This is a genomic window from Sphingopyxis sp. GW821-FHT12F08, assembly GCF_058806755.1.
In genome coordinates this window covers 1-57,671 of the sequence record NZ_JBXAQA010000005.1, presented here as the reverse complement: position 1 = coordinate 57,671, position 57,671 = coordinate 1, and the positions used below count along the sequence as shown (strand labels likewise).

Annotated in this window: 41 protein-coding genes and 1 pseudogene (1 of these 42 running past the window's edge); 20 read left to right on the top strand and 22 right to left on the bottom strand. The window is 67.2% G+C overall.

The window, feature by feature from the left end:
* From AC1RNQ_RS14335 to hflK, 3 genes are all read right to left on the bottom strand, one after another.
* Nucleotides 1-124: the 5' end (the start) of a trypsin-like peptidase domain-containing protein gene (locus tag AC1RNQ_RS14335; protein ID WP_493171996.1), read on the bottom strand. Its footprint begins 1,379 nt before the window's first position; the window shows 124 of its 1,503 coding nt (coding positions 1-124); the start codon lies at nucleotides 122-124; the stop codon falls past the left edge of the window.
* 127 nt (nucleotides 125-251) lie between these two features.
* Complete coding sequence (gene hflC, locus AC1RNQ_RS14330; RefSeq protein WP_493171994.1) at nucleotides 252-1,103, bottom strand: protease modulator HflC; 852 nt, start codon at nucleotides 1,101-1,103, stop codon at nucleotides 252-254.
* A complete protein-coding gene (hflK, locus tag AC1RNQ_RS14325; RefSeq protein WP_493171992.1) occupies nucleotides 1,103-2,293 on the bottom strand; it encodes a protease modulator HflK in 1,191 nt (396 codons plus the stop codon). Before hflK ends, hflC begins: the two co-directional genes overlap by 1 nt.
* Nucleotides 2,294-2,384: 91 nt before the next feature.
* Here hflK and AC1RNQ_RS14320 point away from each other — a divergent pair, with 91 nt between their 5' ends.
* From AC1RNQ_RS14320 to phbB, 7 genes are all read left to right on the top strand, one after another.
* Nucleotides 2,385-3,362 (top strand): Mrp/NBP35 family ATP-binding protein, encoded by a 978-nt coding sequence (locus tag AC1RNQ_RS14320; protein ID WP_493171990.1) that lies wholly within the window; start codon nucleotides 2,385-2,387, stop codon nucleotides 3,360-3,362.
* Nucleotides 3,362-3,784: a CoA-binding protein gene (locus tag AC1RNQ_RS14315; RefSeq protein ID WP_493171988.1), complete on the top strand. Its 423-nt coding sequence runs from the start codon at nucleotides 3,362-3,364 to the stop codon at nucleotides 3,782-3,784. Before AC1RNQ_RS14320 ends, AC1RNQ_RS14315 begins: the two co-directional genes overlap by 1 nt.
* A gap of 193 nt (nucleotides 3,785-3,977) precedes the next feature.
* The gene (locus AC1RNQ_RS14310) at nucleotides 3,978-4,577 is read left to right on the top strand and encodes a hypothetical protein (RefSeq protein ID WP_493171987.1); all 600 of its coding nucleotides are present in this window, start codon (nucleotides 3,978-3,980) and stop codon (nucleotides 4,575-4,577) included.
* Between the two features lie 77 nt (nucleotides 4,578-4,654).
* Nucleotides 4,655-6,943, top strand: coding sequence for a xanthine dehydrogenase family protein molybdopterin-binding subunit (locus tag AC1RNQ_RS14305; protein WP_493171984.1), 2,289 nt, complete (start codon nucleotides 4,655-4,657; stop codon nucleotides 6,941-6,943).
* Nucleotides 6,940-7,902: a ferrochelatase gene (hemH, locus tag AC1RNQ_RS14300; protein WP_493171982.1), complete on the top strand. Its 963-nt coding sequence runs from the start codon at nucleotides 6,940-6,942 to the stop codon at nucleotides 7,900-7,902. The genes AC1RNQ_RS14305 and hemH overlap by 4 nt, the downstream gene beginning before the upstream one ends.
* A 92-nt stretch (nucleotides 7,903-7,994) precedes the next feature.
* A complete protein-coding gene (locus AC1RNQ_RS14295; protein ID WP_493171980.1) occupies nucleotides 7,995-9,764 on the top strand; it encodes a DUF1963 domain-containing protein in 1,770 nt (589 codons plus the stop codon).
* 113 nt (nucleotides 9,765-9,877) lie between these two features.
* On the top strand, nucleotides 9,878-10,600 hold the full coding sequence (phbB, locus tag AC1RNQ_RS14290) for an acetoacetyl-CoA reductase (protein WP_493171978.1): 723 nt from the start codon (nucleotides 9,878-9,880) through the stop codon (nucleotides 10,598-10,600).
* A gap of 472 nt (nucleotides 10,601-11,072) precedes the next feature.
* On the opposite strand, the gene AC1RNQ_RS14285 is transcribed toward phbB, so the two are convergent.
* Nucleotides 11,073-11,822, bottom strand: a complete 750-nt coding sequence (locus AC1RNQ_RS14285) for a helix-turn-helix domain-containing protein (protein WP_493171977.1) — start codon at nucleotides 11,820-11,822, stop codon at nucleotides 11,073-11,075.
* 186 nt (nucleotides 11,823-12,008) lie between these two features.
* Between AC1RNQ_RS14285 and AC1RNQ_RS14280 the strand changes: the two genes are divergently transcribed.
* Nucleotides 12,009-12,236: a ribbon-helix-helix domain-containing protein gene (locus tag AC1RNQ_RS14280; protein ID WP_493171975.1), complete on the top strand. Its 228-nt coding sequence runs from the start codon at nucleotides 12,009-12,011 to the stop codon at nucleotides 12,234-12,236.
* 137 nt (nucleotides 12,237-12,373) lie between these two features.
* Here the strand turns inward: AC1RNQ_RS14280 and AC1RNQ_RS14275 are convergent, their stop codons facing one another.
* The 10 genes from AC1RNQ_RS14275 to AC1RNQ_RS14230 all read right to left on the bottom strand — a co-directional run bounded on the left by AC1RNQ_RS14275 (nucleotide 12,374) and on the right by AC1RNQ_RS14230 (nucleotide 32,159).
* Complete coding sequence (locus AC1RNQ_RS14275; RefSeq protein WP_493171973.1) at nucleotides 12,374-13,237, bottom strand: ATP-grasp domain-containing protein; 864 nt, start codon at nucleotides 13,235-13,237, stop codon at nucleotides 12,374-12,376.
* The gene (locus AC1RNQ_RS14270) at nucleotides 13,237-17,964 is read right to left on the bottom strand and encodes an NAD-glutamate dehydrogenase (protein ID WP_493171971.1); all 4,728 of its coding nucleotides are present in this window, start codon (nucleotides 17,962-17,964) and stop codon (nucleotides 13,237-13,239) included. Before AC1RNQ_RS14270 ends, AC1RNQ_RS14275 begins: the two co-directional genes overlap by 1 nt.
* 300 nt (nucleotides 17,965-18,264) lie before the next feature.
* A complete protein-coding gene (locus AC1RNQ_RS14265) occupies nucleotides 18,265-19,590 on the bottom strand; it encodes a PAS domain-containing protein (RefSeq protein WP_493172599.1) in 1,326 nt (441 codons plus the stop codon).
* 269 nt (nucleotides 19,591-19,859) lie between these two features.
* On the bottom strand, nucleotides 19,860-20,558 hold the full coding sequence (locus AC1RNQ_RS14260) for a glutamine amidotransferase (protein ID WP_493171970.1): 699 nt from the start codon (nucleotides 20,556-20,558) through the stop codon (nucleotides 19,860-19,862).
* Nucleotides 20,559-20,740: 182 nt separating this feature from the next.
* A complete protein-coding gene (locus AC1RNQ_RS14255) occupies nucleotides 20,741-22,237 on the bottom strand; it encodes a tryptophan halogenase family protein (protein WP_493171968.1) in 1,497 nt (498 codons plus the stop codon).
* The gene (locus tag AC1RNQ_RS14250) at nucleotides 22,234-24,273 is read right to left on the bottom strand and encodes a glycoside hydrolase family 97 protein (RefSeq protein ID WP_493171966.1); all 2,040 of its coding nucleotides are present in this window, start codon (nucleotides 24,271-24,273) and stop codon (nucleotides 22,234-22,236) included. Before AC1RNQ_RS14250 ends, AC1RNQ_RS14255 begins: the two co-directional genes overlap by 4 nt.
* Nucleotides 24,273-25,916 carry an alpha-amylase family glycosyl hydrolase gene (locus AC1RNQ_RS14245; RefSeq protein WP_493171964.1) on the bottom strand — a complete coding sequence of 548 codons (1,644 nt, stop codon included), beginning with the start codon at nucleotides 25,914-25,916 and terminating at the stop codon, nucleotides 24,273-24,275. The genes AC1RNQ_RS14250 and AC1RNQ_RS14245 overlap by 1 nt, the downstream gene beginning before the upstream one ends.
* A gap of 10 nt (nucleotides 25,917-25,926) precedes the next feature.
* Nucleotides 25,927-27,750: an alpha-amylase family glycosyl hydrolase gene (locus AC1RNQ_RS14240; RefSeq protein ID WP_493171962.1), complete on the bottom strand. Its 1,824-nt coding sequence runs from the start codon at nucleotides 27,748-27,750 to the stop codon at nucleotides 25,927-25,929.
* Nucleotides 27,747-29,246: a tryptophan halogenase family protein gene (locus AC1RNQ_RS14235; protein WP_493171961.1), complete on the bottom strand. Its 1,500-nt coding sequence runs from the start codon at nucleotides 29,244-29,246 to the stop codon at nucleotides 27,747-27,749. The genes AC1RNQ_RS14240 and AC1RNQ_RS14235 overlap by 4 nt, the downstream gene beginning before the upstream one ends.
* Nucleotides 29,247-29,324: 78 nt before the next feature.
* Nucleotides 29,325-32,159: a TonB-dependent receptor gene (locus AC1RNQ_RS14230; RefSeq protein ID WP_493171959.1), complete on the bottom strand. Its 2,835-nt coding sequence runs from the start codon at nucleotides 32,157-32,159 to the stop codon at nucleotides 29,325-29,327.
* Between the two features lie 325 nt (nucleotides 32,160-32,484).
* Here AC1RNQ_RS14230 and AC1RNQ_RS14225 point away from each other — a divergent pair, with 325 nt between their 5' ends.
* Both AC1RNQ_RS14225 and AC1RNQ_RS14220 read left to right on the top strand, forming a co-directional pair.
* On the top strand, nucleotides 32,485-33,519 hold the full coding sequence (locus AC1RNQ_RS14225; protein ID WP_493171957.1) for a LacI family DNA-binding transcriptional regulator: 1,035 nt from the start codon (nucleotides 32,485-32,487) through the stop codon (nucleotides 33,517-33,519).
* Between the two features lie 302 nt (nucleotides 33,520-33,821).
* Nucleotides 33,822-35,318: an MFS transporter gene (locus tag AC1RNQ_RS14220; protein WP_493171955.1), complete on the top strand. Its 1,497-nt coding sequence runs from the start codon at nucleotides 33,822-33,824 to the stop codon at nucleotides 35,316-35,318.
* 148 nt (nucleotides 35,319-35,466) lie between these two features.
* Here the strand turns inward: AC1RNQ_RS14220 and AC1RNQ_RS14215 are convergent, their stop codons facing one another.
* Together AC1RNQ_RS14215 and AC1RNQ_RS14210 are read right to left on the bottom strand one after the other, a co-directional pair.
* Nucleotides 35,467-35,955 (bottom strand): hypothetical protein, encoded by a 489-nt coding sequence (locus AC1RNQ_RS14215; protein WP_493171953.1) that lies wholly within the window; start codon nucleotides 35,953-35,955, stop codon nucleotides 35,467-35,469.
* Nucleotides 35,956-36,013: 58 nt separating this feature from the next.
* Complete coding sequence (locus AC1RNQ_RS14210) at nucleotides 36,014-36,841, bottom strand: alpha/beta fold hydrolase (RefSeq protein WP_493171952.1); 828 nt, start codon at nucleotides 36,839-36,841, stop codon at nucleotides 36,014-36,016.
* Nucleotides 36,842-36,971: 130 nt separating this feature from the next.
* Here AC1RNQ_RS14210 and AC1RNQ_RS14205 point away from each other — a divergent pair, with 130 nt between their 5' ends.
* Nucleotides 36,972-37,973 carry a GlxA family transcriptional regulator gene (locus AC1RNQ_RS14205; RefSeq protein ID WP_493171950.1) on the top strand — a complete coding sequence of 334 codons (1,002 nt, stop codon included), beginning with the start codon at nucleotides 36,972-36,974 and terminating at the stop codon, nucleotides 37,971-37,973.
* Here AC1RNQ_RS14205 and AC1RNQ_RS14200 read toward each other — a convergent pair.
* A complete protein-coding gene (locus AC1RNQ_RS14200; RefSeq protein ID WP_493171948.1) occupies nucleotides 37,970-40,444 on the bottom strand; it encodes a TonB-dependent receptor in 2,475 nt (824 codons plus the stop codon). The two genes, AC1RNQ_RS14205 and AC1RNQ_RS14200, sit on opposite strands and share 4 nt — an antisense overlap.
* A gap of 118 nt (nucleotides 40,445-40,562) precedes the next feature.
* On the opposite strand from AC1RNQ_RS14200, the gene AC1RNQ_RS14195 reads away from it, so the two are divergent.
* Nucleotides 40,563-41,210: a TetR family transcriptional regulator gene (locus AC1RNQ_RS14195; RefSeq protein ID WP_493171946.1), complete on the top strand. Its 648-nt coding sequence runs from the start codon at nucleotides 40,563-40,565 to the stop codon at nucleotides 41,208-41,210.
* 31 nt (nucleotides 41,211-41,241) lie between these two features.
* Nucleotides 41,242-42,333, top strand: a complete 1,092-nt coding sequence (locus AC1RNQ_RS14190) for an acyl-CoA dehydrogenase family protein (RefSeq protein WP_493171944.1) — start codon at nucleotides 41,242-41,244, stop codon at nucleotides 42,331-42,333.
* Nucleotides 42,334-42,487: 154 nt separating this feature from the next.
* Here AC1RNQ_RS14190 and AC1RNQ_RS14185 read toward each other — a convergent pair whose 3' ends face one another.
* On the bottom strand, nucleotides 42,488-43,699 hold the full coding sequence (locus AC1RNQ_RS14185; protein WP_493171942.1) for an acyl-CoA dehydrogenase family protein: 1,212 nt from the start codon (nucleotides 43,697-43,699) through the stop codon (nucleotides 42,488-42,490).
* Nucleotides 43,700-43,777: 78 nt separating this feature from the next.
* Between AC1RNQ_RS14185 and AC1RNQ_RS14180 the strand changes: the two genes are divergently transcribed.
* The 6 genes from AC1RNQ_RS14180 to AC1RNQ_RS14155 all read left to right on the top strand — a co-directional run bounded on the left by AC1RNQ_RS14180 (nucleotide 43,778) and on the right by AC1RNQ_RS14155 (nucleotide 52,716).
* Nucleotides 43,778-44,635 (top strand): oxygenase MpaB family protein, encoded by an 858-nt coding sequence (locus AC1RNQ_RS14180; protein WP_493171939.1) that lies wholly within the window; start codon nucleotides 43,778-43,780, stop codon nucleotides 44,633-44,635.
* 22 nt (nucleotides 44,636-44,657) lie between these two features.
* On the top strand, nucleotides 44,658-45,629 hold the full coding sequence (locus AC1RNQ_RS14175; RefSeq protein ID WP_493171937.1) for an alpha/beta fold hydrolase: 972 nt from the start codon (nucleotides 44,658-44,660) through the stop codon (nucleotides 45,627-45,629).
* 21 nt (nucleotides 45,630-45,650) lie between these two features.
* Complete coding sequence (locus tag AC1RNQ_RS14170) at nucleotides 45,651-46,034, top strand: OsmC family protein (protein WP_493171935.1); 384 nt, start codon at nucleotides 45,651-45,653, stop codon at nucleotides 46,032-46,034.
* Nucleotides 46,035-46,202: 168 nt separating this feature from the next.
* Nucleotides 46,203-47,654, top strand: a complete 1,452-nt coding sequence (locus tag AC1RNQ_RS14165; RefSeq protein WP_493171933.1) for a DUF4062 domain-containing protein — start codon at nucleotides 46,203-46,205, stop codon at nucleotides 47,652-47,654.
* Nucleotides 47,655-47,658: 4 nt separating this feature from the next.
* The gene (locus tag AC1RNQ_RS14160; RefSeq protein WP_493171931.1) at nucleotides 47,659-52,002 is read left to right on the top strand and encodes an nSTAND1 domain-containing NTPase; all 4,344 of its coding nucleotides are present in this window, start codon (nucleotides 47,659-47,661) and stop codon (nucleotides 52,000-52,002) included.
* 252 nt (nucleotides 52,003-52,254) lie between these two features.
* A complete protein-coding gene (locus tag AC1RNQ_RS14155; protein ID WP_493171929.1) occupies nucleotides 52,255-52,716 on the top strand; it encodes a hypothetical protein in 462 nt (153 codons plus the stop codon).
* A gap of 73 nt (nucleotides 52,717-52,789) precedes the next feature.
* Here the strand turns inward: AC1RNQ_RS14155 and AC1RNQ_RS14150 are convergent, their stop codons facing one another.
* Nucleotides 52,790-53,089 (bottom strand): hypothetical protein, encoded by a 300-nt coding sequence (locus tag AC1RNQ_RS14150; protein ID WP_493171927.1) that lies wholly within the window; start codon nucleotides 53,087-53,089, stop codon nucleotides 52,790-52,792.
* A 429-nt stretch (nucleotides 53,090-53,518) separates the two neighbouring features.
* A complete protein-coding gene (locus tag AC1RNQ_RS14145; RefSeq protein WP_493171925.1) occupies nucleotides 53,519-54,271 on the bottom strand; it encodes a hypothetical protein in 753 nt (250 codons plus the stop codon).
* Nucleotides 54,272-54,403: 132 nt separating this feature from the next.
* On the opposite strand from AC1RNQ_RS14145, the gene AC1RNQ_RS14140 reads away from it, so the two are divergent.
* On the top strand, nucleotides 54,404-54,616 hold the full coding sequence (locus AC1RNQ_RS14140) for a hypothetical protein (RefSeq protein ID WP_493171923.1): 213 nt from the start codon (nucleotides 54,404-54,406) through the stop codon (nucleotides 54,614-54,616).
* A gap of 287 nt (nucleotides 54,617-54,903) precedes the next feature.
* On the opposite strand, the gene AC1RNQ_RS14135 is transcribed toward AC1RNQ_RS14140, so the two are convergent.
* Nucleotides 54,904-55,317, bottom strand: a complete 414-nt coding sequence (locus AC1RNQ_RS14135) for an Imm70 family immunity protein (protein ID WP_493171921.1) — start codon at nucleotides 55,315-55,317, stop codon at nucleotides 54,904-54,906.
* Nucleotides 55,318-55,605: 288 nt separating this feature from the next.
* A pseudogene (locus tag AC1RNQ_RS14130) lies at nucleotides 55,606-57,671 on the bottom strand (hypothetical protein); the annotation flags it as partial.

Genomic DNA, 57,671 nt, shown 5'->3' with positions numbered 1-57,671 from the left:
CGACCTTGGCGATTTCGCTCGATTCATTCTGCGCGACCTGCGCGCCGACCGGGGACTGGGTGACCAGCGCCAGCGCCGTGCCACCCGCCAGCAAAGCCGAAGTGATGCCATAAACATAACGCACGATCGAAATTCCTCTTCTGTACTTAAAACGCTCACCCCGGCGGCGGTTGTCTGCTTCGCCGCGGCTGAACGGCGATTGAACATGAACGAAGCTTGCAGGCCCCGTTCATTCGCCGTGGAAAGCCGGTTCAGTCGCCGCGGAAACGGCGCAGATATTCATTGTCGGGCGACAGGATCACCGACGTCCCGCCCTGGTTGTTCTCGCCCAGGAAGGTCTGCTGATAGCTCTGCATCGCGCGATAGAAGTCATAGAATTCGGGATCCTTGCCAAAGCTTTCGGCATAGATGCGCGCCGCCTCGCCGTCGGCGTTACCGCGGATGATCGCCGCCTCCTTCTGCCCCTCGGCGCGGATCGCTGTCGCGACCTGCTGGCGCGCGGTGCGCATGCGGTTGAACGCCAGCTGCAGCGTCTCGCCCTCGGGCAGGTCGGCGCGCTTGATCCTGACGTCGATCACCTCGGCGCCATATTTGTTCGCCTCGCGGTTCAATGCGACCTGGATATTGTCCATCACCGCGCCGCGCTCGGGCGACAGCAAAGTCGCGAAGGTCCTTTTGCCGAGCTCGTTGCGCAGCGACGAGCCGAGGATCGTCGCCAACTGCTGCTGCAGCCGCTCCTCGGTACGGATCGCGGTGTACATGCGCACCGGGTTGGTGATGCGGAAGCGCGCGAAGGCGTCGACCTGCAGCCTTTGCTGGTCGGTCGACAGCACCTGCTGGCGCTCCATGTTCACGCCCAGCACGCGCTTGTCGATATACTGGATGCCGTCGGTGAACGGCACGCGCACCAGCAGCCCGGCACCCGAGCGGCCGAACTGCTCGCCCGGACGATAGATATTCTTGGTGCGCTCGATCTCGCCGAAGCGCAGGACCAATGCCTGCTTGTCCTCGGGCACGATCGCCAGCGACTGCTGCAGGATGACGAGCAGGACGATGACGCCGATGAGCAGGCGCATCGGGCGCTGGGTCAGGTTCTCGAACATCACTGGCCTCCCTTCGGAGCGGGCGCAGGCGTGGCCGCGGGCTCCCGCATGCGGCGCTGCACTTCGGGAAGCGGCAGATAGGGGGTGACCCCGCGCGCCTCGACGATCGTCTTGTCGACGTTCGACAACACCCGTTCCATCGTTTCATAATAGAGCCGCTGGCGCGTCACCTGCGGCGACAGCTTGTACTGCTCGTAGATCTTGTCGAACGCCGCGGTCTGGCCGCGCGCGCCTTCCAGCACCTGCGCTTCATAGGCGCGCGCTTCGTTGATCGCCGATTCGCGCTGCTGCTGCGCGGCGGTCACCGCCTTGAACGCCTCATCGACCTCGCTCGGCGGGTCGACCTGGCGGATCGCGATGCCCTGGATCAGCACGCCGGCGCGATATTCGTTGAGCAGCGCCTGCATGCGCTGCTGCACCTGCGCCTCGATCTCGACGCGCCCCGGACCGATCGCATCGGTCAGGTTGAAATTGGCGACGGTGGCGCGCATCGACGTCTCGGCGACCTCGCGGATCGTGCCTTCGGGGTCGGCGAGCTGGAAAAAGAAGAGCTCGGGATCGCGCACCGACCAGCGCACTTCATAGGCGAGGTCGACCAGGCTCTGGTCGCGCGTCAGCACGAAATTCTCTTCGGTCGCGTTGGGCGAGCCGATCGGCATGGTGCGGATCGCGCGGACGTCCTCGAGGCGCATCGTCTCGATCGGCGCCGGCCAGGTGAATTTGACGCCCGGCCCGACGGTGCGCGAATAGCTGCCGAGCTGGACGACGACGCCTTCCTTTTCGGGCGGCACGATATGGACGGACGAAAAGACCGCCCAGATCGCGACGAGCGCGAGCACGCCCCATTTCCACAGCTTCGCCGAATCGCCCAGGTTCATGCGGCCGCCGCCGCCGCCGTCCCCGCCGCCGAAGCTGCCGCGGCCCTTGCGCAGCAGTTCGTCGAGCGCCGAGGGGCCGCGCGGCTTGCGCCCGCGGTTGATGTCGACCGGATCGGGGCTGACCCACGGGTTGCGCGGGCCGGGCTTCTTGCCGCCGCTATCGCCGCCGCCGTCGCCCCCACTGCCTTTGCCGCCGTCGTCGCCGCCCTTGGGTCCCCAGGGGTTGTTCGCCATCGCGGCGATCCGGCTCAAAAAATGCCGCACACCCGAAAGGGCGCGGCGCCCCATAACGTCGCTATTCTCGTTGCTCATAGGGCTTTTATAGGGAGGAGCGGCGCGATTAACAGGGGGTGCGCGCGAAAATGGCTGGCAATCATGCTCGCCGCGCCTATCTGCCACCGACATGACCGACACCGCTCCCCTCGCCAGCATCGCCACCGACCTTACGGGCGGCCGCACCTCGGGCCTGCGTTTCCTCGACGGCGAGGGTACGCTCGCGATCGTCCTCGACGTCACCGGCCTTGCCGAGGACGCACGCAAACCGCTCGAGGAAAAGCTTCGCGCTGGCCTGCTCGCCCGCCCCGGCGTGACCAGCGTCCGCGTCGCGATGACCGCCGAGCGCAAGGGAATGACCATCATCGCGGTGGGCAGCGGCAAGGGCGGGGTCGGAAAATCGACCCTAGCCGCCAATCTCGCGGTCGCGCTGCGCCGCCTCGGCGTGAAGGTCGGGCTCGTCGATGCCGATATCTACGGCCCGTCGCAGCCGCGGCTGATGGACAGCGAGGGCGTGAAGCCCGAGGCGCGCGGCTCGAAGCTCGCCCCCGTGCCCAACGCCTATGGCGTGCCGATGCTCTCGACCGGCCAGATTGCCGCGCCCGGCCAGGCGATCGCCTGGCGCGGGCCGATGGCGGGCAAGGCGCTCGAACAGCTGGTCGACGCCAGCTGGGGCGACATCGACACGCTCGTCGTCGACCTGCCGCCGGGCACCGGCGACGTCCAGCTGACGATGATCCAGAAGCACAAGCCCGCGGGCGCGATCATCATCTCGACCCCGCAGGATCTGGCGCTGATGGACGCGACGCGCGCGATCGCCTTCTTCGAACAGGCCGACGTGCCGCTGATCGGGCTGGTCGAGAATATGGCGGGTTACGCCTGTCCGCATTGCGGCGAGACCAGCGATCCGTTCGGCAGCGGCGGCGCCGAGGCGGCGGCGAAGGTGATGGGGCTCGATTTCCTCGGCCGCGTGCCGCTGTCGATGGGCATCCGCCTCGCCAGCGACGGCGGCGTGCCGCCCGCGGCCGGAACCGATCCGCTGGGCGCGCCGTTCCACGCGATAGCGGCGAAGGTCGCCGAATGGCTCGCGGCACGAAAGGACCCATGATGGCGATCAACGACGACGATGAAATCCAGGGCCTGCTCGGCCAACCCCGCCGCATCGCCGTCGTCGGCGCCTCGCCCAACCCCGCGCGCCCCTCGAACGGCGTGCTCGCCTTCCTCGTCGCGCAGGGCCATGACGTGATCGCGGTGAACCCCGGTCATGCCGGCACCACGATCCACGGCGCGCCCGTCGTCGCGAACCTCGCCAATGTCGAGCCCCCCGCCGAGATCGTCGACATCTTCCGCAGCAGCGATGCGGCCGGCGCCGCGGTCGACGAGGCGATCGTGCATGGCGCGAAGGCGGTGTGGCTACAGATCGGGGTGATCGACGAGGCCGCGGCGAAGCGCGCCGCGGCCGCAGGGCTGACGGTGGTGATGGACCGCTGCCCCAAGATCGAAATCCCGCGGCTGGGGCTGCTGCGCTGATCGAGCGGCGCTGAATTTTGTACCGAATATTTTGGCGATCATATCGCAAACGCACGCGCCGACGACGGGATTGGGGTGGAGAGCGGACCTAAAACCCCTCCTCTTCAGAGGAGGGGGTGAGGAAGGTCCGCTCCCGCCCGAAACCGGACGCTACCTGGATTTCGGACGTGATTTCCGACAATAAGGGCGTCTCATGAAGAACGCCCTCCCCTTCCTCGCCGCCGCCACGCTCGCCGGCTGCGCCGCCACCCCCGCCCCCGCCGACCCGCAAGACGCCTTCTTCGCCGCGCTCACCGCGCGCTGCGGCCAGGCCTATGCCGGGCGGATCGAGACGAGCGACGCCGCCGACGCGGCGATGCAGGGCAAGGCGATGGTGATGCACATCCGCCGCTGCACCCCCGATCGCATCGAAATCCCCTTCCACATCGACGGCCTCGGCCCCAAGGGCGGCTGGGACCGCTCGCGCACCTGGGTCGTCACGCGCACGGCGGGCGGCCTCCGCCTCAAGCACGACCATCGCCACGCCGACGGCCAGCCCGACGAGGTCACGATGTACGGCGGCGACACCACCACGCCCGGCACCGCGACGCGGCAGGAGTTCCCGGTCGACGCCGAATCGATCGCGCTCTTCACCCGCACCGGGCGCAGCGTATCGAATACGAACGTCTGGGCGATTGAAGCGACCCCGCTGGGTTTTGCCTATGAGCTGAAACGCGAAGGCCGCCACTTCCGCGTCACCTTCGCGTGGAACCGTCCGGTGAACCCGCCGCCGCCCGCGCCGTGGGGGTGGTGATCTTCCCCTCCCTGCAAGGGAGGGGAGTCCCCAAAAGCCTTTGCCTCGCCGACTCCCCCCGCCTATCAGCATCCCCGATGGCGGGCATTCGCGACAGCATCGACCTGAAGAAGCGGCGCCTGCCGCACATCGGCCGCCGCTCGCTGCTCGTCGGCGCGACCGCCGCGGGCGGGCTCGCGCTTGCGTGGAGCATCTGGCCGCGCGACTATGCGCCCAACCTCACCGCCGCCGAGGGCGAGCATATCTTCAACGCTTTCCTCAAGATCGGCGACGACGGCCATGTCAGCGTCGTCGTCCCGCAGTGCGAGATGGGGCAGGGCGTCACCACCCTGCTGCCGCAGATCATCGCCGACGAGCTCGGCGCCGACTGGCGCACCATCGCGGTCGAGACCGCGCCGATCAGCCCGCTCTACACCAACACCTTGCTGGTCGACGAGGATAGCGCGACCTTCACCCCGCGTTCGATGGTGCCCGATTTCGTGTCCGACGTGCGCAGCTGGGCGCGGCGCGAATGGGCGGTGCGCCACGCGGTGATGCTCACCGCCAACAGCTCGTCGGTGCGCATGTTCGAACGCCCGTGCCGCGACGCCGCGGCGCAGGCGCGCGCCCTGCTGATGATGGCCGCCGCGCGCCGCTGGGACGCGAATTGGGAGGAGTGCGACACCGCCAACGGCTTCGTCACCCTGGGCGCGAAGAAGCTCCGCTTCGCCGAGGTCGCCGCCGCCGCCGCCTTGCTCGAACCGCCCGCCGAGCCCGTCTATCGCGCGGCGAGCGTCGACCCGCTCTACGGCCAGGAACTCACGCGCCTCGACCTGCCCGCCAAGGTCGACGGCTCGGCCAATTACGCCGGCGACATCCGCCTGCCCGACATGGTCTTCGCGTCGATCCGCCAGGGCCCGCTCGGCGCGACGCGGCTGAAAAGCATAAATCGCAAGGCGGGGCTCGCCGCGCCGGGCATGCTCTATGTCGTCGAGCAGGCGCATTGGGTCGCCGCGGTCGCGCGCAACTGGTGGGCCGCGAACCGCGCGCTCGACATATTCGCGCCCGTCTTCGAGACCGCGGGCACGCCGATCTCGTCGGACGGCATCGACAAGGCGCTGAAGGCCGCGCTCAAGGCCGACGGCCACCGCATCGTCAAGCGCGGCGACGTGAGCGAGGCGATGGAAGGCCGCGCGAGCATCGGCGCGACTTACGCCGTCGCCCCGGCGCTCCACGCCCCGATCGAGACGCGCACCGCGACCGCGGCGCCCGACGGCGCGCGGCTGCGAATCTGGACCGCGACGCAGGCGCCCGCGCAGTGCCGCGCCGCGATCGCCGCCGCAACGGGGCTCGCCGAGAACGACGTCGTGCTTTTCCCGATGATGGCGGGCGGCTCGTTCGACGCCTGCCTCGACCATAGCGTCGCGGTGCAGGCGGCGCTGATCGCGCGCGCGATCAAGCGCCCCGTCCAGCTCGCCTGGTCGCGCGCCGAGGAGATCATGCGCGACATCCCCCGCCCCCCGGCGCGCGCGCGCATGGTCGCGACGCTCAACGCCGCGGGCGGCATCGACGCGCTCGTCGCGCGCATCGCGGTCCCCTCGACCACCCACGAGTTTCGCGACCGGCTGTTCGGCAATACCGCCCCCGACATCGCGCAGCGCGCCGCCGCGGGCGCCTCCGACGCCGCCGCGGTCGAGGGCGCGGCGAGCGCCTATGCCATCCCCCACCTCGCGGTCGATCATTGCCCCGCCGACATCGGACTGCCGACCGGGCGCTGGCGCGGCAACGCCGACAGCTACACCGCCTTCTTCACCGAATCTTTCGTCGACGAAATGGCGACGAAGGCCGGGCTCGACGCGCTCTCCTATCGCATGGCGATGCTCGGGCAGCAGCCTTTGCTCGCGCGCTGCCTGCTCACCGCGACCAGCATCGGCGGGTGGGAGGGCATGCTCTCGGGCTCGGCGCAGGGGCTCGCGTGCCACAGCATGCGCGGCAGCCACATCGCGCTGATGGCGACCGCGCGGCCGAGCGAAAAGGGGCTGCAGGTCGAACAACTCGTCGCGGTGGTCGACGCCGGACGCCTGGTCAATCCGGCGATCGCGCGCCAGCAGGTCGAGGGCGGGCTGATCTTCGGCCTCGCCGCCGCGGTCGGCGCGACCACCGACTATGCGGGCGGCGTCGCGACCGCGCGCAAGCTCGGCCAGCTCGGCCTCCCCCGCCTGTCGCAATCGCCCGAGATCGTCGTCGAGTTCGTCGAGAGCGACCGCGACCCCGGCGGGCTCGGCGAGATCGGCGTCCCCGTCGTCGCCCCCGCGATCGCCAACGCGCTCTACGCCGCGACCGGCCGCCGCATCCGCCGCATCCCGCTCGCCGCCGAGCTCGCATGAGCGACGTCGGCGTCCTGCTCGTCAACCTCGGCACCCCCGACGCCCCCGACGCGCCGTCGGTGCGCCGCTACCTCGCCGAATTCCTCTCCGACCGCCGCGTCGTCGAAATCCCGCCGCTGCTGTGGCAGCCGATCCTGCGCGGCGTCATCCTCACCACGCGCCCCAGGCAATCGGCGCACGCCTATAGCCAGGTGTGGACCGACGAAGGCTCGCCGCTCGCCGCGATCACCCGGCGCCAGGCGGCGGCGCTGCAGGCCGCGCTCGGCCCCGACATCCGCGTCGAGCATGCGATGCGCTACGGCCGGCCCGCGATTCCCGCGACGCTCGATGCGCTCTTCGCCGCCGGCTGCCGCCGCATCCTGATCGCCCCGCTCTACCCGCAATATTGCGCCGCCACGACCGCGACCGTCACCGACGCGGTGAACGCCCACCTCGCCAAATTGCGCTGGCAGCCGAGCCTCCGCTTCCTGCCCCCCTATCCGGTCGACCCGCTCTATATCGGCGCGCTCAAGGCCTCGATCGAAGCAGGCCTCGCCGCGCTCGACTTCGCCCCCGACGTGCTGCTCGCGAGCTTCCACGGCATGCCCGAGCGCACGCGCGCGCTCGGCGACCCCTATCACGACCAGTGCCGCGCGACCGCCGCGCGCCTCGCCGAGGCGCTCGGCCGCCCGGTGGAAGTCGCTTTCCAGTCGCGCTTCGGCCGCGCCAAATGGCTCGAACCCGCGACCGACGCCACGCTCGAACGGCTCGGCCGCGAAGGCAAGACGGTCACGATCTTCGCCCCCGGCTTCGCCGCCGACTGCCTCGAAACGCTCGAGGAACTCGCGATCCGCGGCAAGGAACAGTTCGAAAACGCGGGCGGCAATAATTTCGCCTGTCTCCCCTGCCTGAACGACGGCGCCCCCGGCCTCGCGATGCTCGAAGCCCTTGCCCGCCGCGAGCTCGCCGGCTGGCTCTGACGGGCAATCGCTTACCTCCTGTTTAACCTCTTCGTTTAAACCGGTCCTCCGCGCGGCCGGACCGGACACCGCCCGCGCGCAGGAGGGTCGTGATGAGTCAGGTCCAATCGGCCATGCTGATGTTGGGGGGCGGCATATTCGCCTATCTGCTCATCGTCTATGTCGTCTGGCAGCGCCGCCGCGGCCCCGCCCTGCCCAAGCCGCCGAAAGCCTCGCGCGAGCGCGGCGAACCGCGCGAAACCCGCATGCCCGGCCTGCCGCGCCGCGACCGCGCGCGCGACCGCATCGCCGAGGAGCCGGTCGAAATCTCGGCCTCGCGCCTTGCGCGGATCAGCGGCCGCGCCCCGCTCGAACCGGCGAGCGAAACCGCCTTCGATGCCCCGGCCGCAACCCCTTCCCCGACGGAGGCCGACATCCTCGTCGACGAACGCCCCGCGCCGCTTCCCTCGGTGCCCGCCGAACCGACCGAGGCCGACCACGCGATGGTCAGCCGGATGCTCGAATCGATGGTCGCGCAGGTCGAGCATGAGGCCGATCTGGTCGAACGCCGCGCCACCGAACCCGTCGCGGTCCGCCTCGCGCCGCAAATCCCGCCGCGCTCCGACGAAGCCCGCACCAGCTGGCTCGGCGGCCGGCCGCGCCTCGACCCCGGCGCGCGCTGGCCCGAGATTCGCGAGGTCCCCGGCCAGTTCATCGCGCAGATCGCCTGCGCCGACCTGCCCGCCGAGATCTGGGACGGGCTCGGCCCGCGCCGCGGCAGCATCGCCTTCTTCATCCACCCGCGCGACGGCGACGCCGCGCTGGTCCACGTCCACGAAGCCGGCGACCCGGTCGACCCGCCGCACCCGCTCGATCCCGGCGGCAACTTCTTCGCGCCCTATGGCGGGCTGCGCTTCGGCGACCTGATGCCCTTCGCGCGCGCGGCCTTTCCCGAATGGCCCGTCGATCTCGTCGCGGTGCGCCCCGGCGACGCCGACCCCCGCGATGGCGCGACCGAAGGTGGGGGCGAGGACGGCGACGGCCCGGGCCACCGCCTCTATCGCCTCGGCTACGACATCGCCGATCCCGCCTTCCACCCGTTCGACTGGCCCTCGATGCTCGCGATGGTCGACATCCTCGCGATGCGCATCACCCGCTATTGGCGCGAGGTCGACGGTCCCTCGCCGATCGACACCCAGCTCGCCAGCGTCGAGCGCCGCCTGATCAAGCACGACGGCGGCGAAAAGGACCCGCTCGGGCGCGAGGGGCTGGTCAACATGCGCGGCGCGCTCGAGGAACTCCACGCCGCCGGCGCCGCGGCGCGCGCCGCCAATTATGTCGCGCGCATCCGCGCCGAGGAAATCATCGCGATCGTCCGCGAAAGCGCCCCCAAAATGGCCTTCACCGCGACCGACGCCGCCGCGGTGATGGAGGCGCTGCAGGCGATCGAGTGGGTCAAGGTGATCCGCCGCAAGGACCCGCAGGAACGCCCCGGCGCCGAGTTGATCGAGAGCCTGACGCTCCCGCTCACCCAGCACCATCCCGACGCGCCGCTGTGGGTGCACGACTATCACGGCATCTGGTTCGACCACGCCAAGCACGCCTATGCCGCCGACCCCGCCGCGCTGTCCGGCGCCGCGCGCGCGGTTTTCGAACCCTATGCGCAGGAACTCGCGGCGCACGAGATGCCCAGCATCGGCCATATCCCCTTTCGCTATGTCCACGACTATGACGAGGATAATCATGCCACGCTGCTCGAGCTGCCGACCAGCGGGCTGATGAGCTGGATCTTCGGCGACGTCGACCATCTGGTGCTGACGATGCGCAAGGCCGACCTGGCCGCGGGGCGCTGGGACCGCCCGATCGTCCAGGTCAGCAACTAGGACCATCCCCCCTACCCCCCTGAATAGCTTTGCGATTGACGTAACGGTCAACTTGCGGCGGCCCGGCGCGCGTCTTAATCAGGGGCAAACAGACCCTGTGGGAGAGCAAGATTATGGCACGTATCGCAATCGTCACCGGCGGCAGCCGCGGCATCGGGGAAGCGATTTCGCTGAAGCTTCAGGAACAGGGGGCGACGGTGATCGCCAACTATGCCGGCAACGACGAGAAGGCGCGCGAATTCACCGACCGCACCGGCATCGCGGCGCGCAAATGGGACGTCGGCGACCATCAGGCGTGTCTCGACAATTGCGCGGCGATCGCCGCCGAATTCGGTGCCGTCGACATCGTCGTGAACAACGCCGGCATCACCCGCGACGGCACCCTCGCGCGGATGAGCTACGGCGACTGGGACGACGTGATGCGCGTCAACCTCGGCGGCTGCTTCAACATGGCCAAGGCTTGCTTTCCCGGCATGGTCGAGCGCGGCTGGGGCCGCATCGTCAACATCGGCTCGATCAACGGCCAGGCGGGCCAATATGGCCAGGTCAATTATGCCGCGGCGAAGTCCGGCATCCACGGCTTCACCAAGGCGCTGGCGCAGGAAGGCGCCAAGAAGGGCGTCACCGTCAACGCGATCGCGCCGGGCTATATCGACACCGACATGGTCGCCGCGGTCCCCGCCCCGGTGCTGGAGAAGATCGTCGCGAAGATCCCGGTGGGGCGCCTGGGCCAGGCCGACGAAATCGCGCGCGGCGTGGCGTTTTTGTGCAGCGAGGATGCGGGGTTCGTCACCGGGTCGACGATGAGCATCAATGGTGGTCAACACATGTATTGACGGTGGCAGGCGCATAACGAAGGCGTTCGCGCAGCGAACGGCGCGTTAGGCGCCGATGCCGCGAAGCGGCAGCCACCGGCGCGGCCGGCCCCCAAGGCCGGCCGAACCCGTCCGACGTCATGGCGGCGGCTTTGCCGTCGCCGCCGGCACCACGTCAAAAATACAAAACCCGTTCGCATCGAGCGAAGTCGAGATGCCCCTCGGGCTGGGCGCTATCTCGCGGTGTGTCTCGACTTCGCTCGACACGAACGGGAAGAGGGGGCGGGTGCTTCCCCGCACCCCTTATTCGTCATCCCCGCGAATGCGGGGATCCAGCTTTTTCCTTCTTCGTGCCTTTGCGCCTTTGCGTGAGATAATTTGGAATCACGCAAAGGCGCAAAGAACGCAAAGGGTCTTAGGATCAACCGTGAGCGCATCCCAGCTGGCGTATCAAGAAGCTGGTTTCCCGCTTCCGAGGGAATGACGAATGCCTTTACTCCACCGTCACCCCCACCACCCGCCAGATCCCGCCGTCGCGCACCAGCGACAGCGTCTCGATCGCGCCCGCCTTGTTCGCATAGTCAGTGCGGAACTTGACCATCTGATAGCCATAGGGCGGCGCGGGTACCGTCTCTTCGCTGACCAGCACCCGCGACTTCACCGCCCCGAGCGGCCCCTGCACCTGCTGCGCCACCCGGCTCCAGGTCTCGGCGGTGTTGAGCGCCTTGAACGACTGCCCCGTCGCCTCCCAGCTGCCGTTCCAGTCGCCCGCGTCGACCAGCGCGAGCCAGCCCCGCGCTGCCGCGACCGCGGGGCTCTCGGCGGGCGCGGTCGATGGCGCCGCGGCGGGGGTATCAGCGCTTCCGGACATCGAGGCGAAAGCGAGCAAGGCAAGACTGAGCGACATGATTAAACCTCCGGCAATCCAGCCCGACGGCCGCCCCATGCGGCGCGCCTCGGCGGATGCGGCAAGCTCTTCCATGCCGGGGGCCGCCGCGGCTTCCCCCAAAGCCTTGTCCCCCGATATTTCGGGGGTCCGATGCTCGATCTCGCGCAGCTGCCGCGCCGCCTCGCGGCTGCTCGACACCGCCAGCTTGCGCCGCGCATCGCGCAGCCGCTCGTTGACCGTATGCACCGACAGCCCCAGGTGCCGCGCCATCGACTTGGCGTCATAGCCGCTGACCAGCAGGCGCAGCGTCTCCTTCTCCTTTTCGGTGAGCGCCTGAATTCCTGCTGTCGTCACGTCGTCTGCGTCCCCTTCCGTCGCCCCCGCGAAGGCGGGGGCCGCTATCGGCGTTGCGCTATGCAGCCAGCGGCCCCCGCCTTCGCGGGGGCGACGTGTTGGTGTCCAATCTAAGCCCCGCCCGAATCGCGGTCACCCCCAAATAATTCGTACCTCGATTGGCGGCGAAGAGGCTATGCTGCCGCGATGACCGCCGCCTATCACCCCCCGGTCAAACGCTCGGTGACGATCGCCGGCCATCCGACCTCGATCAGCCTCGAGCCGGTCTTCTGGGACGCGCTCGAAGCCGAAGCCGCGCGGCAGGCCCTCCCGATCAACGCCCTCGTCGCGCGCATCGACGTCGAGCGGATGGAGGCGGAGGACCCGCCGAACCTGACCTCGGCGATCCGGCAGTGGCTGTGGCGGGGGCGCTGATCCTCCCCGGAACGGGGAGGGGAATCATCGAAGATGGTGGAGGGGCACAGTCGGCTTACGCATCATCTTAAGGAGGTAGGGCCCGTGCCCCTCCACCACCCTGCGGGTGGCCCCCCTCCCCCTGCGGGTGAGGAGCGCTAGCGAACCGCCGCCCCCGCCACCGCGCGCGCAAACGCGGCGCCCTTGTCGGCCGCAAAGTGCAGGAACAGCGACGGCTCGATCAGTTCGAGCTCCATGATGTGCAGCACGCCCGCCGCATCGCCGACCATATCGACGCGCGCATAGACCGGCGCGGTGGGCGCGGCTGCCAGCGCCGCGGCGGCCAGCGCCTGCCCCTCATCGCTCGCCTTCCACGCGGTCTCGCGCCCGCCGAATTGCTCCTGCACGCGAAAGTCGCCCGCCGCGGGGCGCTTGACGATCGCATGGCTGAACCGCCCGTCGAAGAAGAAGAGCGAAAACTCGCCATCGGTCAAAATGCCCGGCATCAACGGCTGCACCAGCCGCCTTTGCCCCAACGCGTCGGCGGGCACGCCGGCCCCCGCGGCGATGCGATGCGTGCCATCGGCACCGCCCGAGATCGCCGGCTTCACCACCACTTCGTCGGCGCCCAGTTTCGCGCGCGCCTCGGCCAATCCCGCATCATCGAGCGCGGCGACCTCGACCGTCGGCACCACTGCGACGCCCTTGGCCGCAAGTTCGGTGAGGTAAGCCTTGTCGCTGTTCCAGCGCAGCACCGCGACCGGATTGACCACCGGCAGCGCCTCGGCCTCCAGCCGGTCGAGCAGCTTGTACCAGCCCGGCACATCGCGATGATAACCCCAGGCGAAGAGCGGCAGCACCAGGTCGAAGCCCGACAAATCGCCCGGATCGCCCCACACGCGCTGCTCGACCGCCAGCCCCGCGCCCGCCAGCGCCAGCGCCTTGCGCGCAAAGGCGGGCTGCCACTTCTCATAATAGTCGGGCGCCGGGACGAGGATCGCGACGCGGGGCTGATAGGGCATTACCGCCCCAGCAGCCCGCGCGCCTGCCCGGCGATATGCGACAGCATCGCGCCGTTCGGGTTCGGGATCGTCCGCGCTCGGTCGACCGTCGCGCGGAACTGCACGACGCGCGGGCCATTGTCCGCCAGCCACTTGGTCACCGCCGCGTCGAGATCGCCCGCGGGCAGCCCCGCGAGGAAGGTCAGCCGCATCTGCTGGAAATCGCGCGCCAGGCTGTTGACCAGCAGGCGTTCCCATGGATCGGCGGGGCTCATATGCGCCGCCAGCGTCTGCGCCCAGTCCAGCCCCAAGGCTTCTCCCAAATGCGTGAAGGCGTGCGTCACCGCGATCTCGTCGTCGCCGCGCCGCTCGGCGAGGTCGACGATGCCGATCGCGCCGTCGGTCTTGAACAGGCGGACGACCGACGCGGCCAGCGCCTCGGGCGCGCCCGCGTCGAGCAATTGCTGGCTCAGCATGTCCCACTGGCGCCGGACCGAGGGGCTCAGGAGGCCGTCGACCCCCGCCATCAGGCGGTCGACGCCGGGCTCGAGCCGTGCGACGAGCGGCCCCGGCTGCGGCTGCCCCGGCGCGGCGCGGAGCAGGTCGGCGATCTGCGACGCCATCGCCGACGCCGCCTGGCTGAAGAGCGACAGGCGGATCGCCTCGTCGATCTTGGCGCTATCGAGCGACATCCAGATGTCGTGCATGCCGAGCAGCCGCTCGACCGCGACGAACGCCGCGGCGACGTCGCCGAGCGAACAGCCTTCCTCCTCGACCAGCTCGAACGGATGCACCACGCCCATGCGGTTGACGATGCGGTTGGCGAGCTTGGTCGCGATGATCTCGCGGCGCAGCTGGTGGTCGGCGATCGCGCCTGCGAAATCGCGCTGCATCTCGACCGGGAACGCCGCCGCCAGATCGCTCGCCAAGGCTGGATCGTCGGCAAGATCGCTATGCTCGATCGCATCCTGCAACGCGAGCTTCGATGTCGACAGCAGCACCGCGAGCTCGGGCCGCGTCAGCCCGCGCCCTTCGGCCGAGCGGCGCAAGAGCTCGTCGTTCGCCGCCAGCCCCTCGACCTTGCGGTCGAGCCGGCCCGCCGCCTCGAAGGTCTCCATCACGCGCACCAGCGACGGCACCGCGGCCGATCCGCCCTTTTCGGCGATCGACAGCGCCAGCGCCTGGAGCCGGTTGTCCTCGAGCACCAGCGCCGACACATTGTCGGTCATCCGCACGAGCAGCGCATCGCGGTCGTCCTGCGACAGCCGCCCCTCGGCCATCTCGCGGTTGAGTGCGATCTTGATATTGACCTCGTTATCCGAGCAGTCGACGCCCGCGCTATTGTCGATGAAGTCGGTGTTGATCCGCCCGCCATGCGCCGAAAAGGCGATGCGCGCTGCCTGCGTGACGCCCAGGTTCGCGCCTTCGCCAACGGCTTTCACGCGCAGGTCCTCGGCATCGACGCGCAGCGCGTCGTTCGCGGGGTCGCCGACCTCGGCATTGTTCTGGCTCGCGGCCTTCACATAGGTGCCGATGCCGCCGAACCAGAGCAGATCGGCCGGCGCCTTCAGGATCGCCGAGATCAAGGAGCCCGGATCGATCTCTGCCTGCGACAGGCCGAGCGCCGCCTGCACTTCGGGGGTCAGGGGGATGCTCTTCTGGCTGCGCGGGAAGACCCCGCCGCCCTTCGAGATCAGCTTGGCGTCGTAATCGGCCCAGCTTGACCGCGGCAGCGCGAACATGCGGTCGCGCTCTTTCCAGCTCTTCGCCGGATCGGGATCGGGGTCGAGGAAGATGTGACGGTGGTCGAACGCCGCGACCAGCTTGAGCGCCTTCGACAGCAGCATGCCGTTGCCGAACACGTCGCCCGACATGTCGCCGCAGCCGACGACGCGGATCGTATCGGTCTGCACATCGACGCCAAGCTCGGCGAAGTGACGCTGGACCGAGAGCCACGCACCCTTGGCGGTGATCCCCATCGCCTTGTGGTCATAACCCTTCGACCCGCCGCTCGCGAACGCATCGCCGAGCCAGAAGTCGCGCTCCATCGCTAGGCGGTTGGCGACGTCGGAGAAGGTCGCGGTGCCCTTGTCGGCGGCGACCACGAAATAGGGATCGTCGCCGTCGTGGATGGCCACGCCCTTCGGATGCACGACCTTGCCCGCGACCAGATTGTCGGTGATCGACAGCAGCGAGCGGATGAAGATGCGGTAGCATTCGGTGCCCTCGGCGAACCAGGCATCGCGGTCGAGCGCGACATCGGGCAGCGCCTTGGGATAGAAGCCGCCCTTCGCGCCGGTCGGCACGATGACGGCGTTCTTGACGCGCTGCGCTTTCATGAGGCCCAGGATCTCGGTGCGGAAGTCGTCGCGGCGGTCGGACCAGCGGAGTCCGCCGCGCGCAACCGGGCCGGCGCGGAGGTGAATGCCCTCGACGCGCGGCGAATAAATCCACACCTCGCGCCACGGCAGCGGCTTGGGCAGGCCGGGGACGAGGCTCGAATCGATCTTGAACGCCAGCGCTTCCGCTGCCGCGGGGGCGAAGGCGTTGGTGCGCAGCGTCGCGCCGATCACCGCATGGAACAGGCGCAGGATGCGGTCGTCGTCGATCGACTTGATCGCGGCGAAGCCCGCCTGGATCTCGGCGTCGAGGAAGGCGGCGCGGTCGGCGTCCTGTCTGGCGGGATCGTGAAGCGCGCAGAAGCGCTCGACCAGCGCGCCGGTCAGGTCGGGCGCGTGACGCAGCGCCGCGACCACCGTGTCCATGCCATAGCTCGACCCGCCCTGGCGCATGTAGCGGAACCAGGCGCGCAGCCACACGATCGCCTGCGGATCGGTCTGCGTCACGAGCACCAGCTCGTTGAAGGCGTCATTTTCCGCCTTGCCGTCGAGCACCGCGGCGATTGCGCCCTCGATCGTATCGACGAAGGGCAGCAGCATCGTCTCGTCGACATTGGCGGGCACGCGCAGCGTGAAGTCGTGGATCACCACGGGGAGTTCGGCTTCGCCCTCGTCGGCCGGGCTTCCCGGCGTCCGCGCCGGGTTCAGCGCGGTCGGAATCTCCTCGAGCACCTCGAAACCGAAATGTTCGAGCGCGGGAACGACGTCGGACAGCGCAAGCGGCCCGACCGCGCTATAGACCTTCAGCCGCAGCCGGTCGTCGCCGTCGAGGCTCTTCTTCGCCAGCCGCACGCTGCGCGGATTTTCCGCATCGAGGTCACGCAGGCGCAGGATATCGCGCGCGGCCTCTTCGGGATTATAGAGGTTGCGGTAATTGGCGGGAAACAGCGGCGCAAAGCGCGACGCCAGCGCCGCCGCGCGCCCCGCATCGCCGCGCTGCGCGAGCGCCGCTTCGACCTCGGGCTGCCAGCCGCGCACCATCTGCTCGAGCTGCGCGTTGAGCTTGTCGGCGTCGGGCACCACCCCGCCGCTGCGCAGGTCGAGGGTGTAGCGCAGCAGCGCCGCGCCGCCGTCCTCGAGCACCATCGTCCAGCCGATCACGCCCGCCCTGGCCTCGCGCACCAGCATCGCCTCGACCGCGATGCGGCGCCCGGTCGACACCTCGTCGCGCGGTAGCCAGACGAAGGCGAACAAATGCCGCCCCAGCGCGCTGCGCACCATCACCAGCTTCGGCCGCGGCCGGTCGGTGATCGACATCGAGGTGAGGACGAGGTCCTCGAGCGACGCCGCATCGAAGGCGATCAACAGGTCATGCGGCAGCGCGGTGAGCGCATGCGCGAGCGCCTTGCCCGCATGCCCCGTCGGGTCGAAACCGAATTTCGCCATCAGCCCGCCCAGCTGCGCGCGCAGCACCGGCACCTTGTCGGGGCGCGCCGACAGCGCCGCGCTGGTCCACAGCCCGGCGTGGATCGACAATTTCTCGACCGTCTTGCCCTTCAACTCGGGAACGATCACGAGGTCGAGCAGCACGCGGCGGTGCACCGCCGACAGCCGGTTCGACTTGATCAGCAGCGGCGCCTGCCCGCCCGCATCGAACCAGGCGAAGGCGGCGTCGAGTGCGTTCTGCGACAGCAATTGACCGCTACCCGACGCGCTGATCCCCAGCGGTTGTTCGACCGCGCCGCCGCGCGTGCGCCACTCGTGGCCGAGCTGGGTCATCGCCCCGCCCTCGAACCAGCGCAGCAGCTCGGCGGCTTCGCCCTCGACGCGCATCGCGGCGTCGGCGAGCATCGCGGCGCGCATCGCCTTCCAGTCGGCGACCGCCGCACGCACATCGGCGAGCGCGCCTTCCAGCCCGTCGAGCAGGCGGCGGCGCGCACGCGCATCGCCGCGTTCCAGCTCCATATAGATCACCGATTCGCGCCCGTCGCAGCCCGGGGTCGCGGCCTCGGCGCCGGTCAGCGCGCCCTTGGCGTCGCGCGCCGCGGCGACCACCGGGTGCAGGATGCGGTGAATCACCAGCCCCTGCGCGCCGACGATCTGCGACACCGAATCGACCAGGAAGGGCATGTCGTCGTTGACCACCGCCAGCCGCATGCGGCGATCGGTGCCGTCGGCCGCCATCGGCTCGAGCAGCAGCGACGGGGTGCCGGGGGTGCGGCCGAGCGAGGCGCGCGCGGCGAACTCGCCCGCCGCCTTCAGCGCCGCGGCGTCGAGGTCGTCGCCCTCGCCGGGCAACGCGCTGTCCTTCAGCGCGGCCTGATAGGCCTTGGCGATCTTCGCGGGAACAGGAGCGGCCGCCGCGGCCTCGACTTCGGCTTCGGCGGTTTCGGACGAATTAAGGGGCATAGGGTTCAGGCTTCCCACTGAGGCGGGCCTGTGCCGGGGGGTGGCTGGCCCGTTCGCTGTCCGCCTATGCGCCTGTCGCGCGCGCGGCTCAACCCCCCGCGCGAAGGCCCGCGTAAAATTATTTCAATTTTCGGATTGTCTGTTGCGCAAAGATCCTCCCCATCGCGAAGCGTTGGGGAGGGGGACCGCACCGGCAGGGCGTGGTGGAGGGGTTTTACGTCAGCGTTGTTACCCCTCCGTCAGCGCTTCGCGCTGCCACCTCCCCATCGCTGCGCGTGGGGAAGATCTTAAAAGGGGATCCTACGGCGAAATCACCGCCGCCTTGCGCGCCAGCTTCGCCAGCAGCGCGTCGTCGTCGGCCGCCTTGGCGACGATTCCGATATGCCCGCCGGGCATCGCGCGCGCGATGAGCACGACGAATTCGGCATCGCCCGCATCATGTTCCAGGATCACCGCGGGCTGCGCCGCGCGCAGCGCGTCGAGCGAGCCGGCGCCCTTCGCTTCGGCCGCCCCCGCGGGCTTGCGCTTCGCGCGCTCGTCCCTGACCAGCCCCTTGAGCCCGCCCGGATAGGCGTCGAGATAGCGCGCCAGTTCGCCGCGCCCCACACCTTCGCCCTGCGCATGCCCCAGCACGCAGGCATATTCGGCGATGCGCGTCTTGTCGTAATTCGCCCCGAACACCAGCTTGACCAGCGGCGTCATCGGCGCGCGCTCCTGCGCCTTCAGCCCGGCGTCGGCAAGCAGTTCGGCGAATTCCCCCGGCGCGTCTTCGGCGGCGAGCGCGAAATCCCACGCCTGCCCGACCGCCTGGTACAGCGCGCTGCGGCTGCGGCTGTCGGCGGCGAGCGCGCGGTCGGCGGTTTCGCGCGCCAGCGCCAGCCAGTCGGCGAGCCCGGCGTCCGCCCCCAACTCGGCGCCGACGTCGAGCCCGTCCTCGACCGGCATCACCAGCGCGGTGTCGACATCGGTAAAGGCACCGAAGCCCGGCGCGGGTTCGTCGTCGATATGCTCGCTGTCGGGGCCGTCGGCCCACACCGGCACGGGCGCCGTCAGCGGCGCGGCGCTGCGCAGCGCCTGTTCGACCGACAGCTGCAATTCCTCTTCCTGCGCAGCGGGCGCGGCTTCCTTCCAGTTGATCACCCCCATGATGAAGTCGATCGTGTCGTCGTCGGACGAGAAGGGCAGCAGGATGCCGCGGTACATGATCGTCGTGCCGCGATCGTTGACGAACTCGGCCTCGAAACCGATCGGCGCGCGGTTAGCGATGATCTGCAGATAATGGTCGGTCAGCCGCGACAGCAGCGAGCGGCCGGGCACCTCGCGGATATATTGGACGTCGTCGTCGATCTGCGACTCGGCGCGCAATTTGTCGCCGAGGAAGGACAGGCCCGGATTGTCGATTCCCGCGGTGAAATCGAGCAGCACCGCATAGGGGCCGAAATCGTCGAGATGGTCGAGATCGAGATCCTCGACCGAGGGATAGGCGCGGTCGGACAGCAAGGAAGCCCAATAATTATAGGCGCGCACCTGCATCCGCCGTTCGTCGACCCCGACCGAGGGCGGCGAATCGATCGCACCATCGTCCTGGCCGTGGCTGCCCGCAAGCAGTCCGCGCATGCTGTCCATCATTTATCCCCAGTCGCAAACATTGGTAAATGTCATGCAACAACACTGGTAAAGGTGGCGTAAACGATGGTGGTGGGGCGGGACGCGGAAGGCGGGTTTCGCCAATCATGAGATCCTCCCCATCGCGAAGCGTTGGGGAGGGGGACCGCGCCCGAAGGGCGTGGTGGAGGGGTCGAAAGGTGGCACCGACGCCTGACGGCGTCGAACCCCTCCGTCAGCCCTGCGGGCTGGCACCTCCCCATCGCTTCGCGTGGGGAGGATCGAGCAGGTCAACCCGCCAACTCCCCCAGCCACTGCGCGATCATCCGCCGCCCCGCATCGACCGCCCCCGGCCCGAAGCGCGCATGATCGGCGCGCATCGCGTCCGGCGAGCTCCCAACCTCGGCCAGTGCCTCGGGCCACTGGTCGACCCAATGCTCGAAGCGCGGGTCGAGCCCCATTTCGGCGTGGAATTGCAGCGCCAGGATATTCGCCCCGCGCCGGAACGCCTGGTGCGGATAGGCCGCGCTCGAAGCGAGCAGTTCGACATCGGCGGGCAGGTGGAAGGTGTCGCCGTGCCAGTGAAGCACCGGCACGTCCGTGAGTTGGCCCAGCGGCGAGGCGGGGTCGAGGATCGTCAGCGCGTCGAACCCCACCTCCTTCGCCGGCCCCGGATAAACGGACGCGCCGAGCGCGGCTGCGATCATCTGCGCGCCGAAGCAGACCCCCAACGTCGGCCGCCCCGCATCAAGCCGCCGCGCGAGCCGCCGCAGCTGGCACGTAATCCACGGATGTTCGGCCTGCTCGTAAACCCCCATCGGCCCGCCCATCATGATCAGCAGGTCGGGCGCGCCAAGGTCGAGCTGGCCGAAGCCGGGATCGCCGACATCGACCCGGTCGAGCACATAGCCCGCCGCCTCGATCGGTTCGCGGAATCCCGCGAGCCCTTCGTGCGGCACATGGCGGATGATGAGACCGGTCTTGGTCATGGGCCCCAAACTGACTCGACAAATCTGGCGACGAAGCGAGTATTTGCCGCGCCGTTTCGAACGACTCGCATCTAGCCAGAATCATTGGCCGCTGTCACTCTACCAAAGCAGTAGAGATACTGTCGCGGCCCGTAGCTGAGCTTGGCTTCCCTCAGCTACGGGCCGCCACTTCCCTCGAAATTTCACGCCGGCGGCCGGTGCTCGCCGAAGTTCAGCGCCGCGCGCCGCAGGAAATTGTCGATCGCCGCCATGTCCGCCGCGCCGTCGCCCGGCGCCGCCGCGCGCATCCGCGCCGCGTCGGGAAACACGCCATAGCCCGCGAACAGGCAGTGCCAGCTGATGCTGCCATAATAGCCGCCGATGCCGCGCTCCGCGATGACCGCCTCGACGTCGCCGCGCGTGAACCAGGCGGTGATCATCGCCTTGAGATCGTCGGACAGCGTCTCCATCGCCGCCGCGTCGCGCCAGTAATCACCCGCGTCGGCGCGCCGGTTCATCCGGTAATGCGCGACGATATAGTCGCGGATGCCCTCGTAGCGCGCGGCGATGCGCGCGTTGAACACGTCGCGGTGCTGCGGCGTGAAACTGCCGCCCTCGAACGCCGCGACGAATTCCTGCGCCGTCGCGATCACGATGTGCAGCGCGGTCGCCTCGAGCGGCTCGAGGAAGCCCTGCGCCAGTCCCATCGCGAGGCAGTTGCCCGTCCAGCTTTCGGCGAGCCGCCCGACCTTCATCTGCAGATGCCGGGCCGCGACCTCGTCGCCGACGCCGAGCGCCGCGCGCAATTCGGCCTCGGCGTCCTCGGCATCGAGATAGCGGCTCGAAAAGACATAGCCGTTGCCCACCCGCGTCGTCAGCGGGATCGTCCAGCGCCACCCCGCCGCCATCGCCGTGCTGCCCGTCGCGATCGGCAGCGGCGCGCCCTCGGCGTGCGGGGTCGGCATCACCACCGCGCGGTCGTTGAACAGATTGCCCTCGAAGGGCAGGAATTTCGCCCCCAGCGCCGCCTCGGCGATCAGCGCGCGAAAGCCCGAGCAGTCGACGAAGAAGTCGCCTGCGACCGCTTCGCCGCCTTCGAGCAGCAGCGCCTCGACCAGCCCTTCGCCCCTGACGCGCACCTCGGTGACCTTGCGCGGAAGGTGGGTGACACCCAGCCCCACCGCATGGTCGCGAAGGAAGGCGCCGACCTTATAGGCATCGAAATGATAGCCATAGCCGAGCTCGAACGGAAAGCTCTCGGCCGGGTGCGGCCCTTGTCCAGCCGCCGCGAGCCGCGGCGCGAGATAGAAGGCATCGGGATGCGCGGGCACGTCGACCCCGCCGCGCCGCAGCGCCGCATTGTGCACGAAGGCGGGCTGGCTATGGACGTCGAGCGGCGTTGGAAAGGGATGGAAATAGCCCCCCGCCCCCGCGCCGCCCCAGCCCTCGAAGCCGATGCCGATCTTGTAGGTCGCATCGCACGCCGGCATCCACGCGCTTTCGGCGATCCCCAGCGCGTCGAAAAAGGCCTTCAATTGCGGCGTCGATCCCTCGCCGACCCCGATGATCCCGATCTCGGGCGATTCGATCACTGTGACGCTTGCGCGCCCCACCCATTGTTTCGCGAACAGGCACGCGGTCATCCACCCCGCCGTCCCGCCGCCGAGTATGACGATGCGGAAGGGCGGGTTGTCGCTCACTTCCCGGGCGCGAGCCGGATCGCCGCGCCGCCGCCGGGCGCGAGCCAGAGCTTGTAGGTATCCCCCTTCTTCACCGTCAGCGTCTCATAGGCGATGCGGTGCCGCGCGTCGGTGAGATAGGTCGCGCCCTCGCCGTCCTTGTACACCGTCGTGGTATAGCTCTTGCCCGGTTCGAGGAAATCGAAGCGCAGGTCGAGCGTCCGCGCGGTGGCATCGTTGACCCCGCCGACATACCAGTCGGCGCTGCCCCGGTCCTTGCGCGCGAAGATCGCATAGTCGCCGATCGCGCCCGCGATCAGCCGGCTCTCGGCCCAGTCGGCGGGCACCTTGCTGATGAAGTCGAGCTCGCGCGGGAATTTCGCCAGCGTCTCGGGAAAATCGGCGACCATCTGGATCGGCGAATAGATGGCGAGATAGAGGCCGAGCTGCTTCGCCAAGGTCGAGGCCAGCGGCGCCTTGTTCGCGCCCTCGAGGCTCAGCACCCCCGGCGTGAAATCCATCGGCCCCGACAGCATGCGCGTATAGACGAGCGTCGGCTCATGCTCGGGCCCGTTCGCAAAGGCGCCCCAGGCATTATATTCCATGCCCCTTGCGCCCTCGCGCGCGACCCAGTTGGGATAGGTGCGCCGCAGGCCCGTGTCCTTCACCGGCTCGTGCGGGTTGACCGCGACATGGTATTTCGCGGCGGTCTCGACGACCTTCAGATGGTGCTGCACCTGGCGCTGGCCGTCGTGCCACTCCATCCGCACCGTGCCCGGCGCATCGCCCGGCGCGATGATCCCGCCGGCATCGGCGACATAGCCCGTCTTGACCGTCCCGACCCCGAGTTCGCCGTAGAGCTTCATCGCATCGTCGAGCTGCGCTTCATAGACCGCGATATTGCCGCCGGTCTCGTGATGGCCGATCAACTGCACGCCCTTCTTCCGCGCATAGTCGGTCACCGCCTTCAGGTCGAAATCGGGGGTCGCCTCGGTGAAGCTATATTCGTCGCCATGGCCGAACCAGTTGCCGTTCCAACCCTTGTTCCACCCCTCGACGAGCACGCCGCCGAACTTGTGCTTCACCGCGAAGTCGATGGTCGCCTTGGTCCGCTCGGTCGTCGCGCCATGCTTCGGCCCCTCGGCCCAGCTCCAGTCGCCGCGGATCATCCCCCACCAGATGCCGACATATTTCATCGGCTTGAACCAACTCGTATCGCCAAGCTTGTTCGGCTCGTTGAGGTTGAGTTCGAGGTCGCTCTGCACCAGCCCCGCGGCATCATCCGAAATGCGGATTGTCCGCCAGGGCGTCGCAAAGGGCAGGTCGCGCACGACGCGCGGCCCGCGCGACGAGGGCGACAGGGTCGCGCGGAACTTGCGCCCCTCGGCGCGCTTCAGCCACATGCCCGCATAATCGACCAGCGCCGCCTCGTGGAACGCCAGATGCGTGCCGTCCTCGAGCCGGATCGTCATCGGCGTGTGTGCGGTCGCGACGCCCTCGATCGGCGTTTCCTGATAGACCTGCTCGTAGCGGTTCCACTCGCCGCCCGGGATCCACCAGGCGGTGCCCGTCGGCGCGATGTCGAATTCGGTGAACTCGTCGGCGATGTTCGCGGTCTTCAGCCCCGGCTGCGCGGGCAGCTCGTAGCGAAAGCCGATGCCGTCGTCGAACAGCCGGAAGCGCACGTTCATCCGGTGCCCGCCCCAGCTTCCGTTCTGGCGGAAGCGCACGAGCAGTTCTTCGTGCCGGTCGCGCACGAAGCGCCGCTCGCCCCACGGCAGCTCCCAGGTCGCATCGCCCTTGGCGCGCTCGACGCTCTCGATCGCGAAGCCGCGCTGCAGCCCGATGCGGTCGGTCAGGATGAAGCCCAGCTTCGACGGCGCGATCAGCAGATGCCCCTTGCGCGACAGCGACCAGGTCGGGCGCTGGTCGTTGTCGGTCGCGACGGTCAGCACCAGCGACCCGTCGGGCGATGCCGCGGTCACCGGCGCGGGCGCGGGCTGCGCAAGGGCGGGAACCGCTGCTACGGCGGCGGCGAAAAACAGCAGGCTACGCATCACTTCGTCTCTTCCATTTCCATCCACAGCACGCCCGCGGGCGGCAGCCTTTCCTCGTCGGCGCCATTGAGCGCGAGCAGTACGCCCCCGCCCCCATGCGCCGCGATGTCGATCGTCCCCGCGCCGAGGTTGAACAGGCAGCGCAGATGCTGCCCCTCGCCCACCCGGTCGAAGCCGAGCAAATCGCCCTCGACCACCCAGCGCGCATTCGCCCCCAGCCGCAGCGCCGGGCTGCCCGCGCGCAGCGCGAGCAGCCGCCGCGTCAGCACCAGCATCGACCCGGGGTCGGCCTCCTGCCGGTCGACCGCGAGCGCGTCATGCGCCTCGCCCAGCGGCAACCACGGATCGCCGTCGCTGAACCCCGCGTGCCGCGCCCCCGCAACCCACGGCAGCGGCGTGCGCGCGCCGTCGCGCGACAAGGTCAGCGGCCAGTTCTTGAGCGCCTCGGGATCCTTGACCAGCTCGAGCGGGATCTCGACCTGCCCCAGCCCCAGCTCCTCGCCATTGTAGAGGATGATGCTGCCGCGCAGCGCGCAAAGCAGCGCCATCTTCATCGCGGCATAGTCCGACGCATCGACCCCTTCGACCGCCCAGCGCGACACCGCGCGCGGCGCGTCGTGGTTCTCGAACGCCCAACTCGGCCAGCCCACCCCCGGCGCGTCGGGCCACTGCTCGGCCGCTTCGCGCACCAGCCGCGGCGTCAGCGCGTCGGCGTAGAGGAAGTTGAAGCCATAGGCGCTGTTCAGCCGGCGCTCGCCCGCGGTGAACAGCTTCATCTCGCGCTCGGCATCCTCGCCGCCGACCTCGGCCACCGTGAAGGCCCCTTCATATTCATCGGTCAGCGCGCGGATGCGTTCGAGGAACAAGGCGATGTCGGGGTGCGACTGGTTGTAGATCTTCTGCTGGAAATCGAACGGCCGCGTGCGCGGCTTGTTCGACGGCGGCGCGGGCGGATTGTCGCGCAGCATCGGGTCGTGCATCGAGAAGTTGATCGCATCGATGCGAAAGCCGTCGACCCCGCGGTCGAGCCAGAAGCGCACCGCAGCCAGCAGCGCGTCCTGCACATCGCGGTTGTGGACGTTGAGCTGCGGCTGGCTGCTCAGGAAATTATGCATGAAATATTGGCCGCGCCGCGCGTCCCACGTCCACGCCGGGCCGCCGAACACCGACTGCCAGTTGGTCGGCGGCGACCCGTCGGGTTTCGCGTCGGCCCAGACATACCAGTCGGCCTTGGCATTGGCGCGGCTCGCGCGGCTTGTCGCAAACCAGGCATGGCGGTCGGAGGTGTGCGCGAAGACCAGGTCGGTCGTGACCTTCAGCCCCAGCGCATGGGCTCGCTCGACCAGCGCGTCGAAATCGGCGAGCGTGCCGAAGATCGGGTCGACGTCGCAATAATCGGCGACGTCATAGCCGAAATCCTCCATCGGCGAGGGATAGAAGGGCGACAGCCAGATCGCATCGACGCCGAGGCTGGCGATATAGTCGAGCCGCGCGGTGATCCCCGCGAGGTCGCCGATGCCGTCGCCGTTCGAATCGGCGAAGCTGCGCGGATAGACCTGGTAGATCGCCGCGCCTTTCCACCAGCGTGGGGCGGCGGGCGCGGGGGCGAAATCTTGCTTGGGGAGGGGCTGGTTCGTCGTCACTTATCGTCGCTTATTCGCTGGCCTGGCAGATGATCGTGCCGAAGGCGGGGAGAGAAAGACTGAGGCTGCCCGGTGCGGCAGGCGCCGCCGGACAGTCGCCATGGAGCGCGGTAAAGCCGGCGCTTTTCATATCGATGGCAATGGTCGCGGCAAGCGCCGCCGCGGAGGTGTTGAACGCGACCACCGTCTCGCGCCCGCTATCGGGGTCGAAGCGCGACACCGCGAGCAGCCCGGGCTTCTCCGAAAAGGCGCGGACTTTGGTCGATCCGCGCGACAGCGCCGGGCTGGCGCGCCGCAGCGCCGCCAGGTCCGCGATATGGCGATAGAGCGGGTGGCCGGTATCGAAATTGGCGGCCGCGGTCGTCGCATCGCTGCCGATCAGGTCATTGTCGTTGTACACCGCAACCCGCGACGCAAACATGTCCTCCCGCGCGAGCTGATCGTTGCCGTCGGAGATGAAACCCTGCTCGTCGCCATAATAGATCACCGGCACCCCGCGCAGCGCCAGCAGCATTGCATGCCCCAGCTTCACCCGCGCGAGCAGCTCGGCCTCGCTCGCCTCCGGGTTCGCCTGCTTCACGAACATCGCGAAGCGCCCCATGTCGTGGTTGCCGAGGAAGGTCGGCAGTTCGAGCGCGGCCTCTGCCCCGCCCTTGTAGAGCAGGTCGCCGTCGAACAGCCGCGCGAAGTCGGCTGTCCCTTTCGTGCCGCTCACCGCGTCGATCGTCGCGCGCGCGAAGGCGAAGTCGAGCACCGCGGGCAGCCCCGCGGCATACGTGTGCCACGCGAGCCCGCCCGGATCGACCGCGTCGATATAGACCTCGCCGAAGATGTGGAAATTGAGGATGCCCTTCGCCTCGGCGCGCGCCTGCATCGCGGGGACGAAGGCCTGCCAGAACTCGGGGTTCACATGTTTGGCGGTGTCGATGCGAAAGCCGTCGATGCCGAATTCGTCGATCCAGCGGCCGTAGATATCGATGAAGCCCGCGACGACCTTCGGGCTCTCGGTCGCGAGGTCGTCGAGCCCCGCGAAATCGCCATAGAGCGAGGATTCGCCGACCCAGTCGCTGTTGCCGCGGTTGTGATAATGGATCGGGTCGTTGAGCCACGCGGGCACCTTCACCCGCTCCTCGCCCTTGGGCACCACCGGGGTGTAGGCGAAACCCGGATCGATGAGCTTCGCCCAATTCTCCGCGCTCGGATCGTGATCGCCCGCAAAGCCCGGATTGATCGGGGCGCCGGTCACCCCGCCGCGCCGCGAAAAGGGATAATCGGCGAGGCTGCGATATTTATAGCCCGCGTCGTCGCCGTCGGCGTAGCGGATCACGTCGGCGGTGTGGTTGGTGATGATGTCCATATAGACCTTCATCCCGCGCTTATGTGCCGCATCCACAAAAGCCTTGAACTCGGCGTTGGTCCCGAAATGCGGGTCGACCTGGGTGAAGTCGGTGACCCAATAGCCGTGATAACCCGCGCTCTCGTCGCCCTTCGGCCCCTGCACCGGCTTGTTCTTGAATATCGGCGCGAACCAGATCGCGGTCGCGCCCATACCCGCGATATAGTCGAGCCGCTTCGTCAGCCCGGCGAGGTCGCCGCCATGGTAGAAACCCTTGGCGGTGGGGTCGTAACCCGTCGCCAGCCGGTCGCCCTTCAGCCCGCCCTTGTCGTTCTTCTTATCGCCGTTCTCGAAGCGGTCGGGCAGCACGAAATAGACGAGCTCGTCGGTCGGCGCGCGCGCGCGCACCGCGGCGATATCTGCGTCCTGCGCGGCGGCGGGAAGCGGCGCGAGCAGCAGCGCGAGCGGGGCCCAGAGACGATGGGCGCGGCGGATCATGCGGCAACTCCGGCAGGGGACAGGCTTTCCAGAAAGGCGTCGTAGGGCGGCATCGCCGCGACCTCGCGTTCGATGACCAGCCTGTTGGTGTCGAGGAAGGTCTTGAGGTCGGCCTCGCTCAGCGTGTCGGCGAGCGGATGCCACGCCTGCGGCATCACCCCCTGCCCGACCAGCACCTGCAGCCAGCCCGGCTCGGTGAACAATTCCTCATGCTCGCGCACGATCACCCCCTGCGCGCGGAACTGGTCGATCTTCGCTGCCAGCGTATCGGGAATGTCCATCGCCGCCCGCTCGCGCCAATAGGGCGTGTCGGTGCGTTCGGTGGCCTTGTAATGCAGGACGATGAAGTCGCGAATGCGCTCCCATTCGAAATCGCTCTGCCTATTATATTCGGCAACGATCACGGGGTCGGGCGCATCCGCGGGGAGCAGGTTCAGGAGGCGCGAGATGCCCGACTGGACGAGGTGGATGCTCGTCGATTCGAGCGGTTCCATGAACCCCGCCGCGAGCCCGAGCGCGACGACATTGCGGTTCCACATCCTGCGGCGCTTGCCGCTGGTGAAGCGCAGCCGGTTCGGCGCCGCCTGCGCGGGCCCGTCGAGGCTGGCAAGCAGCGCCGTCTCGGCCGCATCGTCGTCCAGGAAGCGCGAGCAATAGACATAGCCGTTGCCGATGCGGTGCTGCAGCGGGATGCGCCACTGCCACCCCGCCGCGCGCGCGATCGCCCGTGTGTAAGGCTGCTGCGGCGTGTCGCCATGCGCGCAGGGCACAGCGACCGCGCGGTCGTTGGGCAGCCAGTGCGACCAGTCCTCATAGCCCGTTGCGAGCGCGCCCTCGATCAGCAGCCCGCGAAAGCCCGAGCAGTCGATAAACAGCTCGCCCGCGACGCGCCGTTCGCCTTCGAGCATCACCGTCGCGACATCGCCATTCGCGGCGCGCTCGACCGAAACGACCTTGCCCTCGACCCGCGCCACGCCCCAGCCCTCGGCGCGCTTCCGCAGAAACGCCGCATAAAGCCCGGCATCGAAATGAAAGGCATAGGGCATGGCGGGCGCATGCGGCGACGCCCCGGCGCCGCGCCGGAAGCGCCCGGCGCGCGCGGCGCCTTCGTTCAGCGAATAGGCGTCGAGGCTGTCCGCGATACCCAGGCTCCGCCCGCGCAGCCAATATTGATGGAAGGGCAGCAGCCCCAGCCCGCGCCCGATCGCACCGAACGCATGCATGTAGCGATGTCCCGGCCGCGTCCAGCCGTCGAATTCGATCCCCTGCTTGATCGTTCCCTGCGTCGCGCGCAGGAACTCGTCCTCGTCGATCCCCAGCGCTTCGTTGAACAATCGGATCTGCGGGATCGTCGCCTCGCCCACCCCGACCGTGCCGATCGCCTCCGATTCGACCAGGGTCACGGTCCAGCCCTGCGGCAGGAAACGGCGCAGGCACGCCGCGGCCATCCAGCCCGCCGTACCCCCGCCGATGATGATGAGCCGCATGGGGGTCATTTGATCCGCCTCAGGCTTCGCGTGCAAACAAAAATAGCGGGGGCGGCGCGACCCGGCCGCCCCCACAGGGGGAGGGTATCAGAATTTGAACGAGGCGCCCGCGAGGAAACGGCGGCCATAGGTCTGATAGTCGATCACCGCACGGGCGTCGCGCGGATCGTCGGTGACGAAGGGCTCGTCGGTCAGGTTCTGCCCCTGGACGAAGATCGACAGCCCCTCGAGCGCGCTGCCCGGCTGGAAGTCATAGCCGATCTGCGCGTCGATGATCGTCTCGGCGCGCGCCCGGCGCCGCACCCGCGCGCCGCCGAAACCCGACAGCTCGCCGACGAAGCTCGACCGGTACCGCGCGCTGGCGCGGGCGTTGAAGCCCCATTTCTCGAAATAGGCGGTGCCGTTGGCGACCCATTTCGAATAGCCGGGGATGTCCTCCGACGGCGCGCCCGGGGTCGGCTGGATATTGGTCTTGGTATAGGAGGCGCTGCCCGTCACGCCGAAGCCTTCGAGCGCCGAGGTGAAGGTGCTGAACGGCAGCGTCGCGGCGAATTCGGCGCCATAGAGCTTGCCGCCCTCGCCGTTGATCGGCGCGTTCACCGTGCCCATGTAATTGACGATGATCGGCAGGCCGTTGATGTCGTTGCCCACCGGCGCGATCGGAAAGCCGGTGAAGTCGAACGGGATCGCCTGATTGTAGATATAGCTCTTCAGCTGCTTGTAGAAGAGCTGCACCGCGACATAGCCCGACCCGCCGAAATATTTCTCGAAGGTGAGGTCGGCGGCGTTGGCGCGCCAGGGGCGGAGGTCGGGATTGCCCGAATCGCCGCGCACCACCGCGCATTGCCGCCCGGTCGGGCAGACCATCCCGCCCGGATCGCCGACCGTCGTGCCATAGCTCAGCGACGCGCGAATGTCGTCGAGCCGCGGCCGGATGATCTCGCGCGCCAGCCCCAGGCGGATCACGAAATCGCTGTCGGTGCGCAGCGACAGGTTCAGGCTGGGCAGGATGTCGATATAGTCGGTGCTCTCGCGCCGCGGGATGCCCTGGATGTTCGGCGAGCCATTGGGGTTGGTCCCGATGAACGAGGCTGAGGCGCCGTTCGAATTCTGGTCGGTGAAGATCGCCTGGACGCCGAAATTGCCGGTCAGCACCGACGAGCCCATCTCCTGGTCGATGTTGGCCTGAAGATAGGTGGTCATGATCTTTTCGCCGACGTCATAGGCCTTTACCACGACATCGCCATAGGGGTTGGGCACCAGCTTGTAGATGCCCGCCGCGAGCAGGTCGCGCGGGTCGTAGCTGACCACCGGGCCGAGCCCGAGGTACGACAGGTTCGTCGTGCCACGGCGGAACTGCTCGGGGATGGTGACGCTCGTCATCCCGTCGGTGTTCGCCACCAGCCCGACGAACGCCTCGTCGGGGGTCAGGCTCTTCTTGCGGTCGGTGTAGTTCACGCCGAACTGCACCGATTTCAGGAAGCCCTCGAGCTCGCGCTCGACCTCGACGCGATACTGCCACAGCTCGTCCTCGATGATGCGGTTGTTGTAATAGCCGTCCTGGCCGCCGCGGATGCGATCGCCGTTCACCGCGGTCTGGTCGCCGCCCCAGCCGAGCGGACTGGTCAGCTTGATCAGGTTGTAATCGCCATAGTTGAGCGTCGGGCTGAACACCGTCCCGTTGATGTCGCTGGTGAAGCCGATTGTGTCGCGCGCGCCCACGCCCGCGCCGCGCCCGGTGCCCGAATTGCTTTCGAAGATCAGCTCGTTGCGGTCGGTCTTCGACAGGCTGATGTCGGCGGTGACGTTCCAGCCGTCGTCGCCCTCCCAGCGGTTGTTCCAGCCGAAGCTGTAGAGCTTGGCCTTGCGCTCGAACACATCGTTGCGCACCACGCCCTCGACATTGGTGAAGGTCCCCGCGCGCGCGAACACGAACTGGCCGCTGCTGTCGACGTCGGTGACGTTGACCCCGACGCTGCCGTCGAAGCCCAGCGGCAACTCGATGCCGCGCTTGATCTGCTCGTCGCTGAAGTCCGAATAGAAGGCGTCGAAGGTCGAGGTGAAATTGGGGCTCGGGCGCCACTGCAGCGTACCCTGCAGGCCCAGCCGCTTGAGCTGGGTCGACGTCGCATAGCTCTTCGACCCGCCGATCACCACCGGGCTCGCCGCGGTGCCGTTCCCCGCATAGCCCCAGGCGTTGAATTCCTGGATCTGATAGGGCTCGTCGACATAGCTCGCCGACAGCGCGACGCCGAGCGTGTCGTTCGCGAACTGGTCGACGAACACGCCGTTGACGCGGTAGCCATATTTCTTCGACCCGACGTTGAGCTTGCCGAGGTCGGCCCAGGTGCCGCGGCCGCCGATCGAGATCACGCGCTTGCCGTAATCGAGCGGGCGGATCGTCTTCAAATCGACCGTGCCCGACAGGCCCTGCCCGACGATCGACGCCATCGGCGTCTTGTAGACGAGCACCTGGTTCACGACTTCCGACGGATATTGGTCATATTCGACCGCGCGATTGTCGCCGGTCGAGGTCTGCTCGCGGCCGTTGAGCAGGGTGGTCGAGAAGTCGGGCGCAAAACCGCGGATCGAGATCGCGTTCGAGCGCCCCGACACGCGCTGCGAGGTCAGTCCGGGCAGGCGCGCGATCGCTTCGGCGATCGAGGCGTCGGGCAGCTTGCCGATATCCTCGGCCGACACCGATTCGACGATCTGGTCGCGGGTCTTCTTGGCGTTCACCGCGCTCTGCAGGCTGGCGCCATAGCCGGTGACGACGATTTCGTCGTCGGCCGCGTCGTCCGCCGCGACGGGAGCGCTGTCCTGCGCAAAGGCGTGCGGCGCGAAGGCACTCATCGCGAGGCCCAGCGCGAGGACGCTGGCGCCGCGGCGCAATTGCGGATGGCGGCTGGTCGGCTTGGTCATGTCTTTCCCCTGGTGCGACGGGGTGGTCTGGCCATGCGTCGGCAAGGGGGCGGCGCCTGTCGGCCGCACGGCATCCTCACCTTCCGCGTGGGTTGATCCCATCGTCTGCCCCCGCAATTGGAACCAATCGCCCGCCGCGGCCATAGGGTATACGTATACGCATATTATGCGGGGAGCCCGACTGTCGCCAAAAAGTCACGCTTTCCGACAATCGCACGTCCGCCGCGCCGCCCGCCGCTGCGCCGTTGCATCGACCGGACCAATCGTTAGGCTCGCGTATATGCAGGGCACCGGGAACAAGGCACCCGCGCGACAGGAGAGGAGCATGGGGCGCCCGCCCTCCGCCAAGCCGACCAGCTTCGACATCGCCTATCTGGCGGGTGTGTCGCAACCGACCGTGTCGCGCGCGCTGCGCGGCAGCAAGTCGGTGAGCGCCGCGACGCGCGCGAACATCGAACGCATCGCGCGCGAGCTCAACTACACCGTCGACAAGAATGCCTCGAGCCTCCGCTCGCAGCGCACCCACACGCTCGCCCTGCTCTTCTTCGAGGATCCGACCCCCGACCAGTCGATGATCAACCCCTTCTTCCTCTCGATGCTCGGGTCGATCACGCGGCAATGCGCGCTGCGCGGCTACGACCTGCTCATCAGCTTCCAGCAGATGCACAACGACTGGCACGTCGCCTATCAGGACAGCCACCGCTCCGACGGGATCATCCTCCTGGGTTATGGCGACTATCAGACCTACCGCGCCAAGCTCGAGCATCTGGTCGAGATGGACACGAAATTCGTGCGCTGGGGCTCGGTATCGGACGACAGCATCGGGCTCACTGTCGGTTCGGACAATATCGGCGCGGGGGTCCAGGCGGGCGAGCATCTGGTCGCGATCGGGCGCCAGGCCATCGCCTTCCTCGGCGATGCGTCGGACCATGCCCCCGAATTCCAGGACCGCTACACCGGCCTCTGCCGCGCGATGGTCGCCGTGGGCCTGACACCCGACCCGGCGCTCCAGCAGGATGCCGTGTCGTCGGAGGAATCGGGCTATGCCGCGGCGCAGGCGCTGCTCGCGTCGGCCAGGCCCTTCGACGCGATCTTCGCCGCGAGCGACCTGATCGCGATCGGCGCGATGCGCGCACTGACCGAGGCGGGGCTCAGGCTGCCGCACGATGTCGCGATCATCGGCTTCGACGACATCCCCGCCGCCAGCCTGACCTCGCCGACGCTCACGACGGTGATGCAGGATCTGAAAGGCGCGGGCGAACTGCTCGTCGATGCGTTGCTCGCGCGGATCGACGATGCGCCGGTCGAGCGGAGCGTGCTGCCGACAAGGTTGATCGAGCGGCAGAGTACGGCGGTTTAGGCGCAGAATCCTATCGGGAATAATCTGCCCAAATGCCCTCTCCCCTTCAGGGGAGAGGGTAGCGCAGCTTGCTCCGTCAGGAGCTAGCGAAGCTTGGAGAGGGGCCTGGCCGCTGGTGCAGCAAACCCCTCTCAACTCCGGCTAGCCAGCAAGCTGGCAAGCCTGCGTATCTCTCCCCTGAAGGGGAGAGAGCATGATTTTATGCATTCGTATACCCACCCCGCCGCGCTTGCTCTCCCCCGCCCAACCCGGCAATCCTCCTCCCGCAAGTGCCGCACCAGCCGGCGCCCCGGGGAGACATCATGGAAAAGCCGCGCCAGAATTTCGCCGGCCTGTGGAACATCGGCTTCGGCTTCCTCGGCATCCAGATCGGCTTCGCGCTCCAGAACGCGAATATGAGCCGCATCTTCCAGACGCTCGGCGCCGAGCTCGAGCAATTGCCGATCCTGTGGGCCGCCGCGCCGCTCACCGGGCTGCTCGTCCAGCCGGTCATCGGCCATATGTCCGACCGCACCTGGCTCGGCAAACTCGGGCGGCGGCGGCCTTATTTCCTTGCCGGCGCGATCCTCGCCGCACTCGCATTGCTCATCATGCCCGAATCCTCGGTGCTGTGGTTCTCGGTGCTGATGCTCTGGGTGCTCGACGCGTCGATCAACGTCTCGATGGAGCCGTTTCGCGCCTTCGTCGGCGACATGCTGCGCCGCGACCAGCACGCCGCGGGCTATGCGGTGCAGACCTTCTTCATCGGCGTCGGCGCGGTCGCGGGGTCGGCCTTTCCCTGGGCGCTCGACCATCTCGGCGTCGCCAACACCGCGCCGCCGGGGCAGATTCCCGACACGGTGCGCTACAGCTTCTGGACCGGCGGCCTCGCCTTCTTCCTCTCGGTGCTGTGGACCGTGCTCACGACGCGCGAATATTCGCCCGAGGAAATGGCGGCCTTCGCCGAGAGCAACGCCGGTGCCGACAGCCCCGACACGCTCCGCCTGCTCGCCGCGCGCGGCTATAGCGGCAGCACAATCTGGGCCGGTGCGGGCCTCGCCATCGCCGCCCTCGTCGCCGAATTCGGGCTCGAAAAGGAGATGTATCTGCTCGCCGTGCTGGTCGCGGGCTATGGCCTCGCCAGCGCGGTTGCCATCGCGCTCGCCCGCGCGGGGCGCAGCAGCAACATGCTCGCGCATATCGTCGGCGATTTCGCGGGCATGCCGCCGGTCATGAAGAAGCTCGCGCTGGTGCAATTCTTCAGCTGGTCGGCGCTCTTCATCATGTGGATCAACACCACGCCCGTCGTCGCGCTATATATGTTCGGCAGCACCGACACCGCGTCGGCCGCCTATCAGGAGGGCGGCAATTGGGTCGGCATATTGTTCGCGGTGCAGAACGGCGTCGCCGCCATCGCCGCGCTTACCCTGCTGCCACTGTTATCGAAGCGCGTCGGGCAGGCGCGCACCCATCTGATCTGTCTCTTGACCGGCGCCGCGGGGTTCGCGAGCTTCTTCCTGCTGCGCGATCCGCAGGCGCTGTTGCTCTCCGAAATCGCGATCGGCATCGCCTGGGCGTCGATCCTCGCCATGCCCTATGCGATCCTCGCCTCGAACCTGCCGCAGGCCAAGCTCGGCATCTATATGGGGCTGTTCAACATCTTCATCGTCGTGCCGCAATTGCTGGTCGCGACGCTGATGGGGCAGGTCATGAAGGCCTTTTTCCCCGGCGAGCCGATCTGGACGATGGCCTTCGCCGCCGCGGCGTGGCTGCTGGCGGCGCTCGCGATGACGAGGGTGGCTGGCGAGGTGCGGGGCTGACAAAAAAATCCTCCCCATCGCGCAGCGTTGGGGAGGGGGACCGCCGCCGCAGGCGGTGGTGGAGGGGTTTCGACGTTAGTGATATTACCCCTCCGTCAGCGCTTCGCGCTGCCACCTCCCCATGGCTGCGCCAAGGGGAGGATCTGGGTCAGGCCGCGACCGCCTTCGCCTTCACCGCGCGGTAGCCGAGGAATACCAGCGCCGCCAGCAGCACCGCCTGCGCGATCAGGAACGGCGGTTCGTTGCCATTGGGCGCCAGCATATTGAGCGCAGGCACTTTCAGGAAGCTCTGCACGACCAGCACGAACAGGTTGAGCCACAGCGCGATCGTCGCGGTCACCGCGTAGATCGTCCGCGCCGAGCCCGCGAGCTTGCGGGCGTACCAGGCCCAGAAGGTCAGCACGAGGATCAGCGTCGAGAGGATGCCGACCCCGAGCGCCGGGGTGAAGGTCAGGATCGGAAAGAGGAAGCCCGTCAGGCTGGTCAGCAGCGTCGTCCACAGGAAGACGCCGGTCAGCCGGGCCAGGATGCGTCCGCGCGCAAAGGCGGGGAGCGCGATCAGGCCGGTGATGATGCCCACGAAGCTGATCGCGACGTGGAGCAGGGTGAATTGCGATATGGTGAGACCGAGGATCATGGCACGTCTCCTTCTGGCAGGAGGGGGGGCGGACCTGATGCCCGCGCCCCGCTGCGTATCAGCTGTTGATGAAGTCGAGAAGATCGGCGTTAAACCGGTCCTGGTGGGTGACCGTCAGGCCATGGTCGGCGCCTTCATAGACCTTGAGCACCGCCTGTTTGACGATCTTGACGGTCGACAGCGCCGCGGCGCCGATCGGCACGATCTGGTCGTCGTCGCCGTGCAGGACGAGCGTCGGCTTGTCGAAGCGCTTCAAATCCTCGTGGAAGTCGCTCTCCGAAAAGGCGCGAATGCTGTCGAGCAGGCCCTTAAGGCCGCCGTTCATGCCCTGCCGCACGAAGTCGTCGCGCACCGCTTCGCTGATCACCGCGCCTTCGCGGTTATAGCCGTAGAAGGGCAAGGTCAGGTCCTTGAAGAACTGCGGGCGATTGTCGAACGTGCCCTTGCGGATGCCGTCGAACACGTCGAGCGGCAGCCCGCCCGGATTGGCTTCGGTCTTGAGCATCAGCGGGGGGACCGCGCCGATCAGCGCAACCTTGGCGACCCGGTCGGTGCCATGGCGGCCGATATAGCGGGTGACTTCGCCGCCGCCGGTCGAGTGGCCAACGAGGATGACATCATGCAGGTCCAGCTGCTCGATCAGTTCGCCGAGGTCGTCGGCGTACTGGTCCATATTGTTATTCTCCCAGACCTGGTCCGAGCGGCCATGGCTGCGGCGGTCGTGGGCGATGGTGCGAAAGCCCTGGTTGGCGAAAAATACCATCTGCGCGTCCCAGGCGTCGGCGCTGAGCGGCCAGCCGTGCGAGAAGATGATCGGCTGTCCATCCTTCGGACCCCAGTCCTTGTAGAAGATGTGCGTGCCGTCCTTGGTGGTGATCGTGGTCATGTCGTGGTTCCTTTCACTCTGTGGGGCGGAACCGTCCGTCCCTGTGCCACCCATTTACGCAGCTTCTCTCTTGCGCGGGATTGGCGGAAACGACATTATGCGGGCCGATTGCGACAAATGGATACATGATATGCATAAAGATCGAAAAGACGCGGCCAAACTCCCCGAAGTCGGCCTGATGCTCTACCCCGACTGCCAGATGGGCATGGTCAGCGGCATCACCGACCTCTTCCACGTCGCCGGCCGCTTCGCCGCCGAGCACGAACGCCAACCCATCCGCGTCAGCCACTGGCGGCTGCAGGAGGCGGGCGGCTTTGCGCGCTGCTACGACAGTCATCCCGGCGAGCCCTGCACGACCGCGCCGACCTATCTGATCGCGCCGGGCAGCCTCCACAAATTGCTCGAAGCCGACGAGGTCGTCCCTTATGCGCGCTGGCTGCTCGATCGCCACGCGCAGGGCACCACGCTCGCCTCGACCTGCGGCGGCGCCTTCGCGCTCGCGGCGACCGGGCTGCTCGCGGGCCGCCCCGCGACGACGCACTGGTTCTTCGCCGACGAATTCCGCGCGCGCTTCCCCGAGGTGCGGATGGAATCCGACCGCATGGTGATCGACGACGGCGACATCATCACCGCGGGCGGGCTGATGGCGTGGACCGACCTTGGCCTGCGCATCGTCGAGCGGCTGCTCGGCCCGACGGTGATGATGGAGACCGCGCGCTTCTTCCTGATCGACCCCGGCGGCCGCGAGCAGAAGAATTACGCCAGCTTCGCCCCGCGCCTCACCCACGGCGATGAAGCGATATTGAAGGCGCAGCACTGGTTGCAGGCGAAGGAGGGCCGGATGTCGGGCGTCGCCGAACTCGCGGGCGAGGCGGGGCTGGAGGAGCGCACCTTCCAGCGCCGCTTCAAGGCCGCGACGGGCATGACCCCGATCGAATATTCGCAGCATCTGCGCGTCGGCAAGGCGCGCGAACTGCTCGAGTTCACGCGCCGCACCGTCGACCAGATCGCGTGGGCAGTGGGCTATGAGGATGCCGCCGCGTTCCGCAAGCTCTTCCACCGCATCACCGGCCTGTCGCCGAACGACTATCGCCAGCGCTTCTCGACCGAATCGCTGGCGAGCGTCGCCTAGAAATTGACCTTCGCGCTCAATCCATAGGACGGGCTGCGGCCGGGGAAGCGCACCGCGGTGTTCGCGTTTGTCGCTGCCGACATCCAGTAATAGGTGTCGGTGATATTCTTGCCCCAGAGCGAGACCTCCCACTGGCCGTCCTGCTGGTATAGCGCAAGGCTGGCGGTGAGGATGCCATAGCCCTTGATCTGCAGCGGCGCGAAATCCTCGATCGTGCTGCCGGTCTTCGACTGGTAGCGCCCGTTCACGATCGCGCGGATGCCGAGGTCATTCCCGACCGGCGTGTCATAGGTCACCGTCGCCGCGCCCGAGAATTTGGGGCTGTAGGGGAAAGCGAAGCCGTCGAAGTCGAACGGCTGCCCCGCGGCGTTGATCCCGACATAGCCCTGCAGCTCGGTCTTGAGCCAGGTGCCCGCGAGCATGACGTTCAGACTGTCGGTCGCCTGGATGCTGACGTCGCCGTCGAGGCCATAGGCGCGCGACTTGGGGATGTTGTCGAGGCGGAGCAGCGTCGTGTAGATCGGGTCGGCGAAATAGACCGCGAGCTGCTTGTCGCGATAGTCGTAATAGAAGGCCGCGACATTGAGGTTCACCTTGCGGTCGGCGAGCGCCAGTTTGGTGCCGACTTCATAGGCGGTCAGTTCCTCCTGCTTCGCCGGGCGGTTCTGCGTCGCGATGTTCGCGGCGTTGACCGGGGTAGACCCCGATTTGTAGCCGCGGCTGACCGACGCATAGACCAGCGCGTCGTTCGTCGGCTCCCACGTCAGCGCACCGCGCCACGCGACATTGTCTTCCTTGAGGTTCGAGGTGACGAGGCCGAAGGTGCCGGTGTCGACGTCGAAGGTGTTGCACTGATTCTCCGCGATCGGCGCAGTGAAGGCGCCATAGACCTGAAAGAAGAAGGCGCGGTTGAACAGATTGACGTTGGGCAGCATCGATCCGTTCAGATCACGCGAGCAACCCTGATACTCCTGCCGGTCCTCGGTGTAGCGCACACCGGTGGTCAGCTTGAACGTGTCGGACAGCTCCCAGTCGGCGCTGGCGAACAGGCTGAAGGTCTCGGTGTCGAAATCGGCGACGTCGCGATAGGTACGGAACGAGGTCGCCACGTCGGCGAACGTATAGCCGGGGCTGTTGAACGGAGTGTTCAAGAGGCCGAGCTGCACGATCAGCGCCCGGATCGCCCCGACATTGGCGTTCTGCCCCAACAGGGTCTGGTTGGTGTCGGAAACAACGTCCTTGGCATAATAGCCGCCGACGACCCACTCGGCAGGGCCGGTCGAACCCTGGAAGCGCATCTCCTGCGAGAGGCTCTCGATCTTGCCCCGCGCGCGCTGGATCAAAATCTCGTACGGCGCGCCGCTCCAGTCGTAGGTCGCATCGCGCTTCACGCGGTTGTAGCCGGTGAGCGAGATGAAGCTGAGGTCGCTCGTCAGGTCGAACTGGATGAGACCGCGCAGCCCGACAAAATCGCTGTCCTCCTGGAGCGGCCCGTCGATCCCGGTGCCGCGCCCGATATTGGGGCCGCGCTGCGACAAGGGCGCCCAGTCGGCGCTGTTCGAATCCCAGTTGGTGCCGTTCGCCGCCACATAAGCCGGGAGGCCGGGGGCGTTGAACAGGCTGAACAGGGTGCTGTTGGCGGGATCGGTGTTCGGGGTGAAACCCACCGCCTGCCCCGCCAGCGTGTCGGACTTGTTGATCCAGAAATGGCCGCCGAGTTCGATCTTCATGCCGTCGACGGGCTCGGCGGTCAGCGTCAGGCGGCCGCCGTAGCGGTGCACTTCGCCCAGGCTCTCGCCCCGCGAAATGCTCTTCTGCCAGCCGTCCCAGCTGTCCTCGGTGCGGAAGGCGGCGCGGATCGCGACGGCATCGCCGAGCGGGATGTTGAGATGGCCCTCGCTGTTCAGCGTCTTCTCACTGCCGACATCGACCGCGACCCCGCCCGAGAACTCGCCGAACTTGGGCTTGGCGGTGATGAAATTGACGAGCCCGCCGGTGGTGTTGCGGCCATAGAGCGTGCCCTGCGGGCCCTTGAGCACTTCGACACGCTCGAGGTCATAGACCGGGCCGCTATTCATGAAGGGATACGCGAGCGCCACCTCGTCCTGATAGGTGCCGACGGTCGACGTCGCCGACAGGTTGATCGTGTTGAAGCCGATCCCGCGCAACGTATAGATGGGAATGCCCTGATAGCCGCGCGAGACGTTGAGGCTCGGCACCACCGCCTGCAGATCCTCGGTCGAGGTCACGCGCAGATTTTCGAGCGTGTCGCCCGAAAAGGCCTGGATCGCGATGCCGACGTCGTTGATGCTTTCGGCGCGGCGCTGCGCGGTCACGACGATCACGCCGCCGTCGGCCGTTTCTTCCGCCTCGGCTGCCGCGGACACCTCCTGCGCCAGCGCCGACTGGCTTGCCAACATTGCCGCCCAAGCCACCCCGGCCAGACCCATTGCACGCACCGCAATCGCCATCCCACTTCTCCCTGATGAAGCTTATTATCAGATATGATAATTATCAATCATGATAGATTATGCAACCGGCAATTGCATTTTCCGGTCAATGATGGTCTGTCGGGGACAAGGAGCGATAATGGCCACCCGAAGTGAAAAGGCGGAAAGCCGGACGCGCGGTTCGATCCGCGATGCCCTGCTCGACGCGGCAAGCGCGCTGATGCGCGAACAGGACAAGATCGATATCGGCATCGTCGAGATCGCGGCGCGCGCCGGGGTCAACCACGGCATGATCCGCTATTATTTCGGCGACAAGGAAGGCATGCTCGCGGCGCTGCTCGACCGCGACGTGATCCGCGCGATCCACCAGCTCGATGCGCTGTTCCGGCTGACCGTCACGCCGACCGAGCGGATGCGCATCCACCTCGAGGGCATCGTCGACACCTATTACCGCATCCCGTATCTTAACCGGCTGATCCAATATATGGTCCGCGACGCCGAGCCCGAGCGCGTGCGCCATATCGGCGACGAACTGCTCTCGAAGATCGCTGGCGCGCAGGCGCGGATGATCGAGGAAGGCATCGCGGCGGGCGAGTTCAACACGGTCGATCCCAAGCTCTTCTACTTCAACACCATCGGCGCGGCCGACGGCCTCTATTCGAACCGCCTGACCCTGCAGGTGGTGTTCAAGGGCAAGCCGCACGCCGACGACGACCTCCACGCGCGTTACCGCGCGCATACGGTCGAGACGCTGCTCGCTGGGCTGGTGAAGAATTATCAGACTTGATAATTGGTCCCGCGGCGCGCATAGCCGGGGCATGAATCTCGACTATGACGATGACCAGCGGATGCTGCGCGACACGCTCGTGCGCTTCCTGGCGCAGCATCTGCCGTTCGAAAAGCGCCGCGCGATGCGCGATCCGGCCGCGCAGCTCGCGCTGTGGCGCGCGGCCGATGCGGGCATCGGCATCGGCGCGGCGGCGCTGCCGGCAAGCGTCGGCGGCTTTGGCGGCGGGCGCGTCGCGGCGATGATCGTCGCCGAGGAACTCGGCGCCGCGCTCGTGGTCACCCCCTATATCGATTGCCACATCCTCACCGCCGGCCTGCTGCTCACGCTTGGCGAAACCGCGCTTGCCGCCGCGATCGGGCAAGGCGAAGCGCTGATCGTCACCGCGATCGAGGAACCCGCGACGCGGGGCGACATCGGCGCGATCGCGGCGCGTGCGGTTCCGGCCGACGATGGCTGGACGCTCGCCGGCCGCAAGATCGTCGTCGCCTTTGCCGCCGAGGCCAACCATATCGTGATCCCGGCGCGCGACGCCGAGGACGACCTGCGCCTCTTCCTCGTCCCCGCGGCGTCGTTCAAGGGCCGGCTCCACCCCTATTGGACAATCGATGACATGCCCGCCGCCGACATCGACCTCGATGGCCTGTGGATCGACAGCGCCGCCGAGATCGGGCGCGGGCAGGATGGCGAGGCCGCCCTGCAGGCCGCGGTCGACGCCGCCATCGCCGCGCTCGCGGCCGAGGCAGCGGGGCTCGCGCGCGTGCTGCTCGACGACACGCTGCTTTACGCCAAGCAGCGGCGGCAGTTCGGTACGACGCTGTCGAACTTTCAGGCGCTCCAGCACCGCATGGTCGACATGCTGATGCTGCGCGAGGCGATTTCGGCGGCCGCCCTGCTCGCCGCGCTCAAGCCCGGCGACGGGCGCGCGACCGCCGCCGCCAAGGCGACGATCGGCGACGCGCTGCGCAAGATTGGGCAGGAAGCGGTGCAGCTCCACGGCGCTATGGGCATGACCGAGGAACTGCGCATCGGCCATTATTTCAAGCGCGCCACCGCGATCGAGCAGCGGCTGGGGGCGAGCGACCTCCACGTTGCCCGTTACGCGGCGGGTATGGCGGGCTAGATCCTCCCCTTGGCGCAGCCATGGGGAGGGGGGCCGCCCGCGAAGCGGGTGGTGGAGGGGTCTGGCCTTGCGCCGACGCCTGGCGGCGTCGCCCCTCCGTCAGCCCTGCGGGCTGCCACCTCCCCATGGCTGCGCCAAGGGGAGGATCTTTAGGTCACAACCCCAGCACCGCCTTCGCCAGAATATTCCGCTGGATCTCGTTCGATCCGGCATAGATCGACCCTGCACGCTCGTTAAAATAGCGCAGCGGCGCGATCGCCTGCCACGCCGCGCCGCTCACATGCCCGTCCTCCGGCGCGTCATGCACCGGAACTTCGGCGCCCGGCATCGCCGCGTGCGGCTGGAACGCCAGCCCCGCAGGCCCCGCCGCCTCATAGGCGAGCTCGGTGATATGCTGCGCCAGCTCGGTCGCCATGATCTTGAGCATCGACGCCATGACGCCGATGCTCTCGCCCTGTCCAGCGCCCGCCAGCAATTTCAGCTCGATCATCTCCAAGATATCGACGCGGATGCGCGCCTTGGCGAGCTTGTACGCAAGGACCGGATCGCCCGCCATCGTCGCCCGCGCCTGCTTCGCCAGCGCGTCGATGCGCATCGCCAGCGCGGGCGCATGCACCGACCCGCCGCGTTCGAATTCGAGCAGATATTTGGCGACCGTCCACCCGCGATCGACCTCACCGATCACATTGCTCCGCGCCGAACGCGCCTCGTCGAAGAAGACCTCGGCCTGGATCGTCTCGCCCGAAATCATCGTCAGCGGGCGCACCGTCACCCCCGGCTGGTCCATCGGCACGAGCAGGAAGGTGATCCCCTGCTGCGGCCGCGCGTGCTTCGACGTGCGCACCAGGCAGAATATCCAGTTCGCCTCGCCCGCATGCGTCGTCCAGATCTTCGACCCGTTGAGTATATAATCGTCGCCATCGGGCACCGCGCTCATCTGGAGCGCCGCAAGGTCCGACCCCGCGCCCGGTTCCGAATAGCCTTGGCAGAAGAAGACCTCGCCGGTCAGGATTCGCGGCAGAAACCAGTCCTTCTGCGCGTCGGTGCCGAAGGCCGCGATGACATGCGCGACCATATGGATGCCCATCGGCGACAGCGCCGGCGCCCCGGCGCGCGCACGTTCGCGGGCGTAGAGGTAGAATTGCGCCGGGGTCCAGTCGCGCCCGCCATGCTCGGGCAGCCAGTGCGGCGCCGCGAGCCCCTGCGCATGCAGCCGCGCCTGCCAGTCCATCGACACATGATGGTCGGGATAGACGCTGGTCGCCAGTTCCGCCCCCGTGCGAAGTCCGGGAGTCAGTTCGCGCACCAGCAGCGCATGCATCTCGGCGGCGAAAGCCTCTTCCTCGGCGCTCCAGTTCAGGTCCATCGTCTCGTCCGTTGCATGTAGTTATCACATCTGATAACAATTTTTCCGACAGGGTCAATCGCGACCAGAGGAATCTGCATGAACCGTATGAGCAATATGGCGCCGGGCATGGCGATCGACTTCGGCAAGCCGCTCGGCGAGCCGTCGTTGCTCGCCCCCGATTCGCTGCAATGGCGCATCTTCAAGAACCCGATCGCGATGGCGGTCGGCGGGGTCGCGGCGGTGCTGCTCGAATTCGCCGACGCGCGCATCCGCTCGGGGGTGTGGGACCATTCGATCTACAAGAGCGACCCGATCGGCCGTTCGCAGCGCACCGGCATGGCGGCGATGGTCGGCGTCTATGGCCCGGCAAGCGCCGCGCGGCGCTTGATCGGCGGGGTCAACCGCATGCACGCCAAGGTAGCGGGCGAGACCCCGAAGGGCGAGGCGTACACGGCGCTCGACCCCGAACTTTTGAACTGGGTCTATGCCACCGCGCAATATGGCTTCCTCACCGCCTATCACCGCTTCGTTCGCCCGCTCACGCCGGCCGAGCAGGCGCGCTATTGGGCCGACGGCCAGCCGGTCGCCGAACTATACGGCGTGACGCGCACCCCCAAGTCGGAGGCCGAGTTCCTGGCGATGATGGACGCGCTGCTGCCGCGCTTCGAGCCGCACCCGATCAACAGCGAATTCCTCGACATCATCCGCTCGGGCCGCGCCGCGCCTTCGGTGCCGCGCTTCCTGCACAGGGCGCTCGCGCGCGCCGCCGCCTCGCTGCTCCCGACTGTCGTGCGCGAACGGCTCGAACTCGGCCCCGAACATGACCTTCGCACCCGCGACCGCATCATGGTCAGAGCGATGGGCAGGCTCGCCGATCGCCACAAGGATTCCGCCTCGCCCGCGTGGCAGGCCGCCTTGCGCCTCGGCCTTCCGGGCGATACCGCCTGGCGATAGGCGACGGACCAAGCGGGGCGGAATGAACGAGGCAGCAACGATCATCACCGCCCCCGACGGCGTGCGTATCGCCGCCGATGTCGCGGGTTCCGGTCGGCTCGTCCTCTTCGTCCACGGCTTTCCTGAACTGCGCCAGTCGTGGCAGCGGCTGACCGCGGCCGCCCGCGCGGCAGGCTATCGCACCGCGGCGATCGACGTGCGCGGCTATGGCGACAGCGACCGGCCCGAAGCGATCGAAGCCTATCGCATGGAAGCCATCGTCGCCGACCTCGTTGCAGTTGCCGACGTGCTCGCGCCCGGCGAGCCCGTCACGCTGGTCGGCCACGACTGGGGCGCCTCGATCGTCTGGAACGCGATCATGGCGCGCCCCGACCGCTTCGGCGCGGTCGCGGCGCTGTCGATCCCCTGGCTCGGTCGCGCTGCGGCGCCCTTCGACGCGATCTTCACGCGGCGCTTCACCGACAAGGGGCGCTTCTTCTATCAGGCCTATTTCCAGGAATCCGGCGTCGCCGAGGCCGAGCTCGACGCCAATCCGGCGCGCTTCCTGCGTGCCTTCTATCATACGATCTCGGGTGACGCCGCGCCGGGCGACTGGCCGAACGACAAGCCGCACGGCGCCAGGCTGCTCGACGGCCTGCGCTTCCCCGACCGCGCGCCGGCGTGGCTTGACGCAGGCTATTTCGACCACGCCGCCGCGACCTTCGCGCGCACCGGCTTCGCGGGCGCCCTCAACCGCTACCGCAACCACGGCCGCGACTATGAATGGGCTGGTCAGTTCGATCCCGTCATCCGCCGCCCCGCGCTTTTCATCGGCGGCACCAGCGACCCCGCGCTGGTGCTCGGCACCGCCGACCCGATCCCGCTGATGCGCGAAGTCGTCCCCGATCTCGAAGCGCATATGCTGGAGGGCTGCGGCCACTGGACGCAAGCCGAGCGCGCCGCCGAGGTCGAGGCCTTGCTCATTCCCTGGCTCCAGCGCACCATCCACGCCTGAATCACCGCAGGAGAGATTCCCATGGCCCATGGCACCGCGATCATCGGCAGGGATCGTTATCGTACCGAGATCGACGTCGGCGGACACAAGCTCGTTTCCGACGAGCCGCCTGCGCTCGGCGGCGGCGCGGTCGGCCCGGCGCCTTATGACCTGCTGCTCGCCAGCCTCGGGGCGTGCACCGCGATCACCTTGCGCATGTATGCCGACCGCAAGCTATGGCCGCTCTTATCGGTCGAGGTCGGCCTGCGCCTCTCGGGCCAGCATCCCGACCGCCGGATCGACCGCACGCTCAAGATCACCGGGCTCGATGCCGAACAAGCCGCGCGCCTCGCCGACATCGCCGAGCGCACCCCGGTCACGCTGACGCTGAAGGGCGGGGTGCCGATCGACACGCGCCTCGTGTAATCGGTGCGCGGTTGGAATCACGCGTTCTTCGCCCGCCGAGGCCTTCGTTCGACTTCCAGGACTCGGTGACGCCGGCCAAGTCACAAATAACCCAGCATTTCTTGACTCGCTCCTGCATTATGCTGTTACTGTCGGGGCATCGCAGCGCATGGGGGGTTTGCGACTGGCATGGCCTATCTGCCCAACTACCGGTGGGACCTGTTCATCAGCTATGCCCACAGCGACGAGCGGAATTTCCCGCCCGGCTGGGTGACCGGTTTTGTCGGCGACCTGCGGATGGCGATCGAGAACGGGCTGTCGCGCCCGCTCGACGTCTTTTTCGACCAGGCCGAGCAAAAGGCCTATAATACGATCGAAAGCATATTGAGCGAGGTGCGCTCGTCGGCGCTGCTCGTCGTCCTCGCAACCCCCAGCTGGATCAAGAGCAACTGGTGCGCCCGCGAGCTGAAGGAATTCCTGTCGACACGCGCCGACACCACGCGCGTGATGGTCGCCGAATTCCGCCCGCCGGAGGGCGAACTCGCCTATCCGCCGACCCTGCCCGACAATACCCGCAAGGAATTCTACACACGCGCCGGCGTCAAGGCGGTCCCCTTGCTGATGCAGCGCGGCGAGCGCGATTATCAGATCTGTATCCAGACGCTGGCCGAGGATATTCGCTGCCGCCTTCTGACGCTGGCGCGCGAAGACCGTCCGCAACCCGTCCAGACCGGTCCGGCGCCCTCCATGGCCGGCGCCGGTGCCGCGGAGGGCGCACACACCGTCCTGATCGCCGCCAGCACCCCCGACGTCGCGGAGGAGCGCGACGCGGTATCGGACTATCTGGCCAGCCAGGGCATCGCCGTGCTGCGGCCGGCCGAACCGCTCCCGCCGAACCGCGAACAGTTCGAAAAGGATTTCGGCGCGATGCTCGACCGCGCCGACGTCTATGTCCACCTCCTCGGCTGGAAGAAGGGCAGTACGACCGCGCTGGGCAGCAGCTATACCGAGGTGCAGCTCGCGATGGCCGAGGCCCGCGGGGTCGAGACCTTCCTGTGGCTGCCCGACGAACTCGATCCGCATCGCATCCAGGACGAGGCCTATCGCAACATCCTGCTACGCGCCCGCAACGGCAGCGCAGTGCCCGAGCTGACGCGTGCGGTGCTCGAGAAACTGCAGGACATCCAGCGCGCGGCGGAAAAACCCGCGCCGACGCTCGACGCCGCCGGGATGCGCGCGCCCGTCGTCCTGGTCAACGCCGATCCCGAGGATTTCGAGCTCGCCGCCGAACTCGTCCAGGCGTGCGCCGACAATGACTGCATCACGCTGCTCGACGATTGCGAGATCAACGAGATCGCGCGGCAGAATTGGGCCGACGCCGACGTCATCGCCTTCGTCCAGGGCAATGTGTCGCCGCGCTGGCTGACGTCGCGGATCATCAACGTCCATCGCGAACGCGCCATCGCGAACAGCGGCGGCGCGCTGCGCGGCCAGGCCGCCATCTATGCACCACCGCCGCCGAAGCGCATCGGCATGGTCGCCGGCGGCCGGATCGTCGAGATCGACCTCAGCGAGGAATGGGATCCCGCGCGTTTCGCGCAATGGGTCAAGACGACGCTCTGCAGCCAGGGGCCGGCCTGACGCCATGGCCAGCGACGCGCTGCACTGGCACGACGCCGACCTGCCGCCCTATCCCGGACTGCGATCGTTCAAGCGCTATGAATCCTTGCTGTTCTTCGGCCGCGACCGCTGCATCGACAGCATGGCGGACACGTTGCAGGAACAGCGTTTCCTCGCGGTGCTCGGCCCGTCGGGCAGCGGCAAATCCTCGCTCGTGCGCTCGGGCCTCTTCGCCTATCTCGAGGCTGGGCTCGCGCGCAAGGCGGGTGCGCGCTGGACCTTCCTCGACATCCAGCATCCGCGCTGCCGCCCCTATCGCGCGCTGGCGCGCGTCACGCTGATCGAGGAGCGCCTGCGCAGCGACGCGGCCGGAGGCGTGCCGCCGCCTGAACCCGACGAAGCCGAGCTCGACCGCCGCCAGGCCGAACTCCGCCGCGATCCGATGGCCCTGCTGCGCTGGTGGACCGCCGCTCCGCGCCACCCGCAGGAAAATCTGCTGCTGCTCGTCGACCAGTTCGAGGAATTGTTCGGTTTCGGCACCTCGGCCGAACGCGACGAGGTCGAAGCCTTCATCGACCTGTTGCTGCATACCGCGTCGAGCAGCGACCTCCCCGTCTATGTCGTGCTGACCATGCGCTCGGAATTTCTCGGCGGATGCTCGCTCTTCCCCGGCTTTGCCGAACGCATCAACCGCGGACTCAGCCTGACGCCGCGCATGACCCGCGCCGAATGCGAGCTGGCAATCACCGGGCCAGCCTTCGGGCGCGACGATTTTGCGCTCGACCCGCTGCTGGTCAACGCGCTGCTCAACGACATGAACAGCCTGGCCAAATTCGATCCCGAGGGCCAGGGCGATACCGCCGCCGGGGACGGTGCCGCCGACGCGATGAGCCTCGACGCGCGCCAGGCCGACCTGATCGCACGCCGCGCGGACCAGCTGCCGCTGATGCAGCATGTGCTGAACTGGCTGTGGGGCCGCGCCGTCGCGAAGGCGGCCGCGGAAGGGTCCAAGGGGCCGCTGCTGCTGACGCTGGACGATTATCTCGCGGTCGGCGGGCTGCGCGGAGCGCTGAGCCTCCACGCCAACGGCGTGCTCGACGGCGAGCCCGAACGCGCGCGCGTCGCCGAACGGCTGTTCCGCGCGATCATCGACCAGTCGGGGGCGAACGCCGGCGGCTCGGCCGAAAGCAGCGCGGTGCGGCGGCCGCGCCGCCTCGGCGACATCGCCGCCGAGGCGGGCGAGTCGGTCGCGGCGCTGCAGGCCGTCGCCGAACTTTATCGCGCCGACGGCTTGTCGATCCTGACCCCCGACCCCGGCGAAGCGCTGACCGAAGACACCGAGATCGACATCTCGCACGAAGCCATCATCCGGCAATGGGACAGCCTGCGCGGCTGGATCCGCACCGAAGCCGATGCCGGACGCGGCTGGCAGGACCTGCTGCGCGTCCAGCGCGAAGAGGGGCGCCGCGGCACGCTGACCGGCGTCGACCTCGTCGACCGGCGCGAATGGTGGCGCCGCCATGGCCCGCACGCCGGCTGGGCCGACCGCTACGGCGGGGGCTTTCCCGAGGCCGAGGCCTTTCTGGCACGCTCCGAGCGACGGGCACGGCGGCGACGGCTTACGCTGCTGGGCGGCACGGCGGCGCTCGTCGTGGCGGCTGTAGCATCGGCGGCAACCTTGTGGTCGACCCAGCAGGACCTTCGCAACGCCGAGGCGGATTTCGAAAAAGCCCAGACCGAGTTCGAGAAGAAGGATGCCGATTCGCTGCAACTGATCAAAAAGTCCGAAAAGAAGATCGCCGAAGCCGAACGGCAGAAGGGGCTGGCCGAAACGAAATCGAAGCAGGCGGAGGCGCAGCTCGCCAAGTCGAAGCTGCAAATCGCCGCAGCCGACGCTGCGTCCAAGCGCGCCCGGAGCGACATGGCCGCGGCGCTCGCGGCATCCGAGGAATCGAAACGCACCGTCCAGGACAATGCCGACCGGCTGGCGCTGATCTTCAGCCCCGGCATGAACCAGGAACTCATCAGCTATTACAACCGCGGCGATTACGACCGGCAGTCGAACGACGGGCAGTTCGTCGAGGTCTTCCTGCCGATCCTGTCGGGCGCCAGCCCGACGATGACGGTCCAGCCGCGGTTGACCCGCGAGGAATTGGCCGGCCAGCGCGCCTATCACGAATATGACCGCGCCGGGGTCAAGGAGGCGCAGCAACGGCTGGCCGAATTCGTCGATACCGGCGACGACAAGGCGCGCGCGGCGACCGTTTCGGCGCGCCAGCTGATGCTCGCGCGGCAATATGAGATCGAAGGCAATGAAGCCGCGGCGATCGGCGCCTATCGCGACAGCCTGGCACCGCTGCAGCAAGCCGACAACCGCCTGCCGCCCGAGACGCTCGCCGCGGTCTATGCCCGGCTGGCGTTCGCCGAGCTGCAAGCAACCGACGGCGCCGGAACCGCGCCCCCGCTCGCGCGACTGCGGGCGCCGCAACAGCGCAAGGGCCAGGCCGCGCCCTTCGCCACCCAATGGGCCGATCGCTGCCTCCAGACGCTGGAGACCGGCGCCAAGCGCAAGCAGTTCGCGACGGGCGCCGCAGGCGAGAATGAGATGGTCAAGCGCATCGCTTCGGGCAAGATCGACCCCGCCGACATCGACCTCTTTTCCACAGCACCGTCGGATCTGCAGCTCGCGGGGTCGATCGGGCTCGTCTGCGAAGCCGTGAAGCTCGCCGCCGGCGGCGGCGGCGACGAGCGTTCGGAGCGGCGCTGGACCGAAGTCGCCGACCGGATGCGGCGCTTCACCTCGGACAAAGGCCCCAATGCCTCGATCTGGCGCGCGCAATTCTATCGCCTGCTGCGGCGGTTCGGCCCGGCCGGACCCGCCGACCGCTCCATGCTGCCGACGACCGAGGGCGGCTTCGACCTGGTGGCAAGCCGGCCCGACCTTCGAACCGACCGGCCGGCATTGCACTACAGCGGCAATGGCACGCCGGTGGCAGACTTTCTTTACGGCGAGCCCCGAAACTATGCGGCGATGGATGCACTCACCAGCCTCGACGTCGGGCTCGACCTCGCCGAAGCCAATGTGGCCGACCAATCCGCCGTCTTTCTTCTGAGCGACCAGCTGACCTTTCTCGCCCAGCTCGACCAAAAGACGCGATCGACGCAATTTGCGAAGCGCGACCGCGCGTCGTTCGCGCCATCCATCTGGGCGCGGCTCGTCGAAGGACGGCTGCGGCTGGGCCAGGCCTATCTCACGGCGCTCGACCGTTTCGAACCGCAGTCCGCGCCGCCGCCCACGCCCCCCGCGAATGATCCGGCCTTCGAGTCCATTGGCGTTCTCGACAATCCGCTGACCGGCATGAACATCGCCGATGTCGAAAACGCGTCTTTTGCGAACGGCGTCGCCGCGGCGGCGAGCGCCATCGCCTGGACGGACGATATCGCCGACAGGTCGAGTCTCGCCGCGACCGCCAATGTTCGCATCGAGCTCGTGGACCAGGCCGTCGCGCTTCTCGAAATCGGACGGCGCCATGTCGGCCAGTTCTTCTACGGCGCTGATATCGACGCCCTGCGCACGATGACGCAGGCGCTGTGCAAATCGGGTGTCGGCACCGCCGATTGCGCGCGGTTGGAGCAGGGCTTCGGCGCGGTCGAAGCGGGGATCGCCGCCGAGCTCGCGAAGGCGCCGCCGGTCGCGGCGGCTCCGCAATTCGCTTGGACGCGCCCGGGCGAATCGATCGCGCTCGGCGGAATGGACCTGACGGGCTGCGACTTGTCCCTGACCCTGGACGTCGCGCGCGAAGCCGGACTGGCCGTCTTCGAACGGGCCGACGCAACTGGGATCATGAGTGCCTCGGGGTCCTCTCAGGCCGAAGTTGCCGCGACGGCTATGGCGGCCGCAGCGGACGCGGCGGCCGCTATCGATACAACCGCCGATACGATCGACTCCTCCTATCGCGAACAGCTCTATACCGACAATTGCGCCGTCCGCACCGGTCGCTATGGCTATGCCCGCCGCGTCGGCGAGCTCTATTGGCTCTTCGCCAACGAAGAAGGCGCCGCGAAGTTCGAAAGCGCGCCCGCGACCTATATGCCGGCCCTCGGCGGCTACGATCTCGCCGCGCTGTTCGAAGAGCAGCCGCGGCTCGTCCCGGTGCCGGGCAATTTCTCGAGCTTTCGCCACAAGGACCGGCTCTATCTTTTCGCCGAGCATGGCCTGTCGTGGCGTGGGCTGACCGATGCGGCGATGGCCTGGGCCGAACAGGCCTTCACGACCTTGCAGAGCGGCGGAAGCGTCGCGGCCTATCCCGGAGAGAACCCGATCATCCGCGAAACGGACAAGGCCGACGCGTTCCAGGCCAGTTTCTAGCCGGCACCGCCCGATCGGCTGGTCGCCTCGGGCGCCGCACGATTCGCGGGCGAGGTTCGCGGCGCTGTCCGACAGGCGGGTGGTCTCGGCCCAGCCGCCGGTGATGGTGCCCGCGATCGCCGCGACGGCCGCATCCCATGCGTAGGTCGTCGAACCGACGTCGCCGCCGAAGCTGCGCGTCGCGGTCACCCGGCCCTGGACGTCATAGTCGGTCGTCTCGATATCGCCCGCAAGCTCCGCAACATTGTTCCAGTGCTTGAGGCGCTGGCCGAGGATGTCGTAGCTGTAGGAATCGACGAGGCCGCCCAGGTGGCTGACCTGCGTGACGCGGCCGAGCCTGTCATAGACGCTTGCCGTATAAACCGCCCCCGATTTGAGGACGGGCGCACCGCCGACGATTTCGGTGTTGCGTTCGTCATAGGTCCGGCGCGCGTCGCCATGGACGTCATAGTGGGTGATCCGCACGCCATTGTCGGCGGCAACCTGAACCATGACCAGCGCCTGCCCGCCGCCATAGCCGGTGCCCGCGAGCAGCGTCAGTCGCGTGAGGTTGCCGGTGTCCGCCGCCTTGCCCGTCGCATTGCCCGCATCGGTGCCGGTCTCGGCATAGCTCCCGTTCGCGTCGCGCTGCGCAACAAGGCGGACAGGAGAAGCGCGGAAAACTGCGCAACTTCATTCGCAAATCAGCTTTGCGGGCAGCTCCGTTCGGGGTGAGCCGCCATGCGGAATTCAGCTAATTGGGGATTTATGCACCTGTCACCGTAATTCCCACACCGTAATCCCGAGATTATTCAGATTTGAAGATGTTGTCTTGGAATTCGTTCAGCAAATGCCCAGCGGTGACATCCTCGCCAACCTTGTAGCCCGCATAGGAACGGTTCAGAATATCATTCAACATGGTGCGCTTTGAAGCGAACTCCGGCTCGGGATAGGCAATTTCAACACCCTGACGCAATTGCTCAAAAGCGCGATCGAGATTCATCTGCTTATCATCAGAAAGGAAGTCTCGATGAGGGAAATCGGGGGCATACAAAAGAACATATGCAATGTGATTCCATAGATCATCAACGGTTTCTACAACGAACATTATAATTCCTTATGGAACAATTGAGTAACTACCACCGATCGATGATGGTCTGACTATAGTAATATAGTCACCACCGGAGTACGATCCGAAGCGAGTAATCTGCGTGCTATTATAGCCTTTGAAGCCCACTGTTGCATCAAATATGCGGCCAGCGGCAGGAATGCGAACGTCCGGGCGAACATAGAGTCCCGATTTTGTGGGGTCTCGTAGCCAGCGATTGATCTGAACAAGGCTATTAGGTCCTTCCGAGATGCCTTCGCTGCGTAACCAAGCATTGAGGTCTTGAGCGGCTGCCCGATCAACCGCATCTCCAACTCTTGTATGAGGATTACCACCTAACAACCCCTTTGCTTCAGCGCGTAGAGCAGCTGGGTGCGCCGCTTCAACAAAACAATTACGGTGACAGGTGCATAAATCCCCAATTAGAATTTAGGGGTTATTGCACCTGTCACCGTAATTCTGGCCATAGGAGAGCTGCGTCGTCCCGTTGTTGCCGACCATCCCCATCTGCTTGCCCGCAAAGCGGTAGAAGATCTCGTGCGGCGCCGCCTGGCCCGGGCTCGACGTGCGGCTCTCGTCGCGGCGGATGATCTGGCCATTCTCGTCGAGCGTGTAGGTCACGTCCTTCGCCACCCCGTCGTCGACGTCGGCCCCCGTGAGCTGCCCCAGCCCGTTCAGGATGAGGTCGGTGGTGTAGACCGGGTTGCTGCCCGACCCCGTGTCGCTGTCGTAGCCGATCTGGGTCTGCACCGCCCCGTCCCACCATTCGTAGCTGGTGCTGGTCGAGGTCCCGGGCTCGCTCGTCCAGCTCCCCGACCCCGCCGCCAGCTTGGTGTTCACCGCGCTCTGCGATACCACCGAACCCAGCGCCCAGGTCGCCCCGCTGCCATAGGCATAGCTGGTGACCGATTTGAAAATGTCATACTGGTTGTTGCCGTAGCGGCCCTTCACCGTCGACACATCGTCCGACGTCACCTGGCCCCGGGCGTTATACTGGACGCTGCGCGAATAGGTCACGCCCGAGAAGGACGTGCCCTCCACCCAGCCCGTATCTTCCTGCAGCGTGACGCGCCCCATCAGATCGTAGGTGAAGCTGCCCCGCACCCCGCCCGGGCCCACCGGATCCTCGAAGACCAGTACCAGATTGTCGAGCTCGTCGACCTCGTAACGCACCCCGCCCACCGCTTCGCGAACCGCCGATAGACGGCCCGATGCGTCGTAGGTGAAGGTTTCACGGGCGCGGAAGTGACAGAAAACCGCGCAACTTCATTCGCAAATCAGTTTTGCGGACACCTCCTTTCCGAAGGAGCCGCCATGCGGAATGTCGCGATCATCGCGCATGTCGACGACGCGGAGGTCGGGACGATCGCTCCGTGCGGGAGGCTTAAAGCCACAAAAGCCCCGCATGCGCGCAGCGAAATTGAGGCTTTTGTGGCTTTAAGCCGCCATGCGGCCTCGGCGAACGAAGCATGCGGTATCGACGTGGCAAGGCGATGCGGGCGGCTCATTTACCAGCTTGGAGCATAGCGGGATATTTTAGGAAAGAGGTTTCTGATGACGGTCGAGTTTGGGGGTTGTTGCACCTGTCACCGTAATTCCCTGTCACCGTAATTCCCACCGTAATTCCGTAATTCCCCACCTGTCACCGTAATTCCCGGCACCGTAATTCCCGGTAATTCAACAGCTTGGCGCCGAAGAGGGCACCAAAAGAGTGTCAGAGTCTCGCGGTGGCACCGGGAGTCTCCCTAAATTATGATGTGCAGACAAAGGCTTAACAGCACCTACGGTGCTGTCCTTCTATCTTGCCTTCAACCTCATTGGAACAAAATCGGGAGATTCCGCTGCATACTCAGTTGAGCCAAGCCCATTAGGCGGTCCACGAGAGGCTCGCCGTCTACATCAAAAAAGCAGTCATAAAGGCTGTTCGGCCGAAGCCCAAACAGCCGGGCAACCTCTGGTTTCCAACCATCCCCAAGGGGTTCAGGAGGCAGCTCCAAGAAGCTTTCGGCGATCATCGACAGCTCCGCTTGCAATAGGGCGGCTTCTTCAGACGACCATTGCCCGTCACAGTCAGAATGCTCCATCAGCGTCGGACACCGCGATCCTACGACGCCCTGTTCTACGTGCGTTGCAACCGCAGAGCGGAACGTTCCGAAGTCAGCATATGAACCGACCTCGACGCCATCCAGCTCCTCTTCGCCATCAAAGATAGCCAGATAAAGTCCCATCAGTTCCTCGTGATTTCAAAATGCCGACGATGCTCTTTGGCCAACGCCTTCAAGCTATCGCTCAACTTACAGTCTTTTGGAAGGTCTAGAACCAGCTTCGTGCCTTCTTGCGTCGCTCGATAAAGAAGAAGCCTAACCTGATAAGTCGCCCTCATTTCAGAGACGTTCTTAATTAGATAGATTCTATTATTCACTTCGGCATCGGCACGCGCACCCCTCGCGACATGCCGCTTCGTCATCATAAATTCCACAGCCCATCCCCTCTGAGGTCAGCGTCCACACCGCCTATCACTTCGGTCTCGCAACCGAAACACCCCATCGGTCTAACCAGCTCTGGAAGGCAGGGTTGATGGGGCGCGTCGTCTCGATCGTAAGAGGCGTGTTCGTTTTCAGAGACCGATAGGTTTGGAGCCTGAGCTGGTAGCTCGAATCCAGCATGCTAGACCCTCCCTTGATCTCAAGATTTCCGCCCATCGTGCCGTCAAAGATCGTTCCCCTTGGCAATCCACCCTTGGTAAATTTCGGCTCTCCCACAATGACTTTGAACGCTGCGCTGTCGAAATCAGCTTGGCCCGGCCTCCAAACGGCATTGTTCTTGGGAATGCCCAACTGCGCTAGTCGCTCGGCTTCGTGAGCAACACCTCCTTGAAGCGGAGCAACGACTCTACTTTCTGCGGCGCCAATCGGAAGCCTATTGGGAAGGGGCGTGGCATAACCAGCGTTCGCTACCCCACGCGCTTTGAGCGGCGACAGGATCATGAACGTGTTGCCAAGGATTTCAGCACCCCCCATCAGGTTGGTCCGTATAGAATTATTCGCGATCTGGTCCACGTAGACCCGCGCCGGGGTGTCGTCCATCAGGGCGTCGTTCACCGACTGCGCAATTCCGCCAAAGGCATATGTCGGGTGTGTGAAGGCCCATGCCATTGCGCCAGGCGCATGCATGATGGGCTTGGCGAAGCTATAGACTATGTTGTCGACCAATCGGAACGGTAGTGCCAGCGTACCTTCGACCGGCCGCGTCGCATAATAGCGGTCATTGGCTGCCATTTCGCGTCTGTACTTTGCATCATAGTTTGTCGCCCAGCTCATCAAGGGATCGACAATATGGGTGTCCATCCAGCGCTGGAACCCATTGCGATCATCCACCATTGGAGTGACACCAACGGTTCGGTGCGTACCGGTCGGTCCCGCACGATCCTGATACCAATGTGCCAGATTGTGCGAATTCGCGCGCCCTCCCAGCCCCGCGAAATAGTCGTTGAACCGGAGCGTGTTCATCGACAGCGGGCTGTGCAAATCAACCTCGTGCCGGTCGGCGGTGATGACGATACCATCGAAGCTTGGATCGCTGTCTGCGACGCTGACTCCGCTGCCACCAAAATCGAGGGCGCCAAAGCCGCTAAGGCTCGATTCGATGAGCCCGTTGTTGAATCCGCCGGCGTCGAACACGCCGCCATAAGCAACGGCATCCTCCACGAACGCTCCGGTTGTCCCTCCGCCTCCCTCGGCCGGCCTTGCTGTTGCGCTTCCCGACACGGATCGCGCCAGTGCCGCGGCGCCCCTTGCGCCCGCATTGCCGAGCACCTGTCCGATGATATCGGGGATGGCGGCGCGGAGGCTGTCGCCGAAGTTGTTGCCGGTGATCGCGCTGCGCGTTACCGCGTTGGCGAGGCCGGAGGCAGTGCTCGACGCGAGGTCGCGTTCGAAGCTCCCCAGCGACGCGCTGCGCGCATCCACGAAGCTTGCGACGCCCGCACTGACGCCTGCCGCCGCGACGCCCGCGAAGTCGAACTTGCTCTGCAGGCCGGTGACGCGGCCGATGGCCTGCGTCAGCGCGCTGCCGGCGGCGGCGCGGCCGATCGCCGCGCCGGTCCCGCTACCGAACAGATTGGCGGCGCCGACGCCCGCACCGATGCCCCCGCCCAGCGCCGACAGCCCGACGCCTTTCCAGCTGAACCCGTTCTGCGCACCGATCGCGACCCCGACGCCCTGCGACACCGTCGACGCGACCGCACCGGTGATGGCGCCGCCCACGACCGCGCCGGCGATCGTCGCAAAGCTGGCGCCGGCGGTAACGAGGCCAGCGCTGGCCCCCAAGCCGGCGATACCGGCCCCGATACCGGCGCCGCCGACCACCGCGCCACCAGCGACCGCGCCACCGGCGACGGCGCCACTGGCGGCGCCGGCTCCCGCGAGCAAGCCCTGCGCCGCCTGGATGAACTGCGGTCCGAGCCATGCGGCGAGGCCGATGGCGATGGCGGCGACGAGGAACTGGCCGAACATGCCGCATTTGGGTTTCTTGGGCGGTTTGGGGGTGGTCGGGCTGAGCTCGCCGAGCGCGTCGGTGGGGT

What these genes read in the sequence shown, in the direction of transcription:
- AC1RNQ_RS14135 (WP_493171921.1), bottom strand. Translation starts at nt 55,317, where the DNA reads ATGGGACTTTATCTGGCTATCTTTGATGGCGAAGAGGAGCTGGATGGC.
- AC1RNQ_RS14140 (WP_493171923.1), top strand. Translation starts at nt 54,404, where the DNA reads ATGCGGAATGTCGCGATCATCGCGCATGTCGACGACGCGGAGGTCGGG.
- AC1RNQ_RS14250 (WP_493171966.1), bottom strand. Translation starts at nt 24,273, where the DNA reads ATGCGTAGCCTGCTGTTTTTCGCCGCCGCCGTAGCAGCGGTTCCCGCC.
- hemH (WP_493171982.1), top strand. Translation starts at nt 6,940, where the DNA reads ATGAGCGACGTCGGCGTCCTGCTCGTCAACCTCGGCACCCCCGACGCC.
- AC1RNQ_RS14205 (WP_493171950.1), top strand. Translation starts at nt 36,972, where the DNA reads ATGCATAAAGATCGAAAAGACGCGGCCAAACTCCCCGAAGTCGGCCTG.
- hflC (WP_493171994.1), bottom strand. Translation starts at nt 1,103, where the DNA reads ATGTTCGAGAACCTGACCCAGCGCCCGATGCGCCTGCTCATCGGCGTC.
- hflK (WP_493171992.1), bottom strand. Translation starts at nt 2,293, where the DNA reads ATGAGCAACGAGAATAGCGACGTTATGGGGCGCCGCGCCCTTTCGGGT.
- phbB (WP_493171978.1), top strand. Translation starts at nt 9,878, where the DNA reads ATGGCACGTATCGCAATCGTCACCGGCGGCAGCCGCGGCATCGGGGAA.
- AC1RNQ_RS14160 (WP_493171931.1), top strand. Translation starts at nt 47,659, where the DNA reads ATGGCCAGCGACGCGCTGCACTGGCACGACGCCGACCTGCCGCCCTAT.
- AC1RNQ_RS14200 (WP_493171948.1), bottom strand. Translation starts at nt 40,444, where the DNA reads ATGGCGATTGCGGTGCGTGCAATGGGTCTGGCCGGGGTGGCTTGGGCG.
- AC1RNQ_RS14240 (WP_493171962.1), bottom strand. Translation starts at nt 27,750, where the DNA reads ATGATCCGCCGCGCCCATCGTCTCTGGGCCCCGCTCGCGCTGCTGCTC.
- AC1RNQ_RS14270 (WP_493171971.1), bottom strand. Translation starts at nt 17,964, where the DNA reads ATGCCCCTTAATTCGTCCGAAACCGCCGAAGCCGAAGTCGAGGCCGCG.
- AC1RNQ_RS14275 (WP_493171973.1), bottom strand. Translation starts at nt 13,237, where the DNA reads ATGCCCTATCAGCCCCGCGTCGCGATCCTCGTCCCGGCGCCCGACTAT.
- AC1RNQ_RS14235 (WP_493171961.1), bottom strand. Translation starts at nt 29,246, where the DNA reads ATGACCCCCATGCGGCTCATCATCATCGGCGGGGGTACGGCGGGCTGG.
- AC1RNQ_RS14305 (WP_493171984.1), top strand. Translation starts at nt 4,655, where the DNA reads ATGGCGGGCATTCGCGACAGCATCGACCTGAAGAAGCGGCGCCTGCCG.
- AC1RNQ_RS14260 (WP_493171970.1), bottom strand. Translation starts at nt 20,558, where the DNA reads ATGACCAAGACCGGTCTCATCATCCGCCATGTGCCGCACGAAGGGCTC.
- AC1RNQ_RS14225 (WP_493171957.1), top strand. Translation starts at nt 32,485, where the DNA reads ATGGGGCGCCCGCCCTCCGCCAAGCCGACCAGCTTCGACATCGCCTAT.
- AC1RNQ_RS14150 (WP_493171927.1), bottom strand. Translation starts at nt 53,089, where the DNA reads ATGTTCGTTGTAGAAACCGTTGATGATCTATGGAATCACATTGCATAT.
- AC1RNQ_RS14165 (WP_493171933.1), top strand. Translation starts at nt 46,203, where the DNA reads ATGGCCTATCTGCCCAACTACCGGTGGGACCTGTTCATCAGCTATGCC.
- AC1RNQ_RS14185 (WP_493171942.1), bottom strand. Translation starts at nt 43,699, where the DNA reads ATGGACCTGAACTGGAGCGCCGAGGAAGAGGCTTTCGCCGCCGAGATG.
- AC1RNQ_RS14180 (WP_493171939.1), top strand. Translation starts at nt 43,778, where the DNA reads ATGAACCGTATGAGCAATATGGCGCCGGGCATGGCGATCGACTTCGGC.
- AC1RNQ_RS14210 (WP_493171952.1), bottom strand. Translation starts at nt 36,841, where the DNA reads ATGACCACGATCACCACCAAGGACGGCACGCACATCTTCTACAAGGAC.
- AC1RNQ_RS14310 (WP_493171987.1), top strand. Translation starts at nt 3,978, where the DNA reads ATGAAGAACGCCCTCCCCTTCCTCGCCGCCGCCACGCTCGCCGGCTGC.
- AC1RNQ_RS14320 (WP_493171990.1), top strand. Translation starts at nt 2,385, where the DNA reads ATGACCGACACCGCTCCCCTCGCCAGCATCGCCACCGACCTTACGGGC.
- AC1RNQ_RS14190 (WP_493171944.1), top strand. Translation starts at nt 41,242, where the DNA reads ATGAATCTCGACTATGACGATGACCAGCGGATGCTGCGCGACACGCTC.
- AC1RNQ_RS14170 (WP_493171935.1), top strand. Translation starts at nt 45,651, where the DNA reads ATGGCCCATGGCACCGCGATCATCGGCAGGGATCGTTATCGTACCGAG.
- AC1RNQ_RS14195 (WP_493171946.1), top strand. Translation starts at nt 40,563, where the DNA reads ATGGCCACCCGAAGTGAAAAGGCGGAAAGCCGGACGCGCGGTTCGATC.
- AC1RNQ_RS14220 (WP_493171955.1), top strand. Translation starts at nt 33,822, where the DNA reads ATGGAAAAGCCGCGCCAGAATTTCGCCGGCCTGTGGAACATCGGCTTC.
- AC1RNQ_RS14215 (WP_493171953.1), bottom strand. Translation starts at nt 35,955, where the DNA reads ATGATCCTCGGTCTCACCATATCGCAATTCACCCTGCTCCACGTCGCG.
- AC1RNQ_RS14175 (WP_493171937.1), top strand. Translation starts at nt 44,658, where the DNA reads ATGAACGAGGCAGCAACGATCATCACCGCCCCCGACGGCGTGCGTATC.
- AC1RNQ_RS14280 (WP_493171975.1), top strand. Translation starts at nt 12,009, where the DNA reads ATGACCGCCGCCTATCACCCCCCGGTCAAACGCTCGGTGACGATCGCC.
- AC1RNQ_RS14230 (WP_493171959.1), bottom strand. Translation starts at nt 32,159, where the DNA reads ATGACCAAGCCGACCAGCCGCCATCCGCAATTGCGCCGCGGCGCCAGC.
- AC1RNQ_RS14295 (WP_493171980.1), top strand. Translation starts at nt 7,995, where the DNA reads ATGAGTCAGGTCCAATCGGCCATGCTGATGTTGGGGGGCGGCATATTC.
- AC1RNQ_RS14265 (WP_493172599.1), bottom strand. Translation starts at nt 19,590, where the DNA reads ATGGACAGCATGCGCGGACTGCTTGCGGGCAGCCACGGCCAGGACGAT.
- AC1RNQ_RS14315 (WP_493171988.1), top strand. Translation starts at nt 3,362, where the DNA reads ATGGCGATCAACGACGACGATGAAATCCAGGGCCTGCTCGGCCAACCC.